This is a genomic window from Paenibacillus hodogayensis (genome assembly GCF_039536325.1).
GTDB classification, from domain to species: Bacteria; Bacillota; Bacilli; order Paenibacillales; family NBRC-103111; genus Paenibacillus_AB; species Paenibacillus_AB hodogayensis.
Map to the genome: position 1 here is coordinate 230,687 of NZ_BAAAYO010000021.1, position 57,671 is coordinate 288,357.

Genomic DNA, 57,671 nt, shown 5'->3' on the forward strand with positions numbered 1-57,671 from the left:
TAACAATGAACTCTATGCGATCTGGGAAGAGGAAGTCGGAAGCTACCCACAAAAGGCGATCTATGTAAAAAAGCTGCAAGGAAATGCGTCGTGGGTATCGACAACCATTGACCCGACCCCGATTCCTCTCAACGGGTCGAATGGTAACCGATTAGGGCGGATGCCTACCATGATCGCGCACAACGGCTTCTTGTATGCGTCTTGGGCCGAGGATGGCAAGATCCAAGTTAAGAAATATAACGGTACCGCGTGGACGAGCGATTCCATCAATTCGCTGAAATCGAACAGTAGGGCAGAGTACCCGGCTTTTGCTGTGTATAACAACGAGCTTTATTTGGCGTGGGACGAGCAGACATTGAATCCGTCTACCTACTATCTTCCTGTCATGAAACGACTGGCAACCGGCGTCTGGGACAATGTATCTGGCGCGAACGGCATCAGCGACTCGTATTCGCAGGTCCTCGTACCGCAGATTCAAGCCTATAACGGTTTGTTGTATGTCGTTTGGAAAGACAATGCCGACTATAAAATAAAAGCTTACGGCGGCAATGGCTGGAGTAATGTGGGGGACGGAATATTCCCGAAAACACCGGGCTTTAATCAGCAAAACATGATTCTTACCGTCTTTCATAACAAGCTGTTCGCCAATTGGTTGAATTGGAACACGTCCAATCCCTCCATGGCTGTAAAAGCAGCATTTTATGATGGGACGAGTTGGACACCGGCCAACAGCGGTTTGGAATCGAGCGGCGCGAACACTTATGAAGGCAGTTTTGTCGCAACAAGCGACCGGCTTTATTTGATTTGGGGGTATAGCGGTAAAGTCAGAGTGTCCGAGTATAAGGAAGGGCCTTCGGCACCCGTCGGCGTACAGGCGACAAGAAGCGGCAGTGATGCGGCAGCGATCAGTTGGACGGTCGGGACGGGGATCACGGGGTATAAAGTGTACAAGGGAACCCAGACCGGTACGTACGCTTCCGCTCCGCTAGCAACCCTCCCCGGCACGCAAGGAAGCTACACGGCTACCGGCCTGGAGGCAGGGAATACGTACTACTTTGCGGTTAAGGCCGTCAATACCGACGGGGAAAGCTCGTATTCGACGGAAGTGAGCGTTTCGATCCCTCTGCCGGCGCCGACCCTGAGCGGTTTCGAATGGGGCACCGGCAGCACGCCGGGGACGATTCGCGCCACCGCGCTGCCCGGTACCGGCACGTACAAGTATGCAATCGCCGATCCGGATGCGCTGTCTCAGCCGATGGTAGGCGATGATGCGACAGTCGCATATACCCAAACGCTTCAGCAAAATGTGGATGTTACCATGACTAGCGGTAAACGGGTGTTCGCCGTCGAGGTGGATGCCAACAACCGCATTCTCAAATGGGCCAGCATTCCGATTGACGACAGCCTGATTGCCGTAGCGGCGCCTCCGATCGTCGGGCTCGCCTGGGCACCGGGCAGCGTGGTGAACACGACGAAGGCCACGGAGCTGCCGGGCACAGGCACCTATAAATACGCGCTGGGCGCTGCAGGCTCCTTCACGCAGCCGGTCAGCGGTGCTGATGCTGCCCAGCTCGGCTATACGAATTCGCTTGTGACGAACGGCAATATAGCTGTGACCAGCGGCCAGCATATTTTCGCCGTCGAGGTCGACAGCAATAACAAAATTGTCAAGTGGAGCGACTTCCTTGTCACGGAGGAGCAGATCGCGAAGCTGGCTCCAACGCTCAACGGTTTGACATGGGGCACCGGCAAGTATATCGGCACTACGAGAGCAACGCAGCTGCCGGGCACCGGTGTATACAAATATGCGATCGGAGCAGCCGGCGCGTATGCACAGCCGCTTACAGGAGCGGATGCGGGAGCGTTGAATTACGGGGCGACGCTGTCATTGAGCAGCAACATCGCCGTTCGCAGCGGCCAGCATCTTTATGTGGTTGAAGTGGACAGCGGCAACCGGATCGTCAAATGGAAAGATGTTGCCGTCACGGACGAGCAGATTGCGGTAGCGGCGCCGGCCTTAACCGGCATCGAGCTTGCCAAGGGAACGGTTCCGGGCACGACGCAGGTCATTCAGCTGCCCGGCAGCGGCAGCTACAAATACGCGATCGGCCCGGCGGATTCCTTTATGCAGCCGGCGGTCGGAGCAGACGCGGCCGCCCTTCGGTATACGCAGACGTTGACAAAAAACGGCAATATGGAAGCGACGACCGGGCAATATCTGTATGTGGTCGAGGTCGACAGCGGCAACGGGATTCTCAAATGGACCCAGCTTCCGATCACCGACGACCAGATTATGGAAGCCGTATCGCCGGTCCTGCAAGCGCCGGCAGCGGGTGACGGACAAGTGACGCTTTCCTGGAGCTCGGTAAGCGGAGCGATGGGGTACAACCTTTACGTCAGCACGACACCGGGCCAGTACGGAACGGAAATGACGACGGTGGCCAGCTCGGTCTACGAGCATGCGGTGACGGGGCTTGTGAACGGAACGACGTACTACTTTGTCGTCAAAGCGAAGTACGATGGAGTGAACGGCCCGTCATCGAACGAAAGGAGCGCAACGCCGCAAGCGCCGTTGCCGGGAGTGCCGGTACTGAAAGCCCCTGTTGCAGGCAATGGAGAAGCTGCCCTTTCCTGGAATCCGGTAAGCGGCGCGATGGGGTATAAAATTTACGTCAGTACGGCTTCCGGCCTGTATGGATCGGAGATTGCTACAGTAAGCGGCACGGTTTACGGTCATCCTATAACAGGCCTTGTGAACGGAACGACATACTTCTTCGTCGTCAAGGCAATGAATGCAGGAGGAGACAGCGCGGCATCGAACGAGGTCAACACCGTGCCGGGCGCCGTTCCATCCGCTCCGTATCAGGTTTCTGCTGCGGCGGGCGATGGCCAAGCGACCGTTACGTTCCAGGCTCCGACCGATAACGGGGGATTCGCGACCACCGGTTACGAAGTGACGGCATCGCCCGGAAACATAACGGCAACCGGAACGACGAGCCCGATTACGGTGACAGGGCTGACGAACGGCACGGCTTATACGTTTACAGTCAAAGCCATCAACCGTGTGGGCGGCAGCGCCGCTTCCGAACCGTCCAATGCGGTTACGCCAAGCGCGCCTTCCAGCGGCGGCAGCGAAGGGGAGGGCTCGTCGCCGACACCGTCAACACCTACGTCGCCATCCGCACCATCCCAGCCATCGGTACCATCCGATAAACCGGACGCAGCTGCGACCGTGTACGTAAATGGAAAAGCGGAAAATGCCGGGGTGGTGACGACAACAACGGTGAACGACAGGAAGGTCACCACGGTTGCGCTCGATCCGAAGAAGCTGGACGAGAAGCTCGCGGCCGAAGGCTCGGGCGCAGTCATTACGATTCCGGTCACGGCGAATGCAGATACGATCGTCGGCGAGCTGAATGGCCGGATGGTGAAAAGTCTGGAGCAAAAACAAGGGGTTGTAAGACTCCAAACGCCGTATGGCATCTACATCATTCCGGCATCGCAGATCCATATCGACGCGGTTTCGGAACAGCTTGGTAAAACCGAAGCGCTCGAGAACATTGCAATCCGAATCGAAGTAGCCGTCTCGACTTCCGATACGGTTCGCGTCGTCCAAAATGCCGCTGCCACCGATGAACTGACCTTGGTTGTGCCGCCGCACGATTTTACGATAAGAGCGGTTACTGGCGATGGCAATACTATCGAGGTGAACCAGTTTGCCTCTTACGTGGAACGGATGATTGCCATCCCGGAGGGCGTGGATCCGACCCGGGTTACGACGGGCGTCGTTTTGAAAGCGGACGGTACGCTTGCGCATGTGCCGACGAAAGTGACGCAATGGGAAGGGAACTATTATGCGGTGATCAACAGCTTGACAAACAGCAGCTACTCGGTCATCTACAATGTGAAAACCTTTGACGACCTTACGGGTCATTGGGCCAAAGCAAGCATCGACGATATGGCGTCGCGTCTGGTCGTAAACGGGGTAACCTCCGGGCAGTACAAGCCGGACCATGACATTACGCGGGCGGAATTCACGGCTATCGTCGTCAGAGCGCTCGGCCTGCGGAAGGCGAACCAGGCTCCGGCGTTCAACGATATGAAATCGTCGGATTGGAGCTACGAGGCCGTATCCGTTGGCGCCTCTTACGGTTTGGTGCAAGGCTACGAGGACGGCACGTTCGGTCCGGATCGGAAGATCACCAGACAGGAGGCTATGGCCATTCTGTCCAAGGCGATGAAGCTGATCGGAATGGACTTATCGGTCGCATCCGGACAACAGGAAAAGCTGCTTGCCGCATTTTCCGATAAGAGTCTGTTAAGCGATTGGGCTGCGTCGTCCGCAGCGCTTAATATCCACTACGGCATCGTAGAGGGAAGCGGCGAGCAGCTAAGGCCGCAGGCCAATATTACGAGGGCGGAGACAGCGGCAATCGTGCAGCGGCTGCTGCAAAAAGCCGGATTAATCTAATTCGCGCGATCCTGGTACGCAAGACCCATACAATTAGGACAAGGCTGCCGATTCCGGCAGCCTTGTTATTTTTCACACCCTATCTTCACATCTTCAGCTCTCCCGGGGTAACTCCCCAAAACTTGCGGAATACGCGAATAAAGTAGCCGGTATCTTTAAAGCCGACGGACAGGCTCGCGTCTGCTACTTTGCTGCCGTTTTGCATAAGCTGCTTGGCGTGCTTCATTTTGAGCTCCATCATGTACTCGGAGAAGGACTTTCCCGTTTCTTGCTTAAACAAGCGGCTAAGATGGGAGGCGTTCACATGCAGCCGTTCGGCCGCAACAGCTAAAGTGAAGAATGGCTGATCCATCTCCTGACCGACCATTTCCTTGAGCTGCTGAACTAACGGATGCAGCGCAGATACCCGCGATTTTTGCGAAAACTCGGCTACTCGCTCCGCCGCCTGGATCAGGATCGGACCGATTGCATCGACGTCCGTCTCTGCCTGCAAGTTTAGAAAGCGCTCGTAAATCTCTCCGAAGACGTGCTTCATGGGCCACTGCTTCCGTTCCAGGAAACGGGCAAGCAAACCGCTGACGTATAAGAGCTGTTCGCCGGCTTCTCCAGGTGCACGTGTCTGTACCCATTCCGTCAATAGTTTTTCCAGCGCGGCGCGGGATTTCGCCTTATCGCCGGTCTCGAGGCCGATCTCCAAGCTTTTCTCGAATTGCGTCAATGAAGGGGTCATGAAGTCATGGCGTGGCGATTGAGCAAACAGCTGCGAGTGAGCGGGTATTACGGCGTCCTCTTTGGTATGGGCAGTCCGCCGCTTGGCGGACGTCTGTCCTTGGCGAGCAATTTCGTTTCCGTGCTGCAGCTCGATTCGTATGGCGCCAGACCTATTTTTTTCCTCTGCTACATGAAGTCGGACAATGCCGGTCAGTCTATCAAACGACCAGCCGGCAGGAGGCTGCGCTTTCTTGGCTCTGGTCGTCTCGCGATATTCCATCCCGTTTACGGCTACAAACGAAGGCTTTGCGTTCAAATGGACGTATACATCGTAGCCGCGTTTGGCCGGCATGCCGTCATACTGTCCCGTGCGCGCTCCGATATGAATACTTGTGCGATGTTTGGCCGATTCGCAAACAATCAAGGTTAAGGCAAACGCCCCGTCCTCATAGCTGCACGTAACGCCGTCATCCTCGAACAGCGTAAACTCGCTGTCCCTGTGCGGATAAATGTGCAAGCTGATGAGGTCGACCGGCTTTTGCCCGACATAGTCCATTTCCGGCCACATCGGGAAAATAGCCCCGGCGCGAACAAACAGCGGACCCCCTACATCATCGGGCGTACTATATTCGATTCTCGCCGGACCGCTATAGCGCTTGCCCGTCCAGAAATCGATCCATTCCCCTACGGGAAGTTCGACTTGATCGGTGAAAGCGGCAACCAAAAACGACTCGCCGAACATATATTGCGTCGTCTGATTGGCCATTTCCAGACTGCGGGGATAGACGAGCGGCATCGGTCTCATGATCGGCATCCCCGTCTTGTATGCCGTATAGGCGGCTGAGTAGATATACGGGATAAGGCGGTACCGCAGCTTGGCATACCGCTTGAACATATCCCGCAATGGAGCGTCAAGCAAGCACGGGTGACGCCAGTAAGCCCAACTGTTAACCTTGGACCAGGCTTGAAAAAATCCGAAATGGATCCCTTCGCGGGAATGGATATCCATATCGTTTCCGATGTTCGATATGCCGGCTAGGCTTGCATTCAACATCTTTACTAACGCTTTGGGCTCCTCGGGCTCGTCTCCCAGTCCGCCTGTCCATATGGCCGTATATTGTTGAATGCCGGCGTAGCCTTCTACCGAATGCAACATGGGCCTCTGCCCCGTCTGCTTCTTATAGCCGTTATACATCTGTTTGCCGAGCAGCAGCGGATACAGATTGCGCACCTCTTCACCGCTCAGCCCGTTACTCCATGGCTGGCCTTGCAGCTCTAGCAACCAGCCGTTCTCGGTTAATTTGAAGGCGCTTACGCCCTGGTCGACGAATTTCTCAAGGTGGGTATACCAGATTTCCTCCTGTTCCGCAGCCGGGCTGCCGTTGCCGGTTTCTCCCGCGGCCAAACGATCGCGCTCTTCCGCAAGCCGTTCCTCGTAACGGGTCAAATCGAAGTCGGAGCCCAGCCACAGACTCAGCTTAAAGCCCATAGCTTTCAGCGTGCCAATAAACGTATGCTGTCCTTTAGGATTCCAAGGTGGAATAAAGAAGCGCTCGGAGTGCCAATTTTTACTCGTGGAACGATCATTATGAACTTGCATCCATGTCGACTCCAGACCGATCATATCGCATGGAATGCCGGCGTTGCGGAATTTCACAGCATCCTCGATCGTTTCTCTCGCATTGGCCTGCTCGTTGCCGATATAAGAGAGACCGTACGCCCATAAGGGGAGCAGCCGCGGTTTGCCGGCGATGCCGGTATAGCTGTCCAACAGCTCGGCGTAGCTGCTTCCGGCGAATAGCAGGTACTCCATCGTCGGAGAGGGTACGCGAACCAGAAGCAAGTCCGGGTCCGTAAAGCCAATATCGAAATCGTGTTGCATCGTCGTATTCGCAAACAAACCCCAGCCGCGGCTGCTCATGAGCATCGGTACGGGCGTATAGGCATCCCGTCTTGCCATGCACATACGGACTTGCTGGCCTCGTTTCATGATGGTTTCCGCCCCGATGCCGGTACCGTAAAGCCGTTCTTCGGCATCGAGCTCGAATCGGGCTTCAAAGCCCGTCCGAGGTTGTTCGGCGGAGGGAGGGGAATGACGGACGACAACCTCTCCGCGCGCATGCCGGAGCGCGATGCGACCGTCGAGCTTCTCCACCCGCAGCGTCGAACGGGCCGTCCTTACCGTTACGGCTTCTTTGTCGTCCTCGACCCTATACTCAGCTTCGTACTGCGGAAGCCGGACAATGCCATAACGGACAAGAGAGGATTGCGGAACGTTTTCCGTTTGGCTGAAAGTAAGACGAAACATGGAGGAAGCAAGTACATGAATGCACAAATAGAAGTCGGAGGCGGTTTGAAGTCGGATACAAGTCGGTTCTTTGCTCACAGCATGACCTCCATAAGGCATGGTATGGTAACCGGGAAAGACACTTATCGATTAAGCGCTTACTTTTACATATTATAGCATATCCCTTTATCAGACTCATAAATTCCGCTGCAATCCAATTACGCCGGTAAAAACGTCTCCTCATCTTTCCCTGCCAAGGTTGCCGCGAATCCTTTATCGGTCCGCTTCACAGGAGGGCAATGGCGATTTCTTTGCGCGCGTTTCCGTTTCTTTCGCATGAGATTACGATGCTCTGCAATGGAACTCGCTATATATTGAAACAGGTACATCGTATAATGGCCATACATTTACCCCATGTGAGGAGGAGGAAACGATATGGACGGAAATCCAAGCAATCAGACGGCGGTCATGATGGTCGCCTCCGCAGTGCTCCAAAGTTCGGGCTTGACCGCAATACCGGACGGGGCCGTAGAAGCATCTCAGGGAGCCGTCTATTACGTTTCGCCAGGCGGCAGCGACAGCAATCCCGGGACCTGCAGCAGTCCTTTCGCTACTTTGGAAAAGGCGAGGGACGTCATACGAGCACTTAAGCAATCGAACGGCTTGCCCGTAGGCGGCGTCACTGTATATTTGCGGGAAGGCTTGTATTCGCGTACGGAGACGTTTCTGCTGGAAGCGGACGATTCCGGAGCAGAGGACAAGCCGGTCGTGTACCGCGGCTGCAGCGGCGAGAAAGCGGTTGTGTCGGGTGGCGTCGATCTGGACGGGGCTGCGTTTCAGCCGGTAACCGATACGGCGATTCGCAACCGATTGCCGCAGGAAGCGCGGGATCACGTTTTGCAAATCGATTTGAAGGCCCAAGGCATAACCGACTTCGGCTCCATACTGCGTTACGGCTTCGGTCTGCCGATCGTGACGCCGGCCCCCGAGCTGTTTTTCGACGATAAGCCGATGACGCTGGCTCGCTGGCCGAATGACGATTATGTCGAGATCGGCACCGTGATCGACCCGGGCTCCAATCCGAGAGAAGGAGATACGTCCAAACGCGGAGCCACGTTCGGTTATTCCGATCCGCGTCCGCAGCGATGGTCGCAGGCAAACGACGTATGGATGTTCGGTTATTGGTTCTGGGACTGGGCGGACGGCACGTTGAAGGTGGATCAAATCGACACCGCGAACGAACAAGTAAAGACCGATCAGCCGAGCGTGTATTCGGTCAAATCGGGTCAGCGCTATTACTACTTCAATTTGCTAGAAGAGATCGATTCGCCTGGAGAGTGGTACTTGGATCGCGAAAGCGGATTCTTATATGTGTACCCGCCGGCTCCGCCGCAAACGGGGACATTCCGGCTATCGCTGCTGGATCAGCCGCTTATTGCAATGAACAACGTATCGAATGTCTCGTTCGAGAATGTGACGCTGGACGCAACGCGAACGACCGGCATTACGATGACAGGCGGGGCGAGCAATCGCGTTTCCGGCTCGGTCTTGCGTAATATGGGCCACTACGCGGCGGTCATCAACGGAGGAAACGGGCACTCGATCGCGAACAGCGAAATATACAATACCGGCTTTGGCGGCATTTCGGTGAGCGGGGGGGATCGGGCGACGCTCGTCCCGGGCGGACATGCCGTCGTGAATAACGATATCCACCATTACAGCCGTCTGAGAAAAACCGGAAGTCCCGCCATCTCCATCAGCGGGGTCGGCAATCGGGCAGCCCACAACGATATACACGACGCGCCCCACAGCGCTATCGACCTGACCGGCAACAATCATGTGATCGAATACAATCGAATCGACAAGGTGCTGACCGAAACGAGCGATGCCGGGGCCATCTATATGGGGCGCGATTGGTCTGCACAAGGCAACGTCATCCGTTACAACTATCTCGGCAATTTGCGCAACGGGCTGGGAGGGTTCGGCCAAAACGGCATTTATCTCGACGATATGGCCAGCGGGACACTGGTCTACGGCAACATTATCAATAAGGCTGACCGCGGATTTCTGATCGGCGGCGGGCGGAATAACGTGATCGACAACAATCTGATCGTTGAAAATCGATTGGGCGGAAATCTCGACGAGCGCGGCTTGAACTGGGCAAGCGCAGCTTGCGCGCCGGGAGGCATACTGTGGCAAAATCTGGCGAATGTTCCTTATACGTCCGAGCCATGGGCTTCGCGGTATCCGAATCTTTTGACGATTCAGCAGGACGTTCCGTGCATCCCGGCCTACAACTCCCTGCAGCGCAATGTTGTTGTCAGCAGTGCGCAGATGAACGTGGCCCCGACCGTATACAGGTACGGCTATGTCGGGAACAACGGCGTGACGTGGGAACCGGTACGGTTCGTCAACGAGCCGAGGGAACAATTCCGCTGGAGCGAGCACGAGTCCGTCGTTTCCAGCGTACACGGCTTTCAACCGCTGCCCTTCGAGAAAATGGGGCGCTATGATGTTTCCGAGCCGTTATCGCGTCTGACGAGTCTTATCCGGCAATTTGCGGAAACCGGCGAATGGGAAGGGCCGTCTATCCCGCTAACGTCCTTACCGCCTGCAGCGAAGTCGTTGCTGCAGAAGGAAGCGAAGACGCTCGTCGAGCTGTGGAGCGGACGCCCGAAGCTCGCCGCCATTCGATTGATCGCGCCGAAGCCAAACCTTGCCATCGGCGATCGCACCAGATTGACCGTAATGGGCGACTCGTACGCCGGGCAGTATATCGATTTGTTCGGAGTCCTCTCGTTCCGGTCGACCGATCCGCAAGTCGCATCAGTCGATTCTTTCGGAACCGTCTCCGCCTTGTCTGTGGGTGTAACAACGATCGTAGCATCCGTCGCAACGGAAGAAGGCACGATTAGCCGAACGATCGGGATAACGGTACAGACCAGCCCGGCGTACCCGGTCGAAATATTCCGCGACGATTTCGAGAACGGCTTCGGGAACTGGAAATCTCCGCTTGGATCGCCGGTGAGCAGCTCGGTACAAGCGTACAGAGGGAGCAAGAGCTTCTTCGTAAATCAGGACATGGTCCGGATTACCCGCGGTTTGTTCGGACCGCTGGAACGGTCCGTCGTGACGATGATGGTGTACGATGACGCCGCGCGGCCCTTCGTCTCCGTAGGCAGTCTCGAGAACGGCTCGCAGCAATGCACGATCGGCATCAACATGCTTCAGTCGACGACCCATTATGTATACCGTATCGACTCGGAGTGGGGCTTATCCAACGTACCTCGGACGACCGGCTGGCACCAGTTGAAATGGGACTTCCGGTTCGACGACAAGGTGAACATGTACATCGACGATATTCTGATCGCCTCCGCATCCGGCATGAATGCGTTCCGCACGATTGCCATAGGCGATTTCTGGGAAGGCAACCCGATTGCCGACAATTTCTTCGACGATGTGTCCGTCCAGTGGTACGGACCGTCTTCTCCGTGAGGCGATTGTAAGGCGCAATCGCCGCCAATCCAGTGATTATCGTTTTCTAGGCAAAGAAGCGGGGCATTGCGCCTCCTCTTTGCCTATTTTTTTCTTCGTTCAGGCATGTGTCTCCATAATCCGGATGCTATAATATAACAAGATCACGTTTATAACACCTAAGGAGAAGGATATGGAGTTTATTCACAACTTGCTGGTTGAACGGGGAATGGCCGAGCCCTATGCGACATATTTGTCCAATACGATCATGTCTGTGCTTCTTATCGGCCTAAGCGTCGCCGCGAATTTCGTGGCGAAAAAGATTGTGCTGAAAATCATCACCTCGATTATTACGAAACATCGATTTGCCTGGGGACATGTGCTTTTGAAACGAAAGGTGTTCCAAAAGCTCTCCCATATTGCACCGGCTCTCATTATTTATTATTTCGCGTCGATCTTCCCCAACTACCAAGCTATTATCGAGAAGGGCGTCGATATTTACATTATCGTGGTGGGCATGATGGTGATCGACGCATTCCTGAACGCATGCAACGATATTTACAACACCTTTGAAATTTCCAAAATAAAGCCGATTCGCGGCTATATCCAAGTCATTACCATCTTTGTCTTCGTCATCGGAGGCATTATTATCATCGCCAACCTGATCGGCGAAAGTCCTCTCATCTTGCTGAGCGGCCTCGGCGCTTTGTCCGCAGTCCTTATGCTTATATTCAAGGATTCGATCTTGGGGCTGGTCGCCAGCGTGCAGCTCTCGTCCAACGACATGGTACGCGTGGGAGACTGGATCGAAATGCCGAAATATAACGCCGATGGCGATGTGATCGATATTTCGCTCAACACCGTAAAGGTGATGAACTTCGACAAAACGATTACAACCATTCCCAGCTATGCGCTCATCTCCGATTCGTTCCGCAATTGGCGGGGCATGAGGCAATCCGGCGGTCGGCGCATTAAACGTTCCGTCTTGATCGATAAAAGCAGCATCTGTTTTTGTACTGACGAGATGCTTGAACGATTCCGAAGAATTCACTACTTGACCGACTATATCGAAAGCAGGGAGCAGGAAATCGCAGCGTACAATGCCCTCAATCGGATAGACAAGGCCATGGAAGTAAACGGACGCCAGCTGACGAACATCGGCGTTTTCCGCATCTATATGAAATATTATTTGCAGCAGCATCCGCATATTCATCAAGGCATGACGCTGCTCGTGCGGCAGCTGGCGCCGGTTGAAAACGGATTGCCTCTGGAAATATACGCATTTGTAAACGATACGGACTGGGGAGTCTATGAGTCGGTTCAGGCCGATATTTTCGATCATATTTTCGCCGCAATCCCGTCTTTCGGCTTGCGCGTATTCCAGAACCCGACCGGACACGATCTGAAGCAGGTGGTGCGAGCGGAAGTGATGTCGGGCAGATAAACCGAAGAGGTCAGCCGGAAATCACCGGTTGGCCTCTTCTTTTTGAAGGTGAAGCGGCCGTTCTGGTCAGCAGAGCCACACTGCAAAAAAGACGAGACTTTCGTCATTTTCCCCTTGCAAGTGACGTAAGGTCATCTTTTACTCTTGTTGTATCACAAGCACAGGGGGAATGCAGAATGGCCGCACGTAAAAAAATAATGGTGATTTATGGGACGCGTCCGGAGGCGACAAAAATGAATCCAGTCGTCCAAGAACTAAACAAACATCCGCAATGGTTCGAAACGAAAGTGATTGTTACAGGACAGCATAGACAGCAGCTTGATCAAGCGCTCGCGCATTCCGGGATACAACCTGACGTCGATCTGAACCTCATGAAAGAAAACCAAACGCTTGCCTACCTTACATCGGCGGCAATTAGCGGCTTGGATCAGGTTATTCGCGAAGAAAAACCGGATTTTATCTTGGTACACGGCGATACTCAAACGGCAATGTGCGGAGGGATGGTTGCGTTCTTCCATAAAATCCCGACCGGACATATTGAGGCAGGCTTGCGTTCCCACAACAAATACTCGCCTTGGCTGGAAGAGGCGAATCGAAAAATCATTGACGTCGTTTCGGACTTTTTGTTTGCTCCCACGTCTACTAGTAAAGAGAATCTGCTCCGAGAAGGCTACAATGATCAAGATATCTATATCACCGGACAAACGGCGATTGATGCAGCAATAATGACAACTCGTTCTGATTACCGATTCAGCGAAACTAGGTTAAATCGCCTTGTCAAACAAAAGAGGAAAATCATAACGATGACCGCTCATCGTAAAGAAAACTATGGAGAACCCATGCGCCGAATGTTCCGAGCCATTCGACGCATTGCTGACGAAAACCCGGATGTATCGGTTATTTATCCCATGCATTTAAGTCCGATCGTTCGGGAAACCGCGAGTCAACTATTGTCGGGTCACGAAAGAATCCATTTGCTTGAACCCCTATCCTATCCGGATATGATTCATTTGTTGTCCCGCTCTTTTCTCGTACTGAGTGATTCGGGAGGGCTTCAGGAAGAAACCCCCGTATTTCGCGTCCCGCTCGTGCTCATGCGCGATACAACGGAACGGCCTGAGGCTGTTGCTGCAAATACGGCTTATCTGGCCGGGACGGAAGAGGAGTCCATCTATGGGGTTACAACGAGACTGCTTACGGATAAGACTTTCTACAATTCCATGTCAAACGCCATGAATCCATTTGGCGACGGGCTTGCCTCAAAACGCATTGTACAGATTATCGCCCGCTATTTTGGATTCGTCTCCGAGCTCCCGAAACCATTTCATGGATAACCATTCCAAAAAAGGAGTTCAAAACAACCTGTTTGAAGCGGCAAGGCCATCCTTTTCGGAAAGCAACGGGCTTCAATCATTCGTTCAATTTATATAATTGGGGGTCAAAATGGAATGCTGCAGCGAGAAGAATGGATGACCGCAGGACAATTCGCGGACAAGGCCGGAGTAACGATCCGCACGGTGCGGTTTTACGATAAAGTGGGACTCTTACATCCGAGTCATAGGACCGACTCCGGGCATCGGTACTACACAAAGAGGGATTTGGCTCGACTGCAAAGAATTTTAACGCTCAAGTATATCGGCTTGACCATTGACGAGATTGGGAGAATCGTACACCGTGATGGGCATGAGGAGGATTTGAAAGAATCTTTGCGAATGCAGAGCACGATTATTGGCCAAAAGATGGAGCATCTCCGCCTGGTCCAAAAGACGGTAAAAGAGACGCTTTCCCTATTGGAAGGTTTAGATCGAGTGGAGCTGGAAAGGCAAAGTCGGAAAGAAGCGTACGGTGAAAGCAGTCCCGCGTGGGAGTTATTTGCTTCTATTATCCGCGTTGTGAATCAAGAGTACGAAAATGCATTCAATCTGCAAACGAGAATTCGACTACACGACGAGTTTAGTGTAAATCCATACAAATGGCATCATTGGCTTTTTGATCAATTGGTCGTTCCGGAACATTGCACAATCCTTGAATTGGGCTGCGGGGACGGAACGTTGTGGGAACGCAATGCAGACCGGATACCGGAAGGCTGGGACGTTACGCTGACAGACCTGTCGGAAGGGATGTTAAATGACGCCAAGGAAGGGCTAAAGCATCGCGTACCTTCTGATCAATTTCGATTCATCCCGGCTGACGCGCGCTCGATCCCGTTTCCGGACGCAAGCTTTGATGTCGTACTGGCCAATCATATGCTCTATCATGTAAGCGAACGACACCAATCTTTGAAAGAAATTCGGCGTGTTTTGAAGCCCGGCGGCCTGCTGTTCGCGTCCACGATGGGGATGCGTCATATGCATGAAGTCAAAGGATTTTTAAGCGAAATAAATCCCAATTATGATTTTGGACGTCAAGATTTCGCCTGCGAGTTCGGTTTGGAGAACGGAAGCGATCAACTGGACGCAGCAGGCTTCGCCGATATCCGTTTACAACGATATGAGGATGGGCTGCAAGTAACGGATGCAAAGCCGCTCATCGCTTATATACGAACAACTCCCGGAGGACGAGAAAATCTGACTGACAACCGCTTGTCTAAACTGGAGGCCATGCTGAACGAAACGATCCATGCGGATGGCGGGATTCCAATAACCAAGGAGGTCGGCCTATTTGTAGCATTTCGCAAATAGCCGTGGTCCTTTTTAAACATGTAGTAAAAAAGCAGAAACAACGAGGTGAGGAGTACGGTGCTCCTTACCTCGTTCTAAAGATAAAATATGCCCGGTTTAGAGATCTAAACCGCAACCGTTACTCGAATGTCTTGCGGATAGTTGCCGAAGTTTTTGCCAAAAAGGCTGACTCCTCCACTATTCGCACCGGAACCAGGTTCGGGACAACTGATTCGAAAGAGCAGCTCCTGTCCTGGTTTTATGTTCAGCTGATGAATTCGAACGTCCGAAAATCGCACTCCATCGATAAAGGTACCTTCATCGGTAACGGAGAGGACCTTAAGAAGTCCGTATTGGGTATCGACCCACCAATCGGGTGTGTATTGTCCGCGCTTGCTGCCAAAATCCCCCGGGCAGGTCCAGGTAGCCACATCCATGTTATTGATAGAAAATGTAATATCCGACGGATAATTTTCGTTATAATAAGGCGCTTCGGAACAAATCTCCAAAGAAATGGTCAAGCATGATGCGGTTTCTTGTCCCACCAAATAATTCGGAATCCGATATTCGACAAAGCCAATTGCAAACCAGAGGTGCTCTGCCGTTGTGCGCTCGGGATCGTCGAAATAACGAGGGTCGTCCATCATGCCGATTCGCTTGACGGAGGACGCCAAGCCGCAGGTTGGCTGCACCTTATACCGGATGTACTGTCCGACCGGCAGGTCGACCGTAAATCCGGACTGGCTGCGCGGTTTTTCCTCCTCGACCGTTCGGAGCACTAACGTCATCTTGTCCACATTCAAGGAACAGCGCTTCTGCGTACCTCGTTTTCCTACCGTATTCTCCGTAAAAACAATCTTTGCTTCCTCCAGCTTTTGGATATGCTTGGTAATGATGGCTGATGACAAGCCTAATGCCTCAGCAAGCTCTCCAATGTTATAAGGCTTCTCATTCAGCAATTCGATGATCCGAACTCTCGTTTCGGAAGAAAAGCACTCCAGCACGTTCATATTCCTCGTGGTCACGTCGATTATCATTCGGCACGCTCCTAACTTATCCAATTGTATAACTTGATTGTTAATTAGTCAACGGGATCCGTACATGTATCCAAATCATTCGAAGACGCGGATGGGAGACCGCTTTACATAGAAAGTAGGCAATGGATAGTTTCTATCGCCCGAGTTTTATCGAAAAAACCCGGCTCTTAAAATGGGATCGCGTACAGCTTGATAGATTAACCTAAACATTAAATATTGACAAAATGGTGAAGTATACCTATTCTATTAACTATATTGGAATGAAGATAATCATATTATTAATTAGAAGAAGGGGGTGGCTCAAGAAATGATGAGACAGAATGGGAGGGGAAGCCCTTAACTTCGAATTGTGAAAGCGGTTTCCTGTTCTAGTGCAGTAACGAGCACTTCAGCGGCACTGTGTCAAGAATTCATTTAAGTTTATACGGAATAGGGAGGGGTTTAGTTGAAAAGGAAGTTGGTGCTTACTGCCACAGTCTTGGCGTTGCTCCTGAATATCGGCTGCCAAAGTCAAAATAAGCCTGGGGAAAAAAGCATGGATCTATCCGAAGTCAGTAAGGAACCTGTTACGTTAAAGTTTATGGTTGCCCAAGGCTCCTTCACCCCGGAAGAGTTTGAGGAATATTTTGTCCAGCAGGTCAAAAAGAAATATCCGAACATTACCTTGGAAATGGTTAGCGGCAAGCTGGAGGATTGGATCGCAGCGGGCGACGCGCCAGATATTTTGATGGCCGGTTTGCCTGGGATTGCCGCTTTGCAGGAATTGCAAATCATTGAGGATCTGAACCCGTTAATCAAAAAGTTCGGAGTTGATCTGTCCAAGTATGATCCGGTCTCCATTGAAGCCATCAGGAAGTTTGGCGAAAAAGGCGAAATGGTTGCGCTGCCATTTCGAATGAACATCCCTGCTCTCTTCTATAACAAAGACATCTTTGACAAATTCGGAGCCGCTTATCCCAAGGACGGCATGACCTGGGAGGAAACCATCGACTTGTCGCGCAGGGTGACGCGCACGGACGGAGGCGTTCAGTATTTGGGCCTCTACACGGGAGGGGCGGACCGCATGGCGATGGGGCTTACTTTGCCTTATGTGAATAAGCAGACGAACGAAGCCGCGTTGACCACGGACAGTTGGGTGAAGGTGCTGAGCTTGTATAAATCGATTCATGACACTCCGGGATATGTGAAGGACGGCAAAATGCCAAACAACTCGCATTACGTGTTGGTGAAAGATAAAACACTCGCTATGGCGGCCTACTGGGGAGCGGATGTCATCGGCGAAATCGATAAGCTGGTTAAGGGCGGTCAGGAGCTTAATTGGGACATGGCAACCCTTCCCACGTTTGAGAAAGGCAAGGGCAACGCATGGCAGGCGGAAACGCATAACATGTTTGTGACCACGACAAGCAAACATAAGGAGCAAGCTTTTCAAGTGCTGTCGTATGCTGCCGGTGAAGAGGTGCAGAGGTTAATCAATAGAAGAGGAAGAATCACGATATTGAAGAAAACGGAAGAAACGAAGAAAGAGTATGGCGCGGAATTGGAATTCCTGAAGGGGAAAAATACGAATGCGTTCTTCACCCTCCAGCCGGGTATGCATGAGCATACGAAATTTGATTTGAAAGGCAGAAGCATTATTTCGGAAGCGGCCAACGATATGGTCCTGAAAGGGGTCGATGTCAATACCGCCTTGCGGAATGCGCAGGATAAACTTAACCAGTATATCAAGGAGCAAACGGCACCCCGTTAATCTTGTAGAGGAGGTAACGGACGAATAAAAAGCTTCGCACTGTATGTAATCACTGCATTAACGAACCGAACTAACCTAACATAAAGAGTGGAGAGAACGATATGACAACAAAGAAATATGTGAAAAATTATCCGAGACCTCAGTTCGTGAGAGATAACTGGGTCGATCTGAACGGCGAATGGCGCTTCGGCTTCGATGATGCGGATGCCGGCGAAGCGGCGGGGTGGCAGCGGGACTTCGGCGGCGACACTAGCATTATCGTCCCGTTCACTTACGAGACGAAGGCGGGCGGCATCGGCGAAGAAGCCCATCGTCCGATCGTCTGGTACAACAGACAGCTTGATATTCCTGCGGAAGCAAGCGGCAAGCGAATACTGCTGCATTTTCAAGCCATCGACTATATGGCGAAAGTATGGGTAAACGGGGAATACGTCGGAAGGCATCAGGGCGGTTATACGGCATTTACGTTCGACATTACGCCTTACGTGACGTTCGGGAGCTCGAACGAGCTAACGGTCAAGGTGAACGACAGCAAGGACGCTACTCAGCCGCGCGGCAAGCAGCGCTGGATAGATGATAACTTCGACTGCTTCTATGTGCAGACGACGGGCATTTGGCAATCCGTTTGGCTGGAATATGTCGAGCGGGAATACGTCGATGCGGTGAAGATAACGCCGGATCTCGACGCCTCAACCGTTCGCTTCGACTACCAAGTCAAAGGCGACGTACTCGCCGGGAGCAAGCTTCGGCTGGAAACGGTCATCAGTATGAAGGACCGTCAGGTCAAGCAGACAAGCCTTGCGATCGACCGCCCTTGGCTTACGCTGGAGGTCGATCTCATTCACGAAATGAGCGGACCGTGGAAGCGAAGCCACTGGGGGCCAGGGCATCCGAATTTGTACGATGTGGAGTTTATTTTGTACCGGGACGACATCGAGATTGACCACGTCTACTCCTATTTCGGCATGCGGAAGATATCGATCGAGAAAGGCCGGATTCTGCTTAACAATGTGCCGATCTATCAGCGTCTGCTGCTGGATCAAGGCTATTGGACGGATAGCCATTTGACGCCTCCCTCCGAGGAAGCTTTGATCGAAGACATCGATCTCGTACTGAAGATGGGGTATAACGGCGTCCGCAAGCATATGAAGATAGAGGACGCCCGATTCCTGTATTGGTGCGATGTCAAAGGCGTGCTGGTATGGTCCGAGATGGCCGCCACCTTTGAATTCAACGACCAAGCGGTGCAAAATTTTACGACGGAGTGGATGGAGATCGTCCGCCAGCAGGTTAACCATCCTTCCATTATTACGTGGGTTCCTTTCAACGAATCGTGGGGGATCCAGAGCATTTTCAAGGACCGCAGGCAGCAGAAGTTCACGGAGGCGATTTATCATTTAACGAAGGCGTTCGATCCGAGCCGCCCGGTCGTGACGAACGACGGCTGGGAGCATACGGTATCCGATATATTGACGCTGCACGATTATTCGGAAACGAAGCAGCAGCTCCTGAAGCACTTTGCGGATAAGGACCAATTCGTAAACAACGACAAGTCGTTCAACAACTTTAAATACGCTTTTGCGGACGGCTATAGCTACAAGGGGCAGCCGATTATTATAAGCGAATTCGGCGGCATCGCCTTCAAATCCGACAAAGGCTGGGGCTATGGGGAGCAGGTCCATTCGGAAGAGGCGTTCCTCGAACGGTTCCGCGGCATTCACGAGGCGATCAAAGCGACGGATTATATCGTCGGCTACTGTTACACGCAAATTACCGACGTTCAGCAAGAAGTGAACGGGCTTTTGACCGAGGAGCGCAAGCCGAAGGTTCCGATTGAAAAGATTCGGGAGATTAATCTTTCTTGACGATATACGGTTAAAAAAGCGCTGGAGTCGATTTTTATCGGCTGCCGGCGTTTTTTATGCTCAAATCGAGTGTCAGTTCTGCTTGCAGCAAACGATCAAGCGCTTCCCGCAGCCTGCTCCGCTCGTCCGCCGACCGTCCCTCCCGAAAGGCGCTGCCGTTCATCCTGACGCCGTTGAAACGGGAAAAAGCTTGCAGCGAACGGATCGAGCCCGCCGCTAACAGCCACGAAGGCTCTCGCCCCAGCTTAGGGACAAGAGCCTTCGATCAACCCCCTTTTCCATGATTCGTAATAAATCTGGCATCCAACTCCGGAATGGAAACAACCATTTTAAGTGTACTATCATAAGTATATAGCCCTTTCGAAACGCCCCAAAGGGTGATGAGATCGTTTTCCAATATCCGTTCCTCATCTCTGGTGCGCACATAGTTCACATAGATCGTGTCATTCCAGACCAATCGATCTTTCGATACGCTCACCAGGAGCGAGACGATATTTCCACTTTCGATGACTTGAACGACTCTGCCTGTAAACGTTACGCGTTTCAAGCGGTGATTGTTCGGATAACGGGTCAGCTCCAAATATGCGATCTGCTCCGTCGAGTTTTTATACTCTTCCGGAGATTCCGCATGAGCGGACGAGAGCATCTTTACGGTTTGCAAGTCTGTCGAATCCTCGGACAAACCGCAAGAAGTCAGCAGAGCTGCAAGGAATAGCGCGCCCAAGGGAACCGCTAAGATCGATCGTACGATTTTCAAAAGTCTCACCTCTCCGACGTCAAGCCGTTTTATCGCCTTCAATTCTTCCAATATTTCTCTTCAAGCCTGCCGTTGATGAAACGAAGAACGATTTGCGGAGGATCGAAAAACGTTCGGAACGTTCTGCGAAACTTCTCCCTATATTCGTACTCTTGTTTGGAGTACAAAGTGGTCGTTTTGTCGCTCGTCAAGTAACCCGGTTTCTCTGCGATTTCAACCGCTTCTTCCACCGTCATGCCTATTTCAAGCAGACTGTACTGTTCGAGTGTGATTTTGGGATACCGCTTGTTGCTTAAATAAATGGGAAGAACAATTGCACTAGCTACAACCAGTATAACGACGAACAAAATAAGCCAGCCTTTCATTTACTTCGCTCCTTCAGCTTGGAATTGTCTGGAATACTTGTACGACAAATATCGCGGAAAGTTTCAGATGGGTGACGGGAAAACAGTACTCTATCACATCGGTTCATGGTGAAAGTTTAAGACAATGCGTGCAAGAAGATTACTGTTATCAATCTGTTTGATAATTAGCGTTGCGGTTATAAGATAGATTGACGGTCTGTCTGTATTCGCATGGCGAGACGCCGAGTTGTTTTTTTGAAAAGGCTGTTTAAAAATGGTGTGTGCGTATATCCGACCGATTCCGAAATTTCGGTTATCTTGCGGTTGGTCTGTAAAAGCAGGCGGCAAGCAGCCTCGATCCGCAGTCGTTGAATAAATTGCGTCACAGGCATACTCGTATGCTTCGTGAAAAGACGCTAGAACTGCCGCTCACCTATGCCGAGACGGTTAGCTAGCTCTTCGACCGTAATTGGGCCACAGTAGTGCTGCCTCAACCAATCCACAATGCCGTAGGCAGATCCCTTTCCCATTTCACTTGGCCATTTCATAGGAAGTGATTTCGTTCTTTTGCGGGGAGGGAATTCCCTTAATTAATTTTATCCAGGGAGGCTTAAATGAACATTATTCTACTTGGTTTGCCCGGGGCTGGGAAGGAACTCAGGCTAGAGTCATCGTAGAAAATCAGAGTATTCCGCAATCTCCACAGGGGACTTATTTAGAAAAGCATATAAGGCAAAGACAGCGCTTGGAGTACTAGCAAACGGGTACATGAGTAAGGGCGAACTGGTCCCCGATGATGTGACAATTGAAATTGCACAACAAAGACTAGAAGATTCCGATTGCAGTAAAGGTTTTTTGCTCGACGGATTTCCACGGAACACAGTACAAGCAGAAGCGCTGGAAAAGCACCTAGCCTCAGGTTCGAAAAAAATTGATCATGTCATCTATGTAGAAACAGATACGGGTACACTTTTGAAGCGTTTAACCGGAAGGCGGGTTTGTCCGGGTTGCGGGGAGTCGTTCCATCTAGTCAGTAATCCGCCAATAGTAATTGATCGTTGTGATTCATGCAATGAAAGCCTTATACAGCGCGAAGATGATCGAGAAGAAACAAGGAAGGTGTGGAAAGTTGATGATCCAATTGAACAAGGACGCTCCGAGAAAAATACATATTATAGGCTCTGTTGGGAGTGGTAAAACCACTTTAGCTAGAAACCTATCTATGAAAATGAAAATTCCACATTACGAATTGGATAATGTGGTGTGGAAGCGAAGTAAACCAAGCGACACGAAAAGAACGGATGAAGAACGAGATCAAATTTTGAGCAAAATGGTTCAGTCGGATGCTTGGATTATTGAGGGTGCTCATTACAACGATTGGGTGATACCGAGTTTTAATCATGCTGATGTCATTCTATTTTTAGATACGGATTATTCCAAACGCAAATATCGAATAGTCAGAAGATTTATTTTGCAGCTACTCAAAATAGAAAAATCAAACTATAAACCATCCTTTAAAATATTTAGGAACATGTTTATTTGGAATGATCATTTCGAAAGACGAATTAAGCCAAAATTGTTAGAAAAATTGAGACTTTATGATTCCAAGGCCATAACGTTAAAGGATAATATTGAAATTATCAACTCAGCTTTTGGAATTCTGTGATGAAAACTGGGAATTTCAACGAGGCTGCCGATATCGGCGGCCTTGCTGCGTTAACGGGTAGCTTATCATTTTATAGAGTTGCCGGCTGAACCTGTGGAAGACCGGATTGCCTTGTGCAAAGTCCATATCGCCAATGGTCAGAAAGGGAACTGCTGCGATAGGCTATTGATATGCAAGCGCTTACGTGTGCCGATGAATCTTATCTTTTATTAGGAGGGAAATAACAATGGAAAGCAAAAAGTTAAGTCGTCGTACGCTGCTTAGTACGATGGGGATTGCAGGAGGCGCAATGTTGGCAGGGAGGATGATGCCGCTTGGTCGCGCCGAAGCGGCAGGTTCCGCGAGTATGCTGTATATCGGCACGGTTGCGCAGATGGTGCTGCTTGCCAGTGTGGAAGAAGGGCAATGGGTCCGGACAAACGGATATTATATCGAAGGCGACGGCGGAGGTGCAAAGTATCGCATTACGGCGAGTACGAGCTACGCGGGGACCCCGGACGGGTATGTGGATCATGCGTTAAGTGCAGCGGGAAAGGTCGCCGTGATGGACCTGTCGAACGGCATCGATATGAAGCAAATCGGCGTCCAGTCCGGCGTCGACGGCACGGCTCGCGTTCGCGCCGCGTATGCCAAGAACGCGAAAATGTACACGTACACGGGAGATATGGCGCCGATCATCGATTGCGACGATCCGAACTATCCGGCGTCCAAATTTTCAGGCGGCATCTTCCCGCCAAGCTTCAGCTACCATCGGTTTGACGGGCAGTTCCGCTTTCAGGCGAAAGGGAGCGCAAACGGGGAATACGTGCTGTTTAATTTTTACGGCCGCGAGCATGTGACGATGGTTCGCCCATGGGTGGTAGGAGATGTGGGCACGACGCATACGGGTACGACCGGCGAATGGGGCTTCGGGTTTTACCTTGTTTCCGGTGCGAAGCATATTACGATCCAAGACGGATTGGCGGAGAAGTTTTGGGGCGACGGCTATTACGTCGGGATTCACCCCTCGTATCCGAACGAGGCGATCTCGGAGCATATTACGCTGGAGAACTGTATTGCCGATTCCAACCGAAGACAAGGCTTGTCGATTACAGCAGTGCGCTGTTGCCGCGTGATTGGCGGGGAGTATCGCAATACAGGGAACATTGCCTGGACAGGCCCGGCGTTCGGCATCGATATTGAGCCGAATGCCCAGGCAAAGGCTTATGTCGATGTGTCTCTGATCGATGTGACGACACGTAACAACAAGATGGGCGGTCTTGAGCTTGTCCCCGGTTTTCTATCCCGTTCCATCGTGGAGGAGCCTTATTTCAATGTGTTCGTCTCGAACTATCGATCCATTGACGACGGTCAGACGGGCGCGATCAAGTTTAACAATCCGGCTCCAGCAAACGCGGCTGAGCTGCAAAAAGCGATCCGTGGACAAATCGTGATCGAGAAGGCAACGGTAGTGCGGCCAAAACGAAAAGGAGTAGAATGGGGCCGCTGGGGCAAACATGCCCCGCATGTCGTCGCTTCGGATATTTTGGTGCAGGACCCGAATGAGGACGGGGTAGCCGGAATCAGCTATACGCAGCAAAGCGCGTTCGTCCTTACCTTGACGGCAGACGATGTCACCAAAGGAATGACGCAGACGGGCCGTATTACTCTTATTCGTCCCCGAGCCCTCGATACGCGTGCAACACCGAAGATGAGGGCTCCGTTCTGGATGCAGACGGCTGCGGGGTCATCCGTTCAGCGTATGACGATTGTGGACGGATTCGGAGAGAACGATCTGGACGGCAACAAAGGATTTGTGCGGGTTAATGAGGCGAGCGGCGTGACCGTTCGCTATACCGGGGATCGTCCGGTAAAGCTGCTGGATTCTCCGCTTGTCTGTGCAACGGGCATATGGGCAGGATACGAGCTGCGTCTGCCAGAGACCGCGACGGGCGTACTCGATGTCGAATTGCCTGCTTCGACGGTATCGCTTGGTTTGACGTATACGATTGTCAATGCCTCCCAGGCGGGTGGCCAAGTACGGATCAAAGCATCCGGGGCGGATCAACTAAAGGCGAACGGTACAGCAGCCGCGACGCAATGGATCGTCGAGCCGCAGGAGGCGTATTCCGCCGGCGCGCACATGGCCGGCGTATGGTCCCTTTCCGATACGATCTGATACGACGCCGCGAGCTGCATAAACCGCGGCATACCGATTCGGCAACAGAGCTGTCTCCATCGGTCATCGTACATGACGAGGAGACAGCTTTGTGCGCCGCGGCTGTTCCTACCGACCTGGCAGACACATGCCGGGCGCTCTGAAGAAGGAAGGCCGATCCCTGGAAAAATTATGGTACAATAGACGCAGCGGCAACGAACGAAGATGTCGTACGGCAAGGCTTGAGCGGCGCGGCAGTGCAATGGCGCTGACACCCTGAGGGTAGAGGAGGGACGCCTCATGCAGATTAAAATGATGTCCTATTACAAACATCCTCGCGATTTTCCGTTCTGGATCAAGCGTGCCCGTCACGATAAGCACGACATTCCGGAGCTTCACGGGCATGAATTTGTGGAATTGATCTATGTGGAGTCCGGGCAAGCGACCCATCTGTTTCAGGACATTTCCTATCAGGTGCGGGCAGGCGATATTTTTATTATTAATCCGGGCGAAGTGCATGGTTACGATATCCAGGACGACCAGCAGATCGTCGTGACGAACTGCTTGTTCGATCCGGGGTTTATACCGACTGCGCTGCTGCGCGAATTGCATTTGTCCGATACGCTGGACTTTTTCTATGTGCAGCCTTTTTTGAACAAGGAATCTCGGTTTCACCACAAGCTGAACTTGCGCGGCTCCATCGAAGACGTGGTGCGTTCCAGTCTGAAAGAGCTGCACCAGGAGCTGCTGCAGGCCCGCCCCGGCTACCAGGCGGTCATCCAGCTGCGGATGACGGAGCTCTTCATCCTGCTGTCCCGCTACTATACCGAAGATCAGAGGACGAACGGGGAAAGCCCCTCGAGCGAACTGCTCGTCCAGCGGATGTGCGGCTATGTCGAACGTCACTATGACCAGCGCATTACTTTGTCCACGTTGTCGGAACTGTTCCATATCGGGGTGCGCCAACTGAATCGGTTGTTCCATCGTCACAAAGGATCGACGGTGATTGAGTATGTGCACCGGGTACGCATGGAGAAGGCGAAACGGCTGCTGGTCGATACGGACGAGAAGATGAACGTCGTGTCGGAGATGGTCGGGTACGAGGATGTGGCGTTTTTCAGCAAACTGTTTGCCAGAGTCACGGGTACGACGCCTGGCAAATATCGGGAGCAGCATCGTTGACCGCTACTTATTGTAGTGGTCCATTTTTTTTGATCGGGATAGCAATGACCGAATCGCCATGTCAAAAGTCAGTATAGCCAATGGAGGTTCGTTTGCGCACCCTTTATGATGAATTGGAAGCGCTTCGCAGCATTCAATTCAATGTGTAATGGGGGTAACGAACCATGAGAAAAAAATACCGCGCGATCGTATTTCCTGTCTTGCTCGGCTCGCTCTTGACGGCTTGCTCATCCGGGAACGGAACCGGTCAAGCCGGGGCGAACGAAGGCGGCGTCACGCCGACCCCGCCGGCAAAGCCGGGCGAGCCTGTGGAGTTGATCTTCTACAGCACGTCCGGAGAAGCGGAAGAAAGCTTCAACGGGAAGTTCGGGGATACGATCCGGGCCAAGTTCCCGGATTACAAAATCTCGTACTTGCGCCAGGAACCGGGCTCCATGATTCCGGAAGTCATTATGACGGGGCGTCGGGTGGACATTGTGTACAACGTCTTCGACTATGTACTCGATCCGCTGCTGAATTCCGGCATCGCCTACGATATGACGGACTTGGCCAAGCAGCACGGCGTCGATCTGACCCGGTTCGAGCCTTCGGTACTGGACGGGATTCGCCGCGCCGGCGACGGCAAGCTATACATGCTGCCGACCAGCCTGCAGGTGCCGATGGTGTATTACAACAAAAACCTGTTCAACAAGTTCGGCGTTCCCTTTCCCAAAGACGGCATGAGCTGGGAGGAGATGAAGGCGACGTCGCAGAAGCTGACGCGCAAGGACGGCGATGTCCAGTACTTGGGTTTTGTCGGCTCACAGCAATATGCCTTGAAAATGACCCCGTTCTCCGATCCTTATTTGGACGAGAAAACCGGCAAATCGACGTTCCAGCGGGAGACGTGGAAAAAACTGATCGAGACGATCTTTATCGATACCGATGCGAACAACGGCATGAAAGACTATGTGATCGCGAAAAAAGCGCTCCCGAACCGTCTGGGCTTCACGAATACGCAAGATGTGGCGATGCTGCATTTCCATTCGGAATTCCCGGCCGCTGTGCCGAAAGACTTGGAGAAAATCGACTGGGATATGGTTGCGCTTCCGACGTTTCCGGAGCTGAAGGGCGTTGGCGGACAGGCGACAGCCGTTGCGATGAGCATTACATCCATGGCCAAAAACAAAGATGCCGCGATGGAAGTAATCAAGTTTCTGACATCCCCGGAGGCGCAGACCGCCAACTCCAAAAAGGGAATGATGTCTGTTCTGAAAGACGAATCGATCCAAAAAGCCTTTGGCAGCGAAAGTCCGTTCAAGGATAAAAACTGGAAAGGTGCTTACTACAACAAGCTGGCGCCGATCTCGTACAAGTCGACGTATGAGCTGCAGGTGGAGCGCGTTTACACGGGAGCAGTATTGGATGCGATCCGCGGCGAGAAGGATCTCAATACCGTGCTTCGCGAAACCGCAGAGAAAGCCGACAAGGTTGTCGACGAGTTAAAGGCCGCCAACAAAAAGTGATCCACATTCCTCATGGTTGACAATCATCCGCCCCGAAGGGATGCAGGATCAAAGGAGATTTTCGATATGCATAACGGTAATAAGCCCGCACTGCTGCACGAGTTCCGACAGCAATTTGTCGACCCGGGTGATGAGTATTCCCCACTGCCGTTCTGGTTCTGGAACGATCAGCTGCATCACGACGAAATTGTGAGACAACTGCGCGATTTTTATGACAAAGGCGTCGCCGGGTGCATTATTCATCCACGCCTCGGCTTATCCGAGTCGATCCCGTATTTGTCGGACATCTATATGGATTATGTGGAGACAGCTGTCCGTGAAGCGGCTAGACTCGGCATGAAAGTGATGCTTTATGACGAAGCGATGTATCCGTCCGGCGCCGCTAACGGCAAGGTTGTCGAAGCTAACCCGGCCTATGCGAGCCGAGCGCTGGCGATGAAGCAGTGGAGCGGTATCGATTCGCGGCTGGAGCAGCCGATCGTGCTGGAAGACGGGGAGACGGCGGTGTCCGCACAGGCGGTGCGGCATCGTCCGGACGGAACGATTGATCTGGCAACGGTCGTGAAACTGGCTGTGGAGCGCAATACGCTGGTGTTCGAGCCGCCGGCTCCGGGAGAATGGTCCGTCCTGTTGTTTGTAGAAACTTGGTCGTTCGGAAAGATCCGCGGCGTTTACGAAGAGCAGGACGACGGCGAGTCGCTTGCGCCCCGCTCAGCGGATTTGCTTAATCCGGATGCAACGGCGATGTTTATTCAATTGACCCATGAAGCGTATTATCGGCGGCTGCACCCGTATTTCGGCGATACGATTATCGCGATGTTTACGGACGAGCCGAACATATTGGGGCGCGGGGCGCGCCCGAATTTGCGACCGTGGACGTACGGCTTCCTGGCTTATGCCGCGGGATTCGGCGTGCAGGAGCATGATCTGGCCGCGTTGTGGCTGGAAGCGGGGGAATGCACAGCGGCGATTCGCGCCTCGTACCAGGCAGCCATTCAGGAACGTATGCTCCAATGCTACTACCGTCCATTGTCGGATTGGTGTGCGGCCCACCGTATTCAATTGACCGGGCATCCGGGACATAGCGATGAAATTGGTTTGCTCGACGTGTTTCAGCTGCCCGGGCAGGACATCGTATGGCGGTATATCGAGCCGGGCGACAACAAGGGGATTACGGGTACGCACAGCACGATGGGCAAATGCAGTTCCGATGCTGCCCGTCATCGCGGCAGACGGCGCAATATGAACGAATGCTTCGGCGCATGCTATCGCGGACCGCACGGCTGGAACTTGCCGGCTGACGACATCAAGTGGTACATGGACTGGTTGTTTGTCCGCGGGGTGAATTTATTGGTGCCGCATGCGTTCTACTATTCGCTGGCCGATTTCCGAAAGCACGAGCGTCCGCCGGACGTCGGACCGAACAGTATCTGGTGGTCACATTACAAGCTATTCAGCGGTTATATGCGCAGGATGAGCTGGCTGATGACGGACAGCTTCAACGTCACGTCTGTCGCGGTATTGTGCGAAGCCGAACGGCTGCCTTGGGAAGCGGCCGTGCCTCTATACGAGCATCAGATCGAGTTCAATTATCTGGAGGAGCAGCTGCTGCACAGGGACTGCCGCATAGAGGATGGTACCATTCGGATAGAGCGGCAGTGCTATACGACGGTAATCCTCGATCAGCCGCATCGGTTTCGGCCCGAGACACGGGATGCGCTGGAGCGGTTTGCGCGAGGCGGCGGTACGGTGCTTGTGCTGGAGCAGAGCGGCACCTATGCGGCGTTTGCGCATTGGGTGCGTCCGGAGGAGCGGATCGAACAGCTGAAATGCTTCGCCGCTCGCCCGATCCGACTGGAAGGAGAGGGATCTGCAGCGATGCGCGTCAGTGTCATTCGCAAGTCGGACAAAACCTGCTACGTGCTGGTGAACGAAGGCGAAGCGCGTTGGGAGGGCAGGGTGACTTTGCGGCAGCGCGGCTATGTAGAACGATGGGAACCGTGGCATGCCGAGACGGTTGCACAGCCGGTCGAACGCTCCGACGCTACGATGATGTCGTTCACCGCTTCCGTCGAGCGGCGCCAGGCCATCGTGTACGTCGTCGACGAATCGCTGCCGCCGCAGGAAGGTCCGACGGAGGCGGCCCCCCGGCTGCTCGAGACGATTCCGCTTTCCGGTCCATGGATCAGACATTTGGTCGCACGGACTATGCCGGATCAACCGGATGCGGAGGCGTCCGGACAGGCCGAGGTTGCCGCAGCGAGTGTGGAAGCGGAACAGCCGGCCGTCTTGCAGGCATTGAGCGATTGGATGACATGGCCGCATATGGCGCATCTGTCTGGGACCGTGCTGTACGAGACCGTTTTTGACTGGAACGTGGACCCGGCTGTTGACCATAGCACGGTTCATCTCGATTTGGGAACGGTTGAGGAGATGGCCGAGGCGGAACTCAACGGCGTTCCGCTAGGCGTCCGGTTTTGGCAGCCCTATGCTTTTCATGATATATCCGCCGCGCTGCGGACGGGCTCGAATACGCTCCGCGTTCGTGTCACGAACAGCTTGGCCAACGGGTATGACAACGCGTTGTTGCCGTCCGGGCTGCTTGGCCCGGTTGTGTTGCAACGGTATGAAAATCGGTAGGAAGCGGCGTCGCCGCAATCCGCTTTGCGGGCGCGTTCGGAAAGACAAAGGATAGAACATGAAAAGCAACGAATCCCAAGAGGCGCATTTCGGCGCCTCTTGGTCGCGTTTTACCGAGTCGGACAAAACTATTTATGCTGATAGTGCTCTCCAAGTTTGGAGAGTTTTTTTGTGTTTAGCCGGGCACATCTTCTATAAGAAAGGGTCATACGAGTCCATGACACGCATTTTTTGGCGAGTTATGGCACCGCATAAGGGTTAGATCGCATTGCCTAAATAAATATATACATTTTGTATTAAAATATACTTTACAGTTTACTAAAGTACATGATATACTCCCCTCGAAAGGGGAATTTATGGAATATCATAAGGGGGATGAAGGAAGTGGGGCTAAGCAAAGGATGGACCGGACTTGCACTGATTTGTGTCGCCGGCATGCTCGCGGCTTGTACAGGTAAGGAGGGGAGCGTCGGGGAGCCGCCGAAGGAGGAGCCGCCGAAGCCGGTAACGATAAAAATTGCCTGGTCGGTGCCCAAGGAGCAGTACAATAAAATTTTGGAGAATCCGTATGTAAAGCAGCACCTCGCACATGTTACCTTTGAATTTATGGGGGCCGGGTTTACCGAGGTGGAGCAAAGCATTGCCGCCGGGGCGGCACCCGACATTATTCAGACGAACGCTTCCCAGCTGCGGAAGTACGGCGAAATGGGATTGATGTACGACATGAACGAGCTGCTGAAACAGCAGAAAGTCAATATGAACCGGTTTGTGGCGGAGGAACTAAACGCCATACGCGAATACGGCACGAAGGGCGAGCTGTACGGCGTGCCGAATGCCATCCCCGAGGACCCGAAAGCGGTCGTTACGCCCTTTGCTCTGGTATACAACAAAGATATTTTTGATCGGTTCGCCACCCCTTATCCGAAGGATAACATGACTTGGGACGATGTCATCGATTTGGCCCGCAAAATGACCCGAACGGACGGTGGCCTCCCATACAAAGGGCTGGATATACATAACGCCCCCCGGTATCTTCCTTTTGCTTACGGCATTTTCTTTACCAATCATGAAGGAAAGGTCGATATCGCCAACCCGGGCTGGGCCGAGGTACTGCGGGTCTACAAGCGGGCGTATGACGAGCAGGACGGGTATTTATCGCCGGGCAGCGGCTACTTGACGGAAAGCTTTCTGAAGACTAAAAATGTGGCCATGTATGCCGGCAACGCGGAGATTTTGGTCGTCGATGCCGACAAATACGAGGGGCAGGTCAATTGGGATTTGGTAACTTACCCGAAATTCGCCAACCGCGAGCTGGTATGGCCGTCCAATCCCGGGCTGTACAGCATTACCCAAACGAGCAAGCATAAAGAAGAAGCGCTTCGGGTCATTACGGCCTTTTTGTCCGACGAGGTGCAGCAGGAAACGTGGAAGATGTGGAAAAACCCAGTGTTTTTGAGCAAGAAGAACTACAAGGCAATTCAAGCGATGAAGCCACTGAAGTATATTGCCAGCCCTTACGATACGATCGGGAACACAGAACTGGCCAAGAAACTGAACGATATGGTAAAGAAAGGAATCGACATCAACACCACCCTGCGTACATGGAAGGAAGAGACGGAGAAGCTGGTGGAGCAGGAGAAGCGGAAATAGTCCAAAGAGAGTATACGACTCGAATGCAATACAAAGCAGGAACAAGCCGCCGGCTGATATGAAAAGGGAGATGACGGATTGTGATTCGCGTAACGGTCTGGAACGAGTATCGCCACGAAAAGGCGAACGAAAAGATTGCCGCCATTTACCCGCAAGGCATCCATGGCGCCATTGCAACGGGCATCGCCGGAGAAGGCGTGCAGATTCGCACCGCCACACTCGACGAGCCCGAGCACGGGCTGACTGGGGACGTGCTCAACGAAACCGACGTGCTGATCTGGTGGGGACACCGGGCGCACGGCGAGGTGTCCGACGAGATAGTTGCCCGCGTACATCAACGCGTATTGCAAGGCATGGGGCTGATCGTTCTGCATTCCGGCCATTTTTCGAAAATTTTCAAAAAGCTGATGGGAACGAGCTGCGACCTGAAATGGCGCGAGCAAGGCGACAAGGAGCGGATTTGGGTAGTCGATCCCGCGCATCCGATCGCCGAAGGGCTCGGCCAGTATTTCGAGATCGAGCATGAGGAAATGTATGGCGAGCATTTCGATATTCCGGCTCCGGACGAGCTGGTGTTCATTAGCTGGTTCGAGGGCGGCGAGGTGTTCCGCAGCGGTTGCACATACCATCGAGGCAACGGCAAAGTGTTTTATTTCCGTCCGGGCCACGAAACCTTTCCGACCTATCACAACAAAGACGTCTTGTGCGTCATCTCCAATGCGGTCCGCTGGGCGGCGCCTCGCCACGGCGTTCGCCAAACCTACGGCAACGTCAAGCCGCTGGAGACGATCAAAAGCGTCCAGTAATTCTCCATCCGGAACGAAAAGGTCAAGTATCTGAACGATAAGGGAGGATGAAAGCAATGACAAGAGGGCCATCGCAACAAAAGGATGGGCAGGAGGAAGAGGCGGGACGGCATCAGGATTCGGATCGGGATCGGGAGAGGCAGATTAGCCGTAGAAAGGTGTTGACGGCTTTGGCTGCGGCCGGGGTCGGATTGGCCGCGGGAGGCGCGGCATTCGGTCCGTCCGCCCGCGCGGGCGCCCATTCGGTAACAGAATCGACGTACGGCGGGACAGGAGGGACGTCCCCGGCCGACGGGTGCTCCTGCTGCTGTGTCAATATTATCGACTATGGAGCCAAGGGAGACGGGTCTGACGATGCGGCGGCCATTCAAGGAGCGCTGGATGCCGCCCGGGCCGCGGGGAAGAAGGTCTGGATTCCCGAAGGACGCTTCCGGATCGATACCGCTCTGTCCGTTCCTTCTCACATGGTTATGGACGGAACCGGCGAACTGTTTACGGACGTTCCCAATCTGAACCTGATCGAAAGCATCGACACAGTAAATGTGACGATAATGAATATTCGGCTCACTGGAAGCGGTTACGGAATACAGCCGCCGAATACGATCGGTACTCCGAACATTGCCGGTTCCGGCAGCGGCATCGTCTTCGCCAAAGTAATGAACGGACGGATCGAAAATGTGAAAATTACCCGTTGCGGTGGCGACGGGAACACGCCTGATCGAAACGGAGTGGCCGGAGTCTGGTTGACCTTCGGGTGCCAAAACTGCCGCGTTGTCCGGTGTGCGGTGACCCATTGCCGCAATGCGATCAATGAAGACAACTATTACGGACTGGAGCCGTTCGACAATACGTTCGACAACAATGTCGCGGAGGATTGCCGGTTCGGATTCGTAACGGACTGCACCACAGCGGCCAGAGGGCTGAAGATCATAAACAATACGGCGAAACGGTGCGCTTACGGCGGCATCGATATTAACAAAACCGGACATGTGCTGGTGCAGGGGAATACGTTGGAGGAGTGCGGCTTGACCGGTCAGCCGGGGGTGTTTGCCAGCGCAATTACGGTGTACGGCTCGGTCAATTTCCGTGTCAGTCACGTGAGTATTTACGACAACGAATGCTACAACAATTGGGGGCGGGGCATAAAAGTCGCGCAGAACACCTACTACTGCAAAATCCATGACAACACGATTGTCGGCAGCCGCAATTCGGGCGGTATTCTCATTCAGGCTTCCCGTTATTATTCGGTGAAGGGCAACACGATCGTCTCATGCACGGGAACGGCGCTGTATTGTAATCCTGTTGTCGTCGGAACGACACCGGTGGGGATCGACCAGTCGATCGTCGAGGGGAATATAATCCACAACAATACGCAGCACGGCATCTATATGGAGCAGGCTTTAAACGTCAACATACGGGGCAACCGCATTAACAACAACGGCTTGCAGGCGGCCAATATGTTTTACGGTATTGCGCTGGCAAGCGGCAGTACGGGCAATATTATCGATGGCAATATCGTCACCGGTTCGAACCATAAGGCGGGCATTGCCGCGCTGGATGCCAACTCGAAAAAAAACATCGTCGTCTCCAACTATTCGCTCAACAATGCCGTGAACATGCAGTTCGTCTCCCAAGAGCAATTTTTCACCAATAATGGCGAGGACCGGACAACGAGCGGCTCCTCCTATATCGGCGCACTCGATTTGAAAACCGGAGACGCCCCGATCTTCCTCCGTACGAGCAGCGGAGTGCCGTCTGGCACAAGCGGAGCGGAAATGGTCGTCGATGAAGCGAATAAGCTGCTGTACATCAATTGCGGAGGGGTGTGGTACAAAACCGACACGCTCTCTCCCGCCTGAACGAATCGCGAGGTAGGCAATACGAAAGGACCTCCGCCTCGGAAGGTCCCTTTCGTATTGGTCGTTCTTATCGCTTATCGCTTTGACTCCGGGGCCGCCGTGCTGCCGCGTACGATGAGCCGGGGCACAATCTCATCCTTGACCAAGTAGTCTTTGTCTTCCGCCTGTTCGAGCAGCAGCATTTCCACGGCGCGAATCCCGAGCTGCCGGGCGTTCTGATCGATAGTGGTCAAGGGAGGGGACAAATAAGGCGACACGGCCAAATTATCGTAACCGACGACGCTCATTTGCCCCGGCACGTTGATCCCCATATCCTGCGCCGCCCGGAGGACGCCGATCGCTTTCGTATCGCTCGTAGCGAACACGGCGGTAGGGGGCTGCTCCAGCGCCATCAGGCTGCGAAAGCCGGCATAGCCCATGTCTTCTCTCTCCTGTTGGCCGTCCACCGTAACCACCAGCTCGGGATCGAGCGGGATGCGGTGCTGGTTCAGAGCGAGCTTGTACCCTTGAAGACGCAGCGAAAACTCCTGGTTCAGCTCCAGCTGCGTTTTGCCGGTCAAAATAATGCCGATCCGTTCGTGGCCCAAGGCGAGCAAATGCTGCGTCGACAAGTAGCCTCCGGTTAAATTGTCCGAGATGACGTAAGGTAGACGCAGGTGAGGATAGTAGAAGTGGACCGTGACCACCTTGTGGCCTTCCTCTTTCCAGCGGCTTAACGTATCGAGACTGAATTCCCGGGCGTTCGGGACATGCGTCAGGAGGATGAAACCGGCGTTTCTGTCGTCGGGCAGCCGCAGATCTTCATCCACCTCGCTGATGCTGAAGGCGATGCCGTTCCTTTCGCAGCATTCGTGTATGCCCTCGAACATGTCGCTGAAAAATCGGTGATTGAAGTTGTGGGAGTTGGAACGGGGATGAATAAAGTACACTTTATCCATAGACCCGGTATCCGCGTGTTCCGGGATGTTCCCGGCATGCTCCATGACAAAGGAACCTTTGCCCTTTACCCGATAGATCAAGCGGTCTTTGGCCAGCTCCGTAAGCGCACGGCGCGAAGTGATTTCGCTGGTGTTGTACTGTCTCGCAATCTCTCCTTGAAGCGGCAGAGGAGTGTTCGGCGTTAGCTTGCCGCTCAATATTTGCTGCTTCAGGTCGGTATAGATCGTTTTGTATAAAGGAACGAATTTATCATCTTTGGTCATGCTTTAATCACTCCTTGAATATAAAGTATACTTAAAAACGAAAGGATTTCAAGCAAAGGCTGGTTGACTTCACGAATTACGTCAAGAAAAGTATGTTTTTCAAGACGAAACATATGTTTTTCACTATTACGATCACTGCCTGCAAAAAGGAGTTGGACGAGATGAAAGAGTGGAAGGCAAACTGGATTTGGGACGACTCGGCGAAAGGGAAACCGAATGTATATATCGAGGCGAGAACCTGCTTTTCGCTGCCGGCAATTCCCGATCAGGCCACCCTGTGCATGACGGCCAATCAGGAATATGTCGCGCTGCTGAACGGCAGAACGGTAGGCAGAGGACCGTCACCGGCGGACAACGGCTGGCAGTATTACGACTCGTTTGAGGTTGGAGAATGGTTGGTCGAAGGGGAAAATGTTCTCGCCGTGCTGGCGTATAATTTCGGCACGAAGGAAATCGCCACCCAGCAGTTTCAGGGGCCCGGCGGACTGCTCGCCCAGCTCGACATCCGGATAGGGGAAGCGAGCCTGTGCATCGGCACGGATGAGACGTGGAAGCTCCGCCGCTCTCCGCGGTGGGTGCAGGCGGTATCCCGACAGCACCATTGGAACGGCTACCGGGAATTGTACGTGGCCGACAAGGAGGATGGCTGGGAGCTGGCGGGGTATGAGGATGCCGGCTGGGCGCATGCCGATGTTGTGGCGCTCGCGCTGCAAGCGGACGGTCCTTGGCCGCGTCTGCTCGAAAGGGAGATCCCGTTTTTGCTGCGGGAGCCGAGATGGCCGGAGAATATCGTTGCGATCGATGCCAACTATGGGGCGGTTTCGGCAAGCGAGTCCATGCTGGGTCCCGGCGAGCACGACAGAGCGATGAGTATGGAGGCGGAGCGTCCGGGAGCGATGCCCGGCGTCGTGTTCGACTTCGCCCGCGAAGCCGTGGGCTATATGGAGATCGTCGCGGACGCCCCCGAAGGAGGCGTGCTGCAAATGTTGTACGGGGAAACGTTGGATATGGCTCTGCTCGATACTTTTGTGCTGAAGAAGGGACGAAATGTGCTGTCCCCTTTCGGGAGAAGAGCATTCCGGTACGTCAAGCTCGTGCTGCAGGCGGCGCCCGAGACGGTGCGCCTTCGCCGGTGCATGCTTCAGCAAGTCCGCTATCCGTTTGCGCAGCAAGGTCGCCTGGAAACAAGCAATCCGGTGCTGAACCGGATCTGGGACATCGGCCGGTACACGACGATGATGAACAGCCAGGATCATCTGGAGGACTGTCCGCTGCGAGAAAAAGCGCTATGGGTCGCCGATGCCGTCGTGATGGGCAAGCTCATCGCCTACACGTTTGGAGATAAGGCGTTGGTGCGCAAATGCTTGCTGCAGGCGGCGCGAATCCAAAATGCCGACGGCTCCATCCCTGGAACGGGACCGGAGCGGAACACGTTCCTGCTGCCTGATTTTTGCGCTCATTGGTTGTTTGGGGTATACGACTATTGGCGCTATACGAAGGACGAACGGTTTTTGGCGGACGTGTGGGAGCCGATCCGGCGTGTGCTTGGATGGTTCCACGCCCAACTTGACGAAACGGGCTTATTTGCCAAAGCGGACCGGCCGGGCTGGTGGTGCTTCATCGATTGGTCCGACGACATTGACCGGCGCGACCGGGTGACGGCTATCTCCTGTTTTTATTACAAAGCGCTGCGGAATGCCGAGGAGATGGGGGAAGCACTGGGGCAGCCGGAGCAGGCCCGGCTCTGGGGAGAACGAGCCCTGGCGTTGCGAGAAGCGATCCGCGCGCATTTGTGGCTTGACGATGCCGGAGCGTTTGCGGATTGCTTAACGGATAAGGGGCTATCCTCCAGCATAACGCTGCAAACCAATTTCGCAGCTATTTGGTCGGGCGTGATGACGCAACCGGAGGCCGGCCAATTTCTGAACGAGTATTGGAGGACGGGAAGACTGCCGGACATCAAGGGGGCGTTTTTTTACCATATTGTGCTGGAGACGCTGTTTGCCTTGGGACAGGAGGAGATCGCCTACGAGGAAATCGCGGCATATTGGGGAGGCATGCTGGAACGTGGAGCCACCAGTTGGTGGGAAGTATTCGATCCGCATTCGCCGGATTGCACCTTGCCAAGTCCGTATCAGGGCAACACGCCGACGTATCTGATGGATCACGTGCCGGTCAGTCTTTGTCACGGCTGGGGAGCGTCCCCCACGTATCTCCTGACGAAGCACGCCCTTGGCATTAGCGTCGACGAGCTTGGGGAGAAAACGGTTTGCTTGGCGCTCGCGTCAGGTACGTTGCAATGGGCCAAGGGAGAAATCCCTACGACGTTCGGCATCCTGAAAGCGGAATGGAGCAGGAACGCGGAGGGCCGCATCGACTACTGCCTCTGGCTGCCGGAAGGCTTGCAATGGGACGGGGCGTCCCCGGCGAACTGCGAGGTGCGGTTGATGTAAAGCGGCTTACAAGAAGTAAAAAGAGAGTCGCGTCGATGAGGCCACTGAAAAAGTCTTCTCCCCTTCTTTCAATGATGCAAAAAGACCGTTCTTTGCCTGTGAGATGGCTTAAAACGGTCTTTTCGCTGTTTTTCTGTACCATTAAACGGAAGAGCATCGATGCTTAACGGAAAAAACGGTTTTTTTCAGTGGCCTCGCGCAGATCGCGGCTTTTTTTGCTTTCAGGCGTTTCGCACGCAGGCTGCTGGCTGATAGCCTGCGGCCGGTTGTCTTGAAATGAAGTGCATAAAACATGACGCCATTATCCATAGGCAGGCATGTTGCATTTTTATACGATATACGGGAGCGCTCTCATTACCATTAAAAAGCTTTCCATATACGAGGGGGACAGTCATGGTGAACATCAAGCACGTTACGTTAGGCTCGCTGCTCGGTCTTGTTCTGATTGCAGGCTGCGGAAGCAAGGAGGAGAGCGACGGCGCTTCGAAGGAAGAGAAGCCTGATCCGGTTACCGTTACGGCGGCTGTGGACGGAGCCTACAACGAAGCGTTCGACAAATTGCTTACGGAGTATTTGAGGACAAAATACCCGCATATTACGCTGAACATCATGCGGCCCGCCGACGGCAATACGCTCGATAATCTGCTGATCGCCGGGACGGTGCCGGACATTATTTTCACCTTTAACGGAAACCTCAGCTCCTATCGTACGAAGGGGTTGCTGTACGATATGAACGCACTGATCCGGGACAACAAGTTTAGTCTTGACCGCTTCGAGCCGAACTATATCGCCGATGTGCAGATCGCTTCCACAAACGGCGAATTGTTTGCCTTGCCGTATGAAACTACGTTTCACGCGCTCTATTACAACAAAAACATATTCAATAAGTTCGGCGTCGAATATCCGAAGGACGGGATGACGTGGGCGGAAACGGTCGAGCTCGGCAAAAAAGTAACCCGTTATGAAAGCGGGACACAGTACCGCGGACTGGACCCGGGCGCCGGAATTATATGGATATCGCAGCCGCTATCGCTCGCCGCCGTCGACTACACGACGGACAAAGCGTCGATCAACAACGAGCCGTGGAAGCGCCTCTTCGAACTCGTAAACCAGATTTACTCCATCCCGGGCAACAAGCCGGCAGGCAATGTGTTAAACGAGTTTACGAAGGAGAAGACGCTCGCGATGGTCGCGCATTTGAACATCTTTTCGGTGCTGGAGGCGGCCGAAAAGGACGGCATGGAATGGGATGTGACCCAGTATCCGAGCTTTCCTGAGAAGCCGAATACGTTCGGCAATGCGAGCGTTTACGTCGGCACGATTACTCAGTCGAGCAAGCATAAGAAAGAGGCGCTACAAGTGCTGGATGTGCTTACTTCGGAGCCGTTCCAGACCGCGAGAGCGAAGTCAGGCAGCATCACGACACTGAAAAGCGCCGAGGTGACGAAAGCGTTTGGCGCCGATATGTCGTTCCTGAAGGGCAAGCATGTGGAGGGCATCTTCAAAAGCAAGCCCGTCAAGTACCCGATCTCTTCGCAGTACCGATCGAAGGCCGAGGTGATCGCAAAGGCGAGATTCGACGATTATGCAGCCGGGAAAATCGACGTGAATACGGCACTCGCCCGTGCGGAAGAGGAGATCAATAAAATGGTCGACGCGGAAAAAATGAAGTGACGTAAGGCGCCGTACAGGCGAGGCTTGGTTCAAAGGTGATATGCTTTGCGGTATTGGGACGGGCTTATATTCAGTTTTTTGGAAAAAATCCGGCTCAAGTACAGCCCGTCTTCGTATCCGCATTGCTCCGCGATTTGCTCCAAAGTCAGCTTCGTCTCCGCGAGCAGGGCGCGGGCTTGGCTGAGTCTCAGGGAAGTTACATAGTCGGAGGGCGTCATCCCGTACGCCGCCTTGAAGCGGCGGGTCATCTGCACGGCGCTCAGCCCTAGTCCGGCCGACACGGTCTTCATGCTGAAGGCGGTGAAGCTGACTTCCCGGAGCAGGCTCTCCGCTTGGCGCATCAAAGGGTCTGTCTGCCGCTTTTGTTTTTGCTGCGATGCCGAATTCGTTTCCCAGGCATACAACTGCCACAAATCTTGCAGCAGAAAATTTCTGCGGTAGACGCTGGCCGAATCTTTCCGATCGATTATTTTTTTCAAATACTGGCAGGTCGAGGACAGCCTCTGCGTATCCTGGATGACGCACTTGCCTGCGGCAGCGGGCGACAGCTCATGCTCGTGCTCGATTTTCGACCCGTCGTCCGCGTACAAATCGAAGTAAACGGCCAAAAAGGTGAGCGGGCTGACGATTTCCCGTTCCATCAGCACGTCGGGAGGACAGAGCACCAGATCGCCGAACGTGGCCGTGCCGCGATGACTGCTGATTTCGAATCGGAAGCTTCCGCTTTCGGGAATGAAAAGCGTCCATGTTTCGTTCGGCTCTCTTGTGTAGACGAACTGCCCTTTTTTATCCCATCTGACTATGATGTGGACATGGGAAGTCTGCTCGCCGATCGCATAAGGCTTCATCGCCCGCACCTCCTGATGTAAATGATACCGCGAACTTGCGCAGCGGCTCCAAAACTATGTAACAATTATAAATTCGATGCGGAATGAAAGGAAGTCTTCATGATAAACTCGATTCCCACCCTGATCCCGGCGCCGAAGCGGATGTGCTGCGCCGGAATACGAACGCTGGACGAGGGTTGGACCGTTACGGTGGAAGCAGGCGCACTTGCGTCGGTTGTGACGCGAACGGCTTTACGTCAGTTAATCTTCTGGCTTGCCGAGCATTGGAGCGGAAAGGTGCTTGCTCCGCATGAGGCGGGCGGCGCCGGGAATCCGGAAGAGCAGCCTCCTTACCGGATTCGGCTGGAAGAGACGGAGGCGTGCTCGGAACGGTACCGCCTCACAGCCGGGCCGAGCGAATTGCACATTGCCGGAGGGCCCACAGGCATCTTGCACGGCGTACAGACGCTGATTCAACTGCTTCAGCCCGGGACGTCCAGCGGCTTGCTTCGTTTGCCTCTCGTCGAGATCGAGGACGAGCCGGATATTCCGATCCGGGGAATGTTCGCGGAATGCTCCTGGGGCTCCGATCTGATGGAACTTGAGGACTGGAAGGCTATGGTCGACGAGATGGTACACTTCAAGCTCAATACACTCGGCATCGGCATCTATGGCTGCTGGGGCAGCCGTTATCCGGCGGACGCCAACAGCCGCTCGGAATTTTTGTTCGCACCGGTTCTCGACGATCCGGGGGTGCTGCCCGAGAGGCGAATCGGATATTTCGATCCTGTTGCCAAACGGACGGCGATCAAGACGTACCGTCCGACGCTGTACGAGAACGACGGATTCGGTCAGCTAGTTGCTTATGCGGCGGAACGGGGGATCCGTGTCATCCCGCAATTTAACGGCCCTGGCCATTCGCTCCTGCTGCCCCGGCTGTACCCGAACATATCGGCGGTTGACGAGCGGGGGGAAGCGACCGGCTACGGCTATTCGCTGACGCATCCGGATACGTTTCCGCTGCTGAAACGGATGATGAAGCGCGTTATTGACCGGTATATGCTGCCCTACGGGCAAACCTGGTTCCATATCGGCATGGATGAAATAACCGGATGGAGCGCCGCCGATTTGGCCGTCCATACCCCCAGGCAGCTGCTGGAGCTTTACTTGACAGAAATAGGCGGTTATTTGATCGCAAACGGCATCGAAAAGGTTATGATTTGGCACGATATGGCGGAAAGCTTGACCGGATTTGACGAATCGTTCGAATCGCTGCTCGAGAAGTGCGGACTGGCCGGGAAACTCGTGATCCAGTGGTGGAACTACACGATGCCCGTTTGTTCGGTCAAGCAGGTTCGCGGTGCGGAGGGTTGGGTGGCGCCGAGCACGGGGTACATGTCCGGGATGTTTTATCAGGACTACGTAGACAATGTGGAGAACCGGGTTAACGAAGGAGTCGAGCAATCGTTTCCAGGTGCGGTGGCTTACACGGTGTACTCGCCGACGTTTCGCCGGAACACGGCGTATTTGGCGGAGAAATGCTGGAATACGCGAAGAAGGGATGCTGCGGAGTTCGATCGCACATACGCCGCCTGGATCGTATCCGACGAGCCGGAATGTTGGGCGAAAGGGATGAGCGCTATGCGCAAGCTGTTCGAGTATTCTTCCACGTTCACGTTACTGGCGGAGATCGGCGTGTTCTTCAGCAGCGCCGATAGCATTCGTGCGTACCCCGCCGGTATCGTTCGCAGCGTGTTGGCTACGGACGGGGTTCATAAGGCGTACCGGGTGACCCGAGCGCTGGCCCGTAACGCGCTGCTGTCGTTCGAGCAGGGCAAGGCGGTACCCGGCCGGGAATACGAGCTGCGGGTGATCCGTTTCGAATGCAGGAGAGTGGCAGGACTGATCGATGGGCTGCTCGGACTCTCTGACGCCGTCCGCGCTATGGAACGGTTGAGAAACGGTCCGATTGCCGGACGTTGCGGGTTGGCCGCCGTGGGCGAACGGCTGGAGCGAGAGCTTGATGCGCTGGATCGTTTGCTGGCAGAGATGCAGGGGGTGCTGCCTGCTTATATGGTTTTCGTCGGCTTGCGGGAGTATATGTTTTTGCGCGAGGCGATGCGAAAGCAGGCGGAGCAGCTCACGCTTTTGAGCAGGGATGAGGCTATCCTGCGCGGTGAAGCTGATGTGCCGCTGCCTTGCGTATACGAGAGGTAAAGCTTGCAGGACGTTCGGACCCGATCAGGTCCGAACGTCTTTTTGTTGTGACTCATAAAATAGTTGTAAAAACAAAAAGAGACTCATTAAATAACAATTGACAGCGCTTTATCGCCCTTATAAACTGACATCAAGGGAGTAAATTACATAAATAACATATAGTGACTCATAAAATAAAATATTTTATGAGTTGGAGAGAGCTATGGAATCTGAATCGGAAACGGGGTGATAGCAGCCGGTATTCCTCGGAATCAGGTCGTACGATATTTAGGCAGAGGTGTTATCCACATGAGAAGAAGACCGTCGAAAGAACAATTCGAGCAACAGATCGAGCAGATCGCGAAGGCGCTTCGCGACGAGATGATCGCGGGGAAGCAGGCTGCGGGAAGCTTCCTGCCGCCCGAGAAATCGCTGGAAGCGCGATTCGGCCTGAGCAATTACTCGATCCGGCTCGGGCTTGAGCAGCTCGTGCGGGAAGGATGGATCGAGAAAATTGCGGGCGTAGGAAATCGCGTCGTAGCGGACCGCCCGCAAGTCAAGCTGACGATAGCCTGCGAGAACGTGACGCTGCGAAATTTGAAGCTAACGGGGCTGGTCGAACAATTTCAGCGCCTATATCCGTGGATCCAGGTGGAGTTTCTGTTTATGCCCAGCCCGATACCCGGAACGGATCTGTCGGAGCGTAAGCTGGCAGGGGATCTGGTTTTGCTGGATAACGTTCAGTTTCAACTGCTGTCGGAGAACCGTTTGACCCATTTGCTGGAGCCTTTATCCGAAGCTAACGAATTGTATCCGCAGTTTACGAAGCATTTCAGCATGGAGGGCCGGCGTCTGCTGCTGCCGATCATCCTGTCGCCGCTCGTGCTCTGCTACAACAAGGCCCATTTCCGGGAAAGCGGATTGGCGGAGCCAAACGGCAGTTGGACCTGGAACGACCTGATCCGCCACGCGGAGCTGCTGTACGACGGCAAGGGGAGATACGGGTTTTCCCTCTACATTCAATCGATGTATAGGTGGCCGCTGTTTCTCATCCAGAGCTGCGAATGGGTTGAGGGAAGCGGGAAGGAATCCTCGCATATCCGCAATTCCAGGCTGTTGGACGGCCTCAAGCTGTGTAAGGACATTTTGCATAACCGGAAGGCGGTTCCGCTCTACTTATCGGAGAACAATGACGATGTTTACCGGATGTTTGTGGAAGGGAAGCTGTCCATGACGCTGAACACGTATATGGGCTTGAACAGCTGGAACGAGGCGGAGATCGAATACGATATTTCGCCGGTCCCTTATATGGACAGCCCGAGGACGCTGCTGATTACGCTGGGGGCGGGGATTAACAGTAGCTCCGGACACAAGGAGGAGGCAAGGCTGTTCGTCGATTTTTTGGCTTCGAAAGAGGCGCAATCTTACATTTATCAGCACACGCTGAGTATTCCCGGACTGGCGACTTTGCCGATGGAGCCGGGAAACAGGATGATTTATACGCCGAGCCGCTATATGCTGTTCCGCGAAACGATGGGATCGTTTCGAACGCATGCCGATACGCGCATCTCGTTCGCGGCCTTCCAGTCGCTGTCTAGCCAGTTAAAGCTGTATTGGGCGAATATGATCGATGAGGACGAATTAGGCGAACGATTAAGTGAAGCTTTGAGCGATTAAGAGCTGCTGCATACGGAAAAAGCAGATTAGATGGGGGAGAACCATATGGGAATTCGAAAGAAGCTGGCATCGGTTGGAGCAGTTGTAATGATTGGAGGCTCCAGTATTCTAGTAAGCGCTTGTTCGAATCAGGCGAGCAAGTCGGACCCGGGGGGAGCCAAGGCGCCGGATCAAAAAGAACCGGTGGAGCTCGTCTTTTATTCCCAGGTTCCGGACTATGACGAGACGTTCATGGATACGTTCGGAAGCAAAATACAGGCCAAGTACCCGCATATAACCGTCAAGCACAAGCCGGCGGGAAGCAACAAGCTCGACACCATGATTACGAACGGCGATACGATCGATGTGCTGTTCATGTCGATCGGCCAGGCCGATTCCCTCATTCAGTATGGATTGCAGAACGATATTTCGGAGTATATGGCCAAAAGCAAATTCGATTTGAGTCGGTTGGAACAGACGGCGGTAGAGCTGCAGAAAGGTTTTGCGAACGGCGGCATGTACGGGCTGCCGGTATTTACGAATACGCTGGCGCTTTTCTATAACAAGGACTTGTTTTCCAAATTCGGCGTAGCCGCGCCGAAGGATGGAATGACCTGGAGCGAAGTATACGATCTGGCGAAGCGAATGTCCCGTACGGACGAGGGAACCCAGTATTACGGCCTGGCGATGTCATCGTCGGCGAACTTCGCCTTAAATCAGTTCGGCGCCTCGTATATCGACCTGAAAACCCGGAAGGCGGCCTTTACTTCCGAGCCGTTCCGGAAAACGATGGAGCTGCTGGCGGGCGTATCGAATATTCCGGGCAATGGGCTAAATGCGCAGAACTGGAGCCTCGGCCCCCAGCAGAAGCTGTTCCCGGACGGCAAGGCGGCCATGTTTCTGCACTTTGCGGTGTACGGACTATCCAACTACAAGGATGCGCTGAATTGGGACGTAGTCTCGTATCCTCAGCTCCCGGATAAGCCCGGAATGGGCGCGCAGACATATCCGACTTACTTCTACGTTACCAAAACGAGCAAGCATAAGCAGGAGGCCTTCGATGCGATCGCTTATTTGACTTCGGAGGAATTCCAAAATCATTTGGCCCGCAAAGGGATGCTGCCGATTCTTAAAAACCGGGTAGCCGGCATGGCCGAATTCGGCAAGGAAGTGCCTTATTTGAAAGATAAAAACGTGAAGTCGCTGATCCCGGAAAAGTTCGCCCCGTCGCAGTTCACTTCCGTCGACGTGGTGAGGGCCCAAACTCCAGGCCATACTTTCTTTTTTAATGCTTATCAGAAAGCCGTGCTCGGACAGGAGGATATGAATACAGCTTTGCGGAGCGAAGGCGAGAAGCTCGATCAGAAGCTGGCGGAGCTGTTCAAGTAACGAGGGAAAGAGGGATGGGGCATGGGAAAACGGTTCAAGTTCCAAACGGCGGTTTGTCTCGCGGCAGTTCTTCTACTACAACCGGTCGGGGTTATTCCTCCTGCCGCCGAAGCGGCTTCGGGCGGCAGCGGGTTGCTGGCGGAGGCCCCTGAGCCGGTTGCCTACGATTCAGGCAAATGGGCCGTGCTTCCGAAATGGGGATCGGCACCTGCGATCGACGGTTCCCTGGATGAGACGGTATGGGGAAGCGCTGCGAAGCTTGGCGATTTCAAAACGGCTTTTTACAGCCAATCCTTGTCCCAAGAGGCGGAATACCGCGTCGCTTACGACGATAATCAGCTGTATATCGGCGGCAGTATTGCCCTCACGGAAGCGGATACACTTGCGAGCATAGACATTCTCCTTCGGCCGTCCGCCGGGGCTGACGATTATTATGCGGTGAAAATTCCGCTCCCGACCGCACAGGCTCCCGTCCTGACAACGATCTGGAACCCGTCGCCTGACGTGGCCTATTTAGCGGCGGACGAAGGCAAACATGTCGTCGGGGCGTTTACGTACGCCACATCGGTACAGTCGGATCGCCGAATCGTGGAGGCTGCCGTACCGCTTTCCTCGATTGCACCGGGAGGCGTGTTGGCTGGAGATGAATGGCGGTTGAACATTATGCATGTGCACAATCTATACACGCAGCCGCTCAGCTCCTGGGTGCCGGTCCGGCAGTCCGATCACTGGCATAATAGCGGTCCGGATGCCCGTATGCGGGCAAGCGTGATCGATCAGGATCGGATGGGAACCGTCTACTTCTCCCGGCTGCCGGAATCGATCGTGGGGGGCGGAACAGCGATGCTGCCGTGGCACCCGAACGAAGCGGGCACGGAGCTGCTGTATCGAGGATTTACGGAGAAGAGGCTGAAGACGACGCTCACCGCTTTACAAGCTGATGGACTCGGCCAGATGGACGCTCAAACGCTGAAACAGTCTTCCGTTGAGTTGACGTGGAAGGAGCCGGGGGGCGTATGGCAAAGCCTGGGCCAGTATGCATGGAGCGAAGACGGGGGCTTCCTTCAGCTGGATTTCCAGCATCCGGCTCCGCTTGCCACCGGAACGTATCAACTGGGTATGGTTTTCACGCCCAACCCGGCAACCGGGAAAGGGGTAGCCCGGCTCACGTTCGACCGGGAGGCGCTCGTATCGGCAGGCTCCTCTGCCTATGAACCGGAGCCGGAAACGCGGGTGACAACGCTTGTATATCGTTCGCCGTCCGCCGAAGTGCAGCGGATCAAAGCGCTGATTCCACCGCAGCCGGGGTTCATTTTCGTCGGCCTGCCGGAAATGCCGGAGCTGTATCCGGGCGGATTATACACGTTATCCGCGGACGGGCTAAGCTTGAAAGCTTCGCGCACCGGGACCGTGTATCCGAACGCGCAGTTTGTAGAGGACAAGACGCTCTCGGTCACAAATGCGAAAGGCGAAACGGTCTCGATCCCGTATTACGAGGATGCTTCCGGCAAGCGGTATTTCATTACGGCTCATTTGTGGTATTTGCAAAAAAGCCGGGCGATCTCGCAAACGGCGGCGCTCTTGAAGTCCGATCCGCTTGGCGCGGCACGCCTGCTGTACGCATTCGCCAAAGCGTACGAAGGCTATAATCCGACCGTCGACCGGGTGGCGGGCAGTTTTCATGCGAATTTGTCGGCGGATAAACGCTCGGGCCCTCCGTACGCTTATTGGGGAGGCATATGGGAGCGATGGTGGTACAGCGATCTGCCCCAACTGACCCCCTTAATCAAGGCTTATGCCGAACTGAAGCGGACGAACGCGTTCGCGCTGCTGAATGCGGAAGCCGGCGAAGATGTCGAGCAGCGGATCGTTCAGGGGATGATCGTGCCGACCGCGGAATTTGTGCTGACGTATCCCGACTATTTGGGCAATATGTCGTTTCAACCGTGGAAAGGGCTAATCGAAGTAGGCAAGGCGCTCGGGGAGCCGGACTATATGCATCGCGTCGTCGAGCTGATCGGAAGCCTGGCGACCCGAATGTTTCTGTCGGACGGCTATTGGCAGGAGGTGACGCCCAGCTATCACTTGCAGACCGTTAACGGGCTGAGGGACGTAGCAAACCAGCTAAAGGGCTGGAGCGATCCGCCCGGTTACGTATCGCCGCGAACCGGCATCCGGTTTGACAATCTCGATATGGAGCAGTTATTCCCCGTCATCCGGCGGGCGGTGGACAATGCGAACAAGCTGGTATATCCCGACGGAAAAGTGGTGCCGATCACCGATACATGGGCGAACAACAGACCGCCCGATCCGCAAATCGACGCAGGCTCCTTCCTGCTGCCCGCGGCCAAAATCGGCCGGCTGGCCGGAGGAACGGGACCGGGGCAGACGCAGCTGTATATGGGTTTCCAGCCGAAATACGGCCATGAGCATTACGACCCGCTGAACTTGAACTTGTATGCGAAAGGCCAGGAGCTGCTGCCCGATCTCGGCTATACGCATAATTCGTTTTACCGCTGGTTTGCGCTATCGACGATGGGCCATAACACGGTTGTGGTCGACAGTAAAAATATGGTGAACGGCGACAAGGCGAAGCAGGGCGGCAACGCAGAGGCGTTCGTAACGGAAGGCGGCCTCTTCCAGGCGATGCGCGCCGACTACAAGTCAGCGTACGGCGTGACGGAGACATACAGCAGGGAGCCGTGGTTCGTGCCGTTCGAAGGTGGCGGCGGCGAGCAGGGTTATGTGCTGGATCTGTTCCGCGTCAAGGGAGGAAGCCGGCATGAATATACGCTGCAAGGAGACGCAAACCGCGATGCCGAATTTGCGACGGATATGCCGCTTACCGATTACGGGCCGTATTTGCTCCCTCCGGGGACGAACGTGGTGCAGCCGACGAGCAATAGCGACAGCGGCAGTGCGGAAGGGCAGTACCCGGGATATATATACGTACGCGATGTGAAGCAGGCGCAGCTAAACGGCGACCGTTACGAGGTGACGCTCGTCACGCAGTCGGGCGGCAAGGAGCAGGCGAAACTGAACATAACCGGCTTGCTCGAGCCGGGCAGTAACGAGCTGTACTTGGGACGTTCTCCGTCTCTCCGTTCGATCCGTCTTCAAGGCTCAGCGATGGATAACAACGACGAAGTGGTGAAGTACACGATGCCGAAGCTGGTGCTGAGGCGGGACGGAACGAATCTGCAGAGCACGTTTATGACTGTGCTGGAGCCGTTCCGCGGACGCGAAGCCCGAATCGAAGCGATAGACCGGCTTCCGCTCGAGCAGGCTCCGGAAGGAGCGGCGGCGGTGCGGGTCGTCTACGGGGATACGACGGATATTTTGCTGAGCAATCCGGCGCATCCGGAGCTGCCGATGACGACAGGCGATGTGACGATGGTCGGGGAGATGGGGCTGATCCGGCTGAAGGACGGGGAAGTACGGGAAATGTCGCTATCGGGCGGTACGCTGCTTCAGAAAGGCGATCGGCAAATCACGGGAGCGGGCCTCGCGATGACGGGTATCGTCGGCGGTACGAAACGCGCCGCGAAAGGCGACGCCTACGATGCGCTCGTTGTGGACGCGGCGATTCCCGAAGCCGCGGCAGGCGATTATATATTCGTAAGCGCCCCCGATCACAGCACTACAGGCTTTCAAATCGGGCAAGTGCTGCGCGATGGAGCGAAATCGATCGTTGTGCTTGCCGAACAAGATCCGGGCTTCGAGATAATGGAGGACGGCACGTCCGGACAAACGTTCTATCCCGGCCGCAGTTGGACGGGAACCCATACGTTCTCTTGGTCCGGTACGGTAAGCGCTCAAGTTTACGGGGGGCCGCCTCCGCTCACCAGCTCCGTCACCGGCGCCGTTTACACGGAGAACGGCACGCCGATACCGGGGGCGGCCGTTCATGTGACCGGGTATACCAACCTTGCGGCGGTCACCGATGCAAACGGGATGTTTACGATCCCCCATATCCCGGCCGGCAAACAGCGGGTAACGGCATCCAGCGACGGGTACGCGAGGAACGTTTCGGATGCGGTATATGCCGCTCCCGGCCAAACGTCGAATGTGTCGCTCACGCTGAGCAGCTTACCTCCGGTGCTGAAGGAGGTAACGCCCGCTCTAGTGGCGAAGGGAGATCCCGTGAACGCGACGGGAAATAGCGATGGAACGGTTCATTTGGTGCCTGCGGGTACGCCGCCCGTCAAGGCGTCCATTGAAACGGTGAGCGCGAGTGTGTATGGTGCGAGGGCGCAAGCGACGGCAAACGTTCCGGCCGTATTGAGCACGACCGCCCTAAGCGGTGGCAAATACAGCGTGTATCTGATCAACGACAGGGGTTTGGTGTCCCCGAGCAAAGAGATCGTTATTCTGCCGACCGATGTGGAGAGGATGGAGGACACAAGCCCGTACATTACGTATGTCGGCAAATGGGAGCTTTTCAGTTCGTCCAACTATTCGGGCGGAACATTGACGCTGGGCCGGGAGAAGGGAGCCTATATGGAAATTCCTTTCTATGGCGCTTCCGCCAAGGTCATTGCGGATCTTCACACCGCGCGCGGCAAAGGGAAGATTTATGTCGACGGGGTCTATGCTGCCACGATCGATTTCTACAGCAGCCCGATCCGCTACAAGCAGGAGGTGTTCGATACAGGGCCGCTGGAAGAAGGGGTGCACGTCATCCGATTGGAAGCGCTCTGGGAGAAACAACCGAGTTCGACCGGCTACAACGCTTCTTTCGATGCGCTGCAGGTGATGCCGTCGGACGTTCGCCTTACGGGAGTAACTGCGGGAGCGCTCGTACAGGGCGATGCTTTGACGGCTACAAGCTCGCGCAGCGGCACGCTGTATCTGATTCCGGCCGCTACTCCGGCCGAACGCAGCGAGATCGAGCAGGCAGGCGCGGGCGCAGGAGGGAGGAACGTGCCGGTCGCGGCTGGCGTGCCGGGATCACTGAACACGAGCGGCCTGCCAGTAGGCTGGTATCAAGTGTATGCGATCGATGCGAAGGGCATAGTATCCCGCGGATCGGATGCTATCGCCATTGTCGCCCCGCAGCAGCAGCCTGCTGTCGTAGAAGATAGCGATCCTATGGTGCGGTATACCGGGGATTGGCGATCGTACTCCTACTCCGCTTACTCGGGCGGTACGATGAAGTTGGCTTTCGAGAAAAACGCTTACGCGGACATTCCTTTCTACGGCACAGCGGCAACGCTGGTCACCGACCGTCACACGGCGCGAGGCAAAGGCGCGGTTTATGTCGACGGCGTATATGCAGGAGTCATCGACTTTTACAACAATCCGATTCTTTACAAGCAAGAAGTGTTTCAGACGGGGCCGCTTGCGCCAGGGGCGCATGTGCTGCGAATCGAAGCGTTGTGGCAGCATGCCGCCGGCTCGACGGGCAATGTGATACCGTTTGACGCGCTCAAAGTAACGACGAACTAATAAAAGATACAGATAAAGCTGAAGGGGAATGCCGCTTGATCGGCTTCCCCTTGTCTTTTCAAGAGAGGATAGATGTTATGAAACCATACCGGGCAGTTGTCATAGGAGCAGGGATCATCGCGAATACCCACTTGCAAACGCTGCATCAAAACGGAAGAACCGAGCTTGCTGCGGTTGCGGACATTAATCGGAGCAGGGCGGAACAGCTGGCTTCGAACTACGCGATCGCCGCCTATACCGATTACAAGGAAATGGTGGCGGCGGAGCGGCCGGATATCGCGGTGATCACGCTGCCTCATTTTCTGCATAAAGAAGCGGCCATATGGTGCGCCCGCCAAGGCTGCCACGTGCTCGTCGAGAAGCCGATGGCGATGAACGTGCAGGAATGCTTCGAGATCAACGAAGCGGCTCGCTCCAGCGGCGTTACACTCGCGGTCGGCCATATGCAGCGCTATTACCCGGCCATGGTCAAAGCCAAGCAAATCATCGAATCGGGAAGGCTTGGAAGGCTCATTATGATGACCGAACGCAGATGGGGTGATTACTTTGCTGTTAATCGTCCGGCCTGGTTCCTGAATAAGGCGCAGTCGGGGGGCGGGATCGCTATCAATATCGGCAGCCACTCGGTCGACAAGCTTCAATGGCTGACAAGCAGCCGGGTTACGAAAGTTAAGGCGAGTCTTACGTTTTTCGGAGAAAGGGGAGATGTGGAAGGGAGCGCGAATCTGCTTATGCAGACCGAATCTAGCATTACCGCAAATGTTGCGCTCAGCGGTTACCATAACGTGATGATGAACGAAATGGATCTGCTGTTCACGGACGGCCAATTGAAGCTGGAGGGCAGCCACAAGCTGTGGATCGGTGACAAGATAAGGAAGTCGTTAGAGCCGGTTGAGCTGGAAGGCGAGCCCGATGCATTTCAGGCTCAATGGGACGACTTGCTGAATGCGATCGAGCGTGGGTGCGAACCGGGAATATCCGGAGCCTACGGCCAGAGCATCGCCGAGGTTGTCGCTGCGATCTACCACTCCCACGAGTCAGGTGCGGAGCAAGCGGTTGAAGGCGCAGGATCATCGGCCGTGTAGAAGACTGGCGAACAAGTGGTTTGTGTCGATCCTAAATTTTCCACAAATAGCTTTAAGCATGCAATGATTCTAGATGATGCATACTTGAATCGCAGGCTAAAGAGAATGAATTGATGACGATAATGAGGGGAAATATGGACGGTAGTCTATAAAGGGGTCATCCGCTTTATGAAAACTGGATTTCTTAAGTTTAAAAATGGTATTGACACGACACCATGTGGTGTCATAAAATCAAACAGACACCAAATGGTGTCCAATTTGCGGTTAGTCATTTGGAATAGTTGGGAACCTGAATAAGTTTCACTTGAAACTACAAACAATGAGAAGAAGGAAACAAAGGAGTACGCAATATGTAGGAGAGGGTGTTGTGAGCGAAAACAACCAGTTGCGGGATGTATTTGACGCGATTGCAGATCCAACCAGGCGCCGATTGATTCGTTTGCTGGCAGAGGCAGAGGAGATACCACTTCATGAATTGACGGTGCAGTTTGAGATGGGCCGAACAGCGGTATCCAAGCATTTGACCATTCTTAAAGAGGCCGGATTGGTGCTCGACCGAAAAGTCGGCAGAGAAACAAGATTTAGGCTAAACGCCTCTCCGCTCCGAGAAATTCAGGATTGGGTCGCTTTTTACAACAGGTTTTGGAGTACGAATATGCTGCGCTTAAACCAACTATTAGAGGAGGAAGAAGAATGAGTTTATCCTTGTCTTTGGATTTTCAGTACACGACATCGATCGAGAAGCTGTGGACTGCCTTAACCGATCCGAACAAGCTGGCGAAATGGGTAGTCAACATCCACTCCGGTCAGGCGATGGAGAATGATTTTAAGCCCGTCGTAGGACATCGTTTTCAGTTTCGCACGCAGCCGACCGAATGGTGGGATGGACTTATTGAAGGCGAAGTGCTTATCGTGGACGAGCCAAACCGAGTGTCCTATACCTGGGCCAGCGGAGGGGAGAAGCACACGGTCACCTGGACGCTGCAGGACTTAGGGGAAGGCAAGGTTAATCTTCATCTTGACCAAACCGGATTCTCCAATCCTCAAGGAGTCGAAGGAGCCAAGTATGGCTGGGGGAAATGGTGCGGCGAGTTGGAAAAGGTGTTGGACCAATAAACGCAAGCTTGACCCGAATCCGCATAAACCGGCTGCATGTAGGTGGCAGCCGGTTTATGTCTGCTTCGGACCCTCCGGCCGAATTTAGCAGGCTGCTTACGGATAAAGAGAGGGAACGCTATATCGCCACCCGGATATAACAAATGGGGCGAAAATTCAGGTTGCCTGTTTTACCAAGCGCGATGAATGGTACAATGGGACAGGAGTAGGCACTTTATCGGAAGGATGGTAGCATGAGCGAATCGAATCAGGAGCATATTGTAATTACGGGTGCCAGGGAAAACAATCTCAAGAACGTATCCTTACGCATCCCCAAGCGAAAGATCACGATCTTCACCGGGGTATCCGGATCCGGGAAGTCCTCGATCGTCTTCGATACGATCGCCGCAGAATCGACGCGATTGCTGAATGAGAACTTCAGCTTGTTCGTGCGCAATTTCCTGCCGCGCTATCCACAGCCGGATACGGACGCGATCGAGAACCTGAGCATGGCTGTTATTGTGGATCAGAAGCGGCTAGGCGGCGGCTCCCATTCTACGATGGGTACAATCACGGATATTTCCCCCATTCTCCGTCTTCTCTTCTCCAGGGTCGGCCAGCCCCATGTCGGGCCGGTGAACCTGTTCTCGTTTAACGATCCGCAAGGCATGTGTCCCGAGTGCAACGGGATCGGCCGCAGGCTGGGCGTCGACATGAGCAAGGCGCTGGACAAGTCCAAGTCGTTGAACGAAGGGGCTATCCTGCTGCCAGACTATTCGGTGGGCGGCTGGGAATGGAATATGGTCGTGCAGTCGGGGGACTTCGACCTCGATAAGAAGCTGAGCGATTATTCGGATGAAGAACTGGAGCAACTGCTGTATGCCAAGGCAAGGAAAATCCAGATGGATTTCGCCGGCAAGGCAACGAATATTACGGTGGAAGGCGTCATCGAGAAGTTTACCAATAAATACATCAAGCAGGATGTGAAGATGAAGTCCGAGCGCACGCAAAAAGCGGTAGCGCCGTATATCACCGAAGGTCCCTGCTCTAGCTGCCGCGGTGCCAGACTCAATCAAGCTGCGCTAAACTGCAGGATCAATGGACTCAACATTGCGGACATGTCCTCCATGGAGGTCGGACACCTCATCCGCATCATGCGGGAGATTGACAATGCTGTCGCTGCGCCGATCGTCAAGTCGCTGGCCGAGCGGCTGCAGCATCTGGTGGACATCGGACTGGACTACTTGACGCTGGACCGTGAAACGGATACCTTGTCCGGCGGCGAGTCGCAGCGCGTCAAGATGGTCAAGCACCTGAGCGGCAGCCTGGTGGACGTTACTTACATCTTCGATGAGCCCAGCGTTGGTCTGCACCCTCGTGATGTACACCGGTTAAATGAGCTGCTGCAGAAGCTGCGCGACAAGGGCAATACCGTGATTGTCGTCGAGCATGATCCCGATGTGATCAAGGTGGCGGATCATATCGTCGACGTCGGGCCTCACGCCGGCAGCAGAGGCGGTACCATCGTGTATGAAGGAAGCTTTCAAGGCCTGCTGGAAGCAGCTACTCTGACGGGTGCCCATATGAAGCGGCCGTTTCGGCTGAAGCACGATTGTAGGCAGCCGTCCGGCAAGCTGTCCATCAAAGATGCCACGCTGCACAACCTTCGGAACGTAAGCGTTGATATCCCGACAGGAGTGCTGACAGTGGTTACGGGTGTCGCGGGCTCGGGCAAAAGTTCGCTGATAAATGAAGTATTCCTCGGCCAGCATCCGGATGCGATCGTCATCGATCAATCGGCGGTAGGCGTGTCAACACGCTCGAATCCTGCAACCTACACAGGCATAATGGATGATGTGCGCAAGGCGTTCGCTGCCGCAAACAAGGTGAATCAAGGCTTATTCAGCTTCAATTCCAAGGGGGCTTGCGAGAACTGCCAAGGACTGGGTGTCGTATATACGGACATTGCCTTCCTCGATAGCGTGAAGCTGCCGTGCGAAGTATGTGGAGGCAAACGTTTCAAGGAAGAAGTGCTCGCGTACAAGCTAAACGGCAAGTCCATCGCAGAAGTGCTGGAGATGACGGTGGAGCAGGCATTGGAGTTTTTTCAGCTGAAAGAGGTTGTGCGCAAGCTCCAGGCGATGAGCGACGTGGGGCTGAACTATATCACGCTCGGCCAACCGCTCAGTACGCTTTCGGGCGGGGAATGCCAGCGCATTAAGCTGGCAAGCGAACTGCATAAGAAGGGCAGTATCTACGTGATGGACGAGCCGACGACCGGTCTGCATATGTCGGATATCGGTCACCTTCTGGAGATCATGAACCGGCTCGTCGATGCGGGCAATACGGTGATCGTCATCGAGCACAATCTCGACGTGATCAGCCAAGCGGATTGGATCATCGATATGGGACCTGACGGAGGCAGCAAGGGCGGCCAGGTGGTGTTCGAGGGAATGCCTGAGCAGATCATCCATGCGGAGCAGTCGATCACGGGAAAATACTTGAATTAATACCTCTTACGTATGCATAGGGCTGCGGTAGATGATAGCTCCCCTTTAAGTTGACCGGTTTTATCAAAAACCGCTACTTGGAGGGGAATTTTTTTGCCCAAAAAGGAATGGATGGGCTCGCAAGATCACGAACCCATCGATACGTGGACGAACCGGACGGTTCATATTCGAGCGGGAGCGAATTTCAATTGAGGATGAAGGTTGGTTACCATCAAATTTCCTTTTGATGTCCTCGAATGGCCGCTTCTTCCGAGGTCATCGTGACAATTTGGAAGACTACACCGAACTTGTCGGTAACGACGGCAACCCCGGGGCTAAAATGAGTTTGTTGCAGCGGGGTCTCGACCTGACCTTCTTGCTTCAATAGCTCGTAAAACCTCTTCGTTTTCTCGATTTCGTTGGTCGTAATGCAGATTTGGACTTGGTTTCCGCTTCGATGAGGAATGCCGGGACCCATATCGGCAACCATGATTTTGGCCATGCCGACTTGTAAAACCGCATGTGCTACCAAATCCTTCATACTGGCAGGCAGCGGGGATGCGGGATTTTCCGGTGCGTCACCATAGGTTTGACTGAAAAGGACGGTTGCCTCCAATGCATCTTTGTAAAATTCGATAGCTTGTTTTGCATTTCCGTCCATCATGAAAAAAGCGGTCAATTGTACGGTCATCGTCATACAGCTCCTTTTTACTCAGCTATTCAGCTGGACTTGAATCTTATTGTATCCAATAATAGTGACAAGTCTTGTCATAAATAAAAAAGGAGTTATGCGATTTCCCAAAACGATTGCTTGAATATGGACTTAAGCCATCACGCCAAATCCAGATTGCTTTTGCGGTATTGCAGCGGGGTGGAGCCGACGCGCGTCTTGAACACGCTGCAAAAATATGACGTTTTGGAGAAGCCAAGGTGCATGGCGATCTCCTGAATCGACCCCTCGCTTTGATGCAATCTTCGCGGAAATGTGCCTCGATCTATCGGAGCGCTTTTTCCGTTTGATGAAAAGCCCGCGACTACTACGCACTGTCTTCGGGAAGCAATCGGGTTGTCGCGGCTACATCCGGTTCTACGGGTTGGCATAAGGAATCGATTGCACCGGGAAAAACGATTACACGGTTGTCGGCCGTCCATGACGGACAGGCTGCCAGGACAACTGGCAGTCTTTTGCATCGAGAACGTAGTAGACAATTTCACCGAAAACGGAGATCGATTTTGATAATTGTGCATGTTCCATTTGTTATTTATGTATTTGCTTTTATGGAAGTCCCTGCTACACTGATTACTGAGAATGATTATCGTTATTGTTGAAGCGATAATGAACAATTCGTTCTTCAATCATGTGCATCCGATTGGCGACCCCGAGAGGATGACTATTTTATCGTACAGGAAAGGACGGTAGCGGCAAGTTGAATGCAAATAAACCATTATTCATTGGATTTTCATTATCGGCAACGTGGATGAAGGGGCACGGTTGGCGGCATCCGGACAGCGGCGTGGAGAGAATGGAGTCGATCGATTATTACATCGAATTGGCCAAGCTGGCAGAGAAGGCAAAGCTCGATTTTCTGTTCCGAGCGGATTATCTTTATATAAGTCCACAAATGCTGGGCGATTCCGCTAATTTTGGCAGTCCCGACCCTACGCTCATGTTTGCGGCGATTGCTCGCGAGACAGAGCGGATCGGACTGGTTACGACGGTTTCCACTACCTTTAATCCGCCGTATGTGGTCGCCAGGCAGCTCCAATCATTGCATTGGCTTAGCAACGGACGTGTCGGTTGGAACATTGTCACTTCGATCGAAGGAGCAGAAAATTTCGGCGATGTGCCCATGCCTTCTCCGCAGGTGAGGTATGCGAAAGCCAAGGAATTTACGAATGTGGTGCGCGAACT

35 protein-coding genes and 2 pseudogenes (1 of these 37 cut by a window edge) are annotated in these 57,671 nt (G+C 53.8%); 27 read left to right on the plus strand and 10 right to left on the minus strand.

Features of this window, described 5'->3' with window-relative positions; all coding sequences use genetic code 11:
• The first annotated feature begins 169 nt into the window (after nt 1-169).
• Nucleotides 170-4,471, plus strand: coding sequence for a fibronectin type III domain-containing protein (locus ABD796_RS34110; RefSeq protein ID WP_344916981.1), 4,302 nt, complete (start codon nt 170-172; stop codon nt 4,469-4,471).
• A gap of 85 nt (nt 4,472-4,556) precedes the next feature.
• On the opposite strand, the gene ABD796_RS34115 is transcribed toward ABD796_RS34110, so the two are convergent.
• Entirely contained in the window at nt 4,557-7,568 is a 3,012-nt protein-coding gene (locus ABD796_RS34115) for a TIM-barrel domain-containing protein (protein WP_344916983.1), read from the minus strand.
• Nucleotides 7,569-7,904: 336 nt separating this feature from the next.
• On the opposite strand from ABD796_RS34115, the gene ABD796_RS34120 reads away from it, so the two are divergent.
• From ABD796_RS34120 to ABD796_RS34135, 4 genes are all read left to right on the plus strand, one after another.
• Entirely contained in the window at nt 7,905-10,964 is a 3,060-nt protein-coding gene (locus tag ABD796_RS34120; protein WP_344916985.1) for a right-handed parallel beta-helix repeat-containing protein, read from the plus strand.
• Nucleotides 10,965-11,136: 172 nt separating this feature from the next.
• Nucleotides 11,137-12,387, plus strand: coding sequence for a mechanosensitive ion channel family protein (locus ABD796_RS34125; RefSeq protein WP_344916988.1), 1,251 nt, complete (start codon nt 11,137-11,139; stop codon nt 12,385-12,387).
• 176 nt (nt 12,388-12,563) lie between these two features.
• On the plus strand, nt 12,564-13,721 hold the full coding sequence (gene wecB / locus ABD796_RS34130) for a non-hydrolyzing UDP-N-acetylglucosamine 2-epimerase (RefSeq protein ID WP_344916990.1): 1,158 nt from the start codon (nt 12,564-12,566) through the stop codon (nt 13,719-13,721).
• Between the two features lie 114 nt (nt 13,722-13,835).
• Entirely contained in the window at nt 13,836-15,068 is a 1,233-nt protein-coding gene (locus tag ABD796_RS34135) for a MerR family transcriptional regulator (RefSeq protein WP_344916992.1), read from the plus strand.
• Nucleotides 15,069-15,172: 104 nt separating this feature from the next.
• Here ABD796_RS34135 and ABD796_RS34140 read toward each other — a convergent pair whose 3' ends face one another.
• The gene (locus ABD796_RS34140) at nt 15,173-16,084 is read right to left on the minus strand and encodes an ArsR/SmtB family transcription factor (RefSeq protein WP_344916995.1); all 912 of its coding nucleotides are present in this window, start codon (nt 16,082-16,084) and stop codon (nt 15,173-15,175) included.
• Nucleotides 16,085-16,619: 535 nt separating this feature from the next.
• Here ABD796_RS34140 and ABD796_RS34145 point away from each other — a divergent pair.
• Together ABD796_RS34145 and ABD796_RS34150 are read left to right on the plus strand one after the other, a co-directional pair.
• Nucleotides 16,620-17,834: an ABC transporter substrate-binding protein gene (locus ABD796_RS34145; RefSeq protein WP_344916997.1), complete on the plus strand. Its 1,215-nt coding sequence runs from the start codon at nt 16,620-16,622 to the stop codon at nt 17,832-17,834.
• A gap of 101 nt (nt 17,835-17,935) precedes the next feature.
• Entirely contained in the window at nt 17,936-19,699 is a 1,764-nt protein-coding gene (locus ABD796_RS34150; protein ID WP_344916999.1) for a glycoside hydrolase family 2 protein, read from the plus strand.
• 95 nt (nt 19,700-19,794) lie between these two features.
• Here ABD796_RS34150 and ABD796_RS34155 read toward each other — a convergent pair whose 3' ends face one another.
• The 4 genes and pseudogenes from ABD796_RS34155 to ABD796_RS35775 all read right to left on the minus strand — a co-directional run.
• Nucleotides 19,795-19,926: a hypothetical protein gene (locus ABD796_RS34155; protein WP_344917001.1), complete on the minus strand. Its 132-nt coding sequence runs from the start codon at nt 19,924-19,926 to the stop codon at nt 19,795-19,797.
• Nucleotides 19,927-19,964: 38 nt separating this feature from the next.
• Nucleotides 19,965-20,456 carry a hypothetical protein gene (locus tag ABD796_RS34160; protein ID WP_344917003.1) on the minus strand — a complete coding sequence of 164 codons (492 nt, stop codon included), beginning with the start codon at nt 20,454-20,456 and terminating at the stop codon, nt 19,965-19,967.
• A 38-nt stretch (nt 20,457-20,494) separates the two neighbouring features.
• Nucleotides 20,495-20,821 (minus strand): hypothetical protein, encoded by a 327-nt coding sequence (locus ABD796_RS34165; RefSeq protein ID WP_344917005.1) that lies wholly within the window; start codon nt 20,819-20,821, stop codon nt 20,495-20,497.
• 176 nt (nt 20,822-20,997) lie between these two features.
• Nucleotides 20,998-21,204, minus strand: a pseudogene (locus tag ABD796_RS35775) (helix-turn-helix domain-containing protein); the annotation flags it as partial.
• Nucleotides 21,205-21,487: 283 nt separating this feature from the next.
• Here ABD796_RS35775 and ABD796_RS34170 point away from each other — a divergent pair.
• The 9 genes and pseudogenes from ABD796_RS34170 to ABD796_RS34210 form a co-directional block, all read left to right on the plus strand.
• Nucleotides 21,488-21,997: pseudogene (locus ABD796_RS34170) on the plus strand (adenylate kinase family protein); the annotation flags it as partial.
• Nucleotides 21,933-22,466, plus strand: coding sequence for an AAA family ATPase (locus tag ABD796_RS34175; protein WP_344917007.1), 534 nt, complete (start codon nt 21,933-21,935; stop codon nt 22,464-22,466). The pseudogene ABD796_RS34170 and the gene ABD796_RS34175, both read left to right, overlap by 65 nt.
• Nucleotides 22,467-22,692: 226 nt before the next feature.
• Nucleotides 22,693-24,624, plus strand: coding sequence for a hypothetical protein (locus ABD796_RS34180; protein WP_344917009.1), 1,932 nt, complete (start codon nt 22,693-22,695; stop codon nt 24,622-24,624).
• A 279-nt stretch (nt 24,625-24,903) separates the two neighbouring features.
• Nucleotides 24,904-25,785: a helix-turn-helix domain-containing protein gene (locus ABD796_RS34185; protein WP_344917011.1), complete on the plus strand. Its 882-nt coding sequence runs from the start codon at nt 24,904-24,906 to the stop codon at nt 25,783-25,785.
• Nucleotides 25,786-25,949: 164 nt separating this feature from the next.
• Nucleotides 25,950-27,290, plus strand: coding sequence for an ABC transporter substrate-binding protein (locus ABD796_RS34190; protein ID WP_344917013.1), 1,341 nt, complete (start codon nt 25,950-25,952; stop codon nt 27,288-27,290).
• A 66-nt stretch (nt 27,291-27,356) separates the two neighbouring features.
• Nucleotides 27,357-29,930 (plus strand): glycosylhydrolase-like jelly roll fold domain-containing protein, encoded by a 2,574-nt coding sequence (locus ABD796_RS34195; protein WP_344917015.1) that lies wholly within the window; start codon nt 27,357-27,359, stop codon nt 29,928-29,930.
• Nucleotides 29,931-30,314: 384 nt separating this feature from the next.
• Nucleotides 30,315-31,580: an ABC transporter substrate-binding protein gene (locus ABD796_RS34200; RefSeq protein WP_344917017.1), complete on the plus strand. Its 1,266-nt coding sequence runs from the start codon at nt 30,315-30,317 to the stop codon at nt 31,578-31,580.
• Between the two features lie 80 nt (nt 31,581-31,660).
• Nucleotides 31,661-32,386: a ThuA domain-containing protein gene (locus tag ABD796_RS34205; RefSeq protein ID WP_344917019.1), complete on the plus strand. Its 726-nt coding sequence runs from the start codon at nt 31,661-31,663 to the stop codon at nt 32,384-32,386.
• A 56-nt stretch (nt 32,387-32,442) separates the two neighbouring features.
• Nucleotides 32,443-34,245: a right-handed parallel beta-helix repeat-containing protein gene (locus tag ABD796_RS34210; RefSeq protein WP_344917021.1), complete on the plus strand. Its 1,803-nt coding sequence runs from the start codon at nt 32,443-32,445 to the stop codon at nt 34,243-34,245.
• Between the two features lie 74 nt (nt 34,246-34,319).
• On the opposite strand, the gene ABD796_RS34215 is transcribed toward ABD796_RS34210, so the two are convergent.
• Nucleotides 34,320-35,447: a substrate-binding domain-containing protein gene (locus ABD796_RS34215; protein WP_344917024.1), complete on the minus strand. Its 1,128-nt coding sequence runs from the start codon at nt 35,445-35,447 to the stop codon at nt 34,320-34,322.
• Nucleotides 35,448-35,608: 161 nt separating this feature from the next.
• On the opposite strand from ABD796_RS34215, the gene ABD796_RS34220 reads away from it, so the two are divergent.
• Together ABD796_RS34220 and ABD796_RS34225 are read left to right on the plus strand one after the other, a co-directional pair.
• Nucleotides 35,609-37,900 (plus strand): alpha-L-rhamnosidase-related protein, encoded by a 2,292-nt coding sequence (locus ABD796_RS34220; protein WP_344917027.1) that lies wholly within the window; start codon nt 35,609-35,611, stop codon nt 37,898-37,900.
• A 393-nt stretch (nt 37,901-38,293) separates the two neighbouring features.
• Complete coding sequence (locus tag ABD796_RS34225; RefSeq protein WP_344917029.1) at nt 38,294-39,574, plus strand: ABC transporter substrate-binding protein; 1,281 nt, start codon at nt 38,294-38,296, stop codon at nt 39,572-39,574.
• A 29-nt stretch (nt 39,575-39,603) separates the two neighbouring features.
• On the opposite strand, the gene ABD796_RS34230 is transcribed toward ABD796_RS34225, so the two are convergent.
• On the minus strand, nt 39,604-40,422 hold the full coding sequence (locus ABD796_RS34230) for a helix-turn-helix domain-containing protein (protein ID WP_344917031.1): 819 nt from the start codon (nt 40,420-40,422) through the stop codon (nt 39,604-39,606).
• Between the two features lie 99 nt (nt 40,423-40,521).
• On the opposite strand from ABD796_RS34230, the gene ABD796_RS34235 reads away from it, so the two are divergent.
• The 8 genes from ABD796_RS34235 (at nt 40,522) to ABD796_RS34270 (ending at nt 55,780) form a co-directional block, all read left to right on the plus strand.
• Entirely contained in the window at nt 40,522-42,618 is a 2,097-nt protein-coding gene (locus ABD796_RS34235) for a family 20 glycosylhydrolase (RefSeq protein ID WP_344917033.1), read from the plus strand.
• A 288-nt stretch (nt 42,619-42,906) separates the two neighbouring features.
• Nucleotides 42,907-44,274 (plus strand): extracellular solute-binding protein, encoded by a 1,368-nt coding sequence (locus ABD796_RS34240; protein ID WP_344917035.1) that lies wholly within the window; start codon nt 42,907-42,909, stop codon nt 44,272-44,274.
• Between the two features lie 45 nt (nt 44,275-44,319).
• The gene (locus ABD796_RS34245) at nt 44,320-45,642 is read left to right on the plus strand and encodes an ABC transporter substrate-binding protein (RefSeq protein ID WP_344917037.1); all 1,323 of its coding nucleotides are present in this window, start codon (nt 44,320-44,322) and stop codon (nt 45,640-45,642) included.
• Between the two features lie 21 nt (nt 45,643-45,663).
• Nucleotides 45,664-51,090 carry a carboxypeptidase regulatory-like domain-containing protein gene (locus ABD796_RS34250; RefSeq protein WP_344917039.1) on the plus strand — a complete coding sequence of 1,809 codons (5,427 nt, stop codon included), beginning with the start codon at nt 45,664-45,666 and terminating at the stop codon, nt 51,088-51,090.
• Between the two features lie 77 nt (nt 51,091-51,167).
• Nucleotides 51,168-52,175, plus strand: coding sequence for a Gfo/Idh/MocA family protein (locus tag ABD796_RS34255; RefSeq protein ID WP_344917041.1), 1,008 nt, complete (start codon nt 51,168-51,170; stop codon nt 52,173-52,175).
• Nucleotides 52,176-52,542: 367 nt separating this feature from the next.
• Entirely contained in the window at nt 52,543-52,872 is a 330-nt protein-coding gene (locus ABD796_RS34260; protein WP_344917043.1) for an ArsR/SmtB family transcription factor, read from the plus strand.
• A complete protein-coding gene (locus ABD796_RS34265) occupies nt 52,869-53,291 on the plus strand; it encodes an SRPBCC family protein (protein WP_344917045.1) in 423 nt (140 codons plus the stop codon). Before ABD796_RS34260 ends, ABD796_RS34265 begins: the two co-directional genes overlap by 4 nt.
• A gap of 233 nt (nt 53,292-53,524) precedes the next feature.
• A complete protein-coding gene (locus tag ABD796_RS34270) occupies nt 53,525-55,780 on the plus strand; it encodes an ATP-binding cassette domain-containing protein (protein ID WP_344917047.1) in 2,256 nt (751 codons plus the stop codon).
• Nucleotides 55,781-55,991: 211 nt separating this feature from the next.
• On the opposite strand, the gene ABD796_RS34275 is transcribed toward ABD796_RS34270, so the two are convergent.
• Together ABD796_RS34275 and ABD796_RS34280 are read right to left on the minus strand one after the other, a co-directional pair.
• The gene (locus ABD796_RS34275; protein ID WP_344917049.1) at nt 55,992-56,450 is read right to left on the minus strand and encodes a VOC family protein; all 459 of its coding nucleotides are present in this window, start codon (nt 56,448-56,450) and stop codon (nt 55,992-55,994) included.
• A gap of 140 nt (nt 56,451-56,590) precedes the next feature.
• Nucleotides 56,591-57,007: a helix-turn-helix domain-containing protein gene (locus ABD796_RS34280; protein WP_344917549.1), complete on the minus strand. Its 417-nt coding sequence runs from the start codon at nt 57,005-57,007 to the stop codon at nt 56,591-56,593.
• A 230-nt stretch (nt 57,008-57,237) separates the two neighbouring features.
• Here ABD796_RS34280 and ABD796_RS34285 point away from each other — a divergent pair, with 230 nt between their 5' ends.
• On the plus strand, nt 57,238-57,671 hold the beginning of the coding sequence (locus tag ABD796_RS34285; RefSeq protein WP_379116143.1) for an NtaA/DmoA family FMN-dependent monooxygenase. It continues 820 nt past the right edge of the window; 434 of the gene's 1,254 nt are visible here — the first part of the coding sequence; its start codon is at nt 57,238-57,240; its stop codon lies beyond the right edge, outside the window.

What these genes read in the sequence shown, in the direction of transcription:
- ABD796_RS34110 (WP_344916981.1), top strand. Translation starts at nt 170, where the DNA reads ATGATCGCGCACAACGGCTTCTTGTATGCGTCTTGGGCCGAGGATGGC.
- ABD796_RS34120 (WP_344916985.1), top strand. Translation starts at nt 7,905, where the DNA reads ATGGACGGAAATCCAAGCAATCAGACGGCGGTCATGATGGTCGCCTCC.
- ABD796_RS34125 (WP_344916988.1), top strand. Translation starts at nt 11,137, where the DNA reads ATGGAGTTTATTCACAACTTGCTGGTTGAACGGGGAATGGCCGAGCCC.
- wecB (WP_344916990.1), top strand. Translation starts at nt 12,564, where the DNA reads ATGGCCGCACGTAAAAAAATAATGGTGATTTATGGGACGCGTCCGGAG.
- ABD796_RS34135 (WP_344916992.1), top strand. Translation starts at nt 13,836, where the DNA reads ATGCTGCAGCGAGAAGAATGGATGACCGCAGGACAATTCGCGGACAAG.
- ABD796_RS34140 (WP_344916995.1), bottom strand. Translation starts at nt 16,084, where the DNA reads ATGATAATCGACGTGACCACGAGGAATATGAACGTGCTGGAGTGCTTT.
- ABD796_RS34145 (WP_344916997.1), top strand. Translation starts at nt 16,620, where the DNA reads ATGGATCTATCCGAAGTCAGTAAGGAACCTGTTACGTTAAAGTTTATG.
- ABD796_RS34150 (WP_344916999.1), top strand. Translation starts at nt 17,936, where the DNA reads ATGACAACAAAGAAATATGTGAAAAATTATCCGAGACCTCAGTTCGTG.
- ABD796_RS34165 (WP_344917005.1), bottom strand. Translation starts at nt 20,821, where the DNA reads ATGAAAGGCTGGCTTATTTTGTTCGTCGTTATACTGGTTGTAGCTAGT.
- ABD796_RS34175 (WP_344917007.1), top strand. Translation starts at nt 21,933, where the DNA reads ATGATCCAATTGAACAAGGACGCTCCGAGAAAAATACATATTATAGGC.
- ABD796_RS34180 (WP_344917009.1), top strand. Translation starts at nt 22,693, where the DNA reads ATGGAAAGCAAAAAGTTAAGTCGTCGTACGCTGCTTAGTACGATGGGG.
- ABD796_RS34185 (WP_344917011.1), top strand. Translation starts at nt 24,904, where the DNA reads ATGCAGATTAAAATGATGTCCTATTACAAACATCCTCGCGATTTTCCG.
- ABD796_RS34190 (WP_344917013.1), top strand. Translation starts at nt 25,950, where the DNA reads ATGAGAAAAAAATACCGCGCGATCGTATTTCCTGTCTTGCTCGGCTCG.
- ABD796_RS34195 (WP_344917015.1), top strand. Translation starts at nt 27,357, where the DNA reads ATGCATAACGGTAATAAGCCCGCACTGCTGCACGAGTTCCGACAGCAA.
- ABD796_RS34210 (WP_344917021.1), top strand. Translation starts at nt 32,443, where the DNA reads ATGACAAGAGGGCCATCGCAACAAAAGGATGGGCAGGAGGAAGAGGCG.
- ABD796_RS34215 (WP_344917024.1), bottom strand. Translation starts at nt 35,447, where the DNA reads ATGACCAAAGATGATAAATTCGTTCCTTTATACAAAACGATCTATACC.
- ABD796_RS34220 (WP_344917027.1), top strand. Translation starts at nt 35,609, where the DNA reads ATGAAAGAGTGGAAGGCAAACTGGATTTGGGACGACTCGGCGAAAGGG.
- ABD796_RS34225 (WP_344917029.1), top strand. Translation starts at nt 38,294, where the DNA reads ATGGTGAACATCAAGCACGTTACGTTAGGCTCGCTGCTCGGTCTTGTT.
- ABD796_RS34230 (WP_344917031.1), bottom strand. Translation starts at nt 40,422, where the DNA reads ATGAAGCCTTATGCGATCGGCGAGCAGACTTCCCATGTCCACATCATA.
- ABD796_RS34235 (WP_344917033.1), top strand. Translation starts at nt 40,522, where the DNA reads ATGATAAACTCGATTCCCACCCTGATCCCGGCGCCGAAGCGGATGTGC.
- ABD796_RS34240 (WP_344917035.1), top strand. Translation starts at nt 42,907, where the DNA reads ATGAGAAGAAGACCGTCGAAAGAACAATTCGAGCAACAGATCGAGCAG.
- ABD796_RS34245 (WP_344917037.1), top strand. Translation starts at nt 44,320, where the DNA reads ATGGGAATTCGAAAGAAGCTGGCATCGGTTGGAGCAGTTGTAATGATT.
- ABD796_RS34250 (WP_344917039.1), top strand. Translation starts at nt 45,664, where the DNA reads ATGGGAAAACGGTTCAAGTTCCAAACGGCGGTTTGTCTCGCGGCAGTT.
- ABD796_RS34255 (WP_344917041.1), top strand. Translation starts at nt 51,168, where the DNA reads ATGAAACCATACCGGGCAGTTGTCATAGGAGCAGGGATCATCGCGAAT.
- ABD796_RS34265 (WP_344917045.1), top strand. Translation starts at nt 52,869, where the DNA reads ATGAGTTTATCCTTGTCTTTGGATTTTCAGTACACGACATCGATCGAG.
- ABD796_RS34270 (WP_344917047.1), top strand. Translation starts at nt 53,525, where the DNA reads ATGAGCGAATCGAATCAGGAGCATATTGTAATTACGGGTGCCAGGGAA.
- ABD796_RS34275 (WP_344917049.1), bottom strand. Translation starts at nt 56,450, where the DNA reads ATGACCGTACAATTGACCGCTTTTTTCATGATGGACGGAAATGCAAAA.
- ABD796_RS34280 (WP_344917549.1), bottom strand. Translation starts at nt 57,007, where the DNA reads ATGCACAATTATCAAAATCGATCTCCGTTTTCGGTGAAATTGTCTACT.